This is a genomic window from Epilithonimonas lactis, assembly GCF_900110605.1.
GTDB classification, from domain to species: Bacteria; Bacteroidota; Bacteroidia; order Flavobacteriales; family Weeksellaceae; genus Epilithonimonas; species Epilithonimonas lactis.
In genome coordinates this window covers 1-57,671 of sequence record NZ_FOFI01000006.1, presented here as the reverse complement: position 1 = coordinate 57,671, position 57,671 = coordinate 1, and the positions used below count along the sequence as shown (strand labels likewise).

The following is a 57,671-nucleotide window of genomic DNA, read 5'->3' as shown; positions in this document are numbered from 1 at the left end:
AGGATCGTAACCTGTATAATTTGTAATGGTCCAAAGATTCTGAGCACTTACATAAAGATTGAGACTTTTCATCCATTTCAGTTGAGTGCTGTCGAATGTGTACCCAACTCTCAAATTATTCAGACGGAGGAAATCTGATTTCTCCAGATAAAGCGAAGACAACTGTGGCTGGTTGGTAGGACTTGCCCCTGACTCATAGAAATTTGTGAGAAGGTTTCTGTCTGATGCCAAATTGTTGATATTGAGGTTCAAAGCCGTATTGTTCACAAGGTAACCACCTGTTTGTCCGATGAAAGAAAATCCAAAATCGATTTTCTTGTAGCGCATGTAAGAATTAAGTCCGAATGTGAGATTTGGAATGGCGCCTTCAAAGATCTTTCTGTCTTTTGGTCCAATCGTTCCGTCGCCGTCCACATCTTCATAAATGTACTTTCCGTCAGCATCGATTCCAAGGTAATTTAGCATAATAAATGAACCAGCTTCGTAGCCATTTTTATAAATATTGGCCGTCACACCCGACATTCCAGGACCAGAAACTTCGCCGGAATAGATCTCGGAAACAGGTAGATTTCTCACTACATTGTTCACGGTTGCACCATTGACATCCACTGTCCATGTAAAATTATCCTTGCGGATGATATCCGAACCTAAAGTCACCTCAAAACCTTTGTTCACGATTTCTCCATCTACATTGGTGTAGACCGTGGTTGTTGGGCTCAATACTTTTGAAGGAATATTTAGGATCGGGTCTTTGGTAATTTTGTTGTAATATTCTACCGATCCGTAAAGTTTGTTTTGCCACAAACTGAAATCCGCTCCAATGTTGGTTTGCTCTACAACTTCCCATCTCAGGTCAGGATTCGCAGTTCTGTTTACGGTGAAACCATTGAGGAGATTCAAATTATCATATAAATAATAACCGGCACCTTGCGAAAGTGAATAACTAGCCTGTGTCAATTTGTTCGGAACTTCTTGGTTACCAGTTTGTCCCCAACTTCCTCTTAATTTTAATTCATTAACGATTTGAGAATCCTGAAGGAAATTCTCATTAGACATCGTCCAACCTACCGCAACCGATGGAAAATAACCATATTTGTTGTTTTCCCCGAAACGTGTGGAGCCGTCAGCTCTGATGGAAGCCGTCAAAAGGTATTTTTTATCAAAATTATAATTCACCCTTCCGAAATAGGACTGCAACTCATTCTCCTGCGCGTAACCCGGAGACGGAATGAAAACATCGCCCGAATATCCCGGATTCAGCTCTGGAGAGATGCCGGCATTTTGATCAGCGATATTTCTGACACCGTAATACGTTCCTGAAAACTTGAATTTCTGATAAGAAAAACCACCTAGAATATTGAAATTATGTCTATTCAGATTGAGATCATAGGTCAGATAATGTTCCAACAAAACATTGTAAGAATCCAGATTGGCCTGTACATACATTCCTTTCGGCGTTCTGTCGGTAATGTTTGGGTACATTGTGGTGTTTCTTTCGGACATTGTTCTGTCAATCCCTAGATTTAATTTATAATTAAGTCCAGGCAATAGTCTCAATGTTGCTTCTGTGTTTCCTAAGACGCGGAAAGTATTGGTCTTATCAGTATAAACACTGAGCAAATACAACGGATTGTAATGTGCGTTCATGTTGAAATTGGTGTAGTTTCCGTTTTCATCATACAAAGAACGCGTCGGATTGGCCATCAAAGCATGGATGATCACTTGACCGTCCGATCCTGCGTTTGCACCATTTGGAATTCCGTTTTCTTTGATGTCACTCGCTGTCAAGTTTAATTTAACTTTCAAACGTTTGTTGTCAAAGAATGATTCTTCTGCATTGATACGCGCCGTCGTTCTTTTGAAATCGCTATTTTTAACGATCCCATCCTGATCCATATGCGACAATGAAGCAAAGTAACTTCCTGTGTCTGTAGACTTTGAAAAGGAAACCGAATGATTTTGAGAAGCGGCAGTACGGTAGATCTCATCTTGCCAATCTGTGCTTCCACCGTGGTCATATGACTTATCGACAATGGCAGCTCTATACTGGTCTGCCGACATCAGATCTAATTTTTTGATGACAGAAGAAAAACCTAAATAAGTATCGTAAGTAAAAATAGGTTCACCTTTTTTACCTCTTTTCGTGGTCACCAAAACCACACCGTTGGAACCTCTTGCACCATAGATCGCGGCTGCAGAAGCATCCTTTAAAACCGTGATGGATTCGATGTCTGAGGTGTTCAAAAAGTTAAGTGGGTTTTTGGCCTGTGTGTTTCCAAGACCAACGTTGGGACTGGAAGCACTTACGGCATCGTTACTCAAAGGAACGCCATCTACCACGAAAAGTGGTGTACTTCCGCTTCTGATAGATCCAATGCCTCGGATAGAAACATTCACGCCGGCACCAGGCTCGCCGCTTGATTGTACAACGCGGACACCAGCGATCTTCCCTTGCATCAGATTGTCAACCGAGATGTTCATCCCTTCTTTGAACTGTTCTGCCTTCAATTGGCTCACAGCGCCCGTCATATCCGACTTTTTTTGAGAACCGTAACCTACTAGCATCACCTCGGCAATCGTGGTGTCTTTGGATTGTAACGTCACGGAAACAGAAGTGCTTGCAATCTTGATGAGTTGCTCATTCCCGTCATAAGAAATGGACAAGGTCTGTCCGATATTGGCGGAAATAGTAAAATTTCCAGATGCATCGGTTGTGGTCGTAGCGCCAGTTTCTACGATGGTTACGGTCGCTCCTTCTGCTGCGGAACCGTCTTGTTTCACCACTTTTCCAGTGATCGTCTCATTGACCTGCGAAAAAACAGGATACTTTGCATTCAGCCCTTCTGCACTTGCCTGGTTTGCCACCAAAAAAAGTATTGCTACAGGAATTAGCTTTTTAAATTTAAATAAATTAATTTTGTGGTACATGTCATTAAGTAAAGTAATTGTTAGAGATTACATTGCTTGATAAATAGCCGCTGTTGTTCCCGCAACAGTGGTTTTTTATTTTTAAAGCAAACGTTTGATTTTTATTTTCGGGATACAAAGTAAATTGCTTTGTTCGGAATTTAGTTTAACAGAATATTATGTTAAAATAAATAATTAATAACAGAATAAAATGCTCGAAAGATGAATAATAATCCCATTTTATAATTTATATACGCGCGTTTTTCGTCATTCACATAATCTTAAAAAACACTTAACACAATCGATAAACTTCAGGAAATAGAGAGTTCCTAATTTCGCCTTCATAAAATTTGATAAGAATGAAAAAGGCAGTTTTCTTTGCGCTATATTTATCTTCCACGCATCTTTTCTGGTCACAATCTCAAAACCTCGACAATCTAAAAATCAATGAGATCCAGGTGATCGGTTCGCACAATTCTTACAAGAAAGCGATTCTTCCGGAAGTGTACAGTTATTTCTCCAAAAAAGATACATTGAACTTCTTACCAAGGATCCAATACGAGCATATTCCCATTCCGGAACAACTGGATCTGGGACTTCGAAATCTGGAGATCGATGTCTATGCCGACAGTAAAGGTGGAAAGTACGCGCATCCGAAAATCCTGGACCTTGTGAAAACCACGCAAGTTTTTGACCCGGAAGGCAAGATGAAAAAACCTGGCTACAAGATGATCCATATCACCGATATCGATTATCAGACCTGGTATTACACATTGGAAGATTGTCTGAAAGATCTGAGAAAATGGTCTGAATCACATCCTGACCACGACCCGGTTTTCATCACGTTGGAACCGAAGGACGGCAAGGCCAACCAATTTGGAACCGAGCCTGAACATTACACTTCTAAGCTTTTCGATGACCTGGATAACGAATTGAAAAACTATTTAGGAAAAGATAAGATTATCACGGCAGATGACATCAGAGGAACTTACAAAACGCTGAATGAAGCTGTATTAAACAAAAATTGGCCAAAAGTAAAAAATGCCAAAGGAAAATTCGTTTTCGTTCTGGACAACAATAGTGAGAACCGAGATCTCTACACAAAGGATCATCCATCACTCAAAGGTAGAATGATTTTTACCAATGCTGCTCCTGGCACACCAGAATCTGCGATATTGTTTATGAACGAACCTCAAAAAGACAGTTCAAAGATCCAAGATCTCGTGAAACAAGGTTACATCATCCGGACCAGAGCTGATGCCGACACGATGGAAGCGAGAAGCGAGGATTACTCAAGATTCGAAAAGGCGAAGGAAAGTGGTGCGCAGATCATCACCACCGATTATTATTTGCCGAGCAAACTTTTCAAATCCAATTACAAGATCAGTTTTGATGACCAGACTTATGAACGAAAAAATCCTGTCACTGGGAAATAAGAATTTCAATTAGATTTATTAAAGGAAAGGACTGTCAGCAATGATGGTCTTTTCTGATTTAATTTAATCTTCAATTCTATTCAAAGTTTGTTTTTGTAGGTCGATTTCGAAGTGGTCAGACGGATCACTATTTGATAAAAGCGATAGTATTTGGAAGACCGATTTCAACTGAATGATGAAAGGATCTTGAGACTGATTGGACTCAAAAAGTTTTTCTAAGGTCTTATATTGCTGCAATCTCGATTTCGGAATATCCATTTTTGCCAACTCGTCCGCCGACTGGAATTTGTACAGATCCAAAAGAAGGTCTTCAAACGTCCAATTTCGGAATGACTTGGAGTTGATCTCTCTTTGTTTTAGATATTTCTTTGCTTCGATTTCATTTAAATTTAAAGATAAAAACAATAGGTCTTCACCACTGATTTTTTCTGTTTTTTCAATAAGGTCTTTTGGCCAATCATTCGGGATCATTCGCAGTCGAACGAGTTCTTTCAGATGGAAAATCATAAAGTCGTGGTAGGATCTTGTCTTCAGAATATCCTTGTTCCAAAAGGTTTTGTTAGCATTTTTCTTTAAAGCTTCGTATTCTTTTTTATATAATGGGAAAAGGTCATCAAAATGTGGAACGTCATTCAAAACAACGGTTTGAACTTGAAACTTTTCGGCCGAATTGATCGTCAAGATTTTATAAGCTGGAAGATAGGCTGCCAACGAAGGCACTTGAACATTCACCAACATTTTGTCGCCAAACTTCCTGATTCCCGTATCATTGATATGCATATGTCCCGCAAAATGGATCTGCAAACCTGCATCAGCAAAGACTTTCGCAACTGTTTCTTCCGGAACACGTTCCAATTGCCATTTTTTATCGCCCAATAGATCTTTGATCTCATCTGTTGCGTCATCATTGAAGTCAATCATCGGGTAATGCGTAAATGCAATCAGGATTTTGTGGTTTTTCTTAGCTTCCTCAGCGATTTTCTTCACCCAATCTATCAAGTGTTTTTTGTTGGTCAAAACGTTGTTGTAGCCAATGCTTGCGCCTTTGTAATTTGAAGCGTCATAGGGATTTGCATTGATGTTTTTTGGGATGTAAGTGTTTCCGTCAATCGCGATCATCCAGACATCTTTCACAGGTTCCACAACATAACTCAAGTCTGGAACAGAAAATCCATTTGAAACTTCGTACATTCTCTTTTGATACTCAGCAAAATTCAAAGCCTTTTCGAAAGAATAATCCTGAACCGAAGCCTCATGAAACGGTGTACTCCAAAAAAGATCTTCTTTTTTAGGATAAAAACCAAAGTCTTTCAACTCATCCAAGATCTCCAAATATCCGGATTCTGCAATGTCTTTTGTAATGATTTGATTAGAAATTTTTCCAATGTTCTCTTTACTATAGATTCCAAGTGGATTTCCATCATTTCCCAGGAAATCATCTTTTCCTGCATCTTTGCGGAATGGCCCGACGGGATCATGATTTCCTGTGGTGAGGTAAAAATTGATTCCAAATTTCTGATGATAATCTTCTAAAATCCGGTGCAATCCTCGAAGATTATACGCTTGTCCATCATCCGAAAAATCGCCTGGCATCGCAACAATCTTGATTCCTCTTGCAGCAATATCATCCAAGGCTTTTATAAAAGCAAAGTAGTTTTCGTTGAAGATCCTTGTGGAATGCAACTGAGAATCCATCGTTCTCAAGATGGTCGGTTTGCCAGTTTTTGGATTGATGATGCCTTTAAAATCATGATCAGAGAATTGACCGTAGAGATCCTGAAAATGAACATCCGAAAGAAATGCGATCTGTACAGGTTGTTGCGCAGATAAAAATGTAATTATAAAAAGTAAAAATGACAATAGAGATTTTTTCATCTTAAATTGTCTAAAATAGCGGTTTCCTGGTTCAACAGGTTTACGCCAGTTTTAAATAATTGTGAAAGAAAATTATTCTTCTATTTGTAATTGATCTTCTATCTAGCAAATATTATTGCGGAAGTGTAGGAGGTGTTAACCTAACGGTACGAGACCTTAAAGTTCCCAGGAAAGCTTCTAGTTGTTGAATCTCCTTTTCCGTCAAATTGAGTTTTTTGAGCATTGGAGATTTTTGGGAATTCAAAGTTATTCCATTGTAAATTGTGGAGAGTCTTTTTTGAGCCTCTGGATTTCCGGCATTGTAGAAACGAATGACATCGGTTAAAGAAGTGAAGACGCCGTGGTGCATCCAAGGTCCAGTTCTGGAAATCTCTCTCAACGTTGGAATTCTGAACTTTCCAACATCCTCCAATTTTTTAGTGATCAGATAGCGGCCAAGATCCTGTTTTTTTGCGCCTAATATTGCCGTGCCATCATTCTCGAATTCATTGTTGGAAAAGTAGCCAGAGTTGTGGCAGTTGATACATTGTGCTTTGGTTCGGAAAAGATGAAGGCCTATCACTTCATCATCCGTGAAAGCTTCGCTCTTTCCATCTATGAATCTGTCAAATTTTGTAGACCCACTTTTAACGGTTCTTTCAAATGTGGCAATGGCTTTATTGATCCTTTCGGTCGTCACGTTTTTGTCACCAAATGCTTTTTCAAATAAGATCTCATAACCTTTTATCTTTGAGATTTTCCCAGTAGCAAGGTCGATGTGTTCATTCATTTCCCTTTGGTCGATGATCGGCATAGACGATTGCTCTTCTAATGACTTGGCTCTGCCATCCCAAAAAAGCGATGTCGCGTGTGCGATATTCAGGATTGTCATTGCATTTCTGGAGCCCAGCTGTCTATCATGTCCAAAGGATAAGGTTTTATTGTCTGTCCACGCCAACTCAGGGTCATGGCAAGACGCGCAGGCAATTTGATTGGAACCAGACAATCTTGGGTCATAAAATAAGGTCTTACCAAGAAGGACTTTTTCCTGGGAATGCGGATTGTCTTCTGGAAATTTAATCTCGGACAAATGTCCGATATCTTTAAAATTCTTTTTGACACTGGCGTCCAACTCTGCAGCTGGCCATTTTGAAACATCTCCGGAGGAATATAGTTTTCTTAATTTGTTGACTAGAGATTGGCCATCGGTTACGGATTTTTTTACAGCGCTGTTGAGGCAATTATTCAATAAGATACTACCTAAAAATAACAGGATCAATCCGCTAATGACATTCCTCATTTAATCAAAATTTTTACAAAAATAGAGCTTTCAATGGCCTTTGCAACTGACCAACAAATGATATTACTCACCTTTGCTAAAATACGATTTTATTTTGCTTCATATTGAATCAATAATAGTTAATTTTGTTTCATTCTAAATAACAATTTAAATTTATAAAATGAAAAGAAAATTTATTCTTTTATCACTTCTTGGCTCTCTATCCACTTACGCACAGCAAGATAGTTTCGAATACAATGGTGCACTTTCTTCCAATGGATGGTCCAGCCACGGCGGAACATTGGCGCAACTTGTGACTTTGACCAGCGCATCTGATGCAGGCAATAGTTTGTACTATCCGGGAATGGTGCCATCAAAAGGGAATAGAGCTTTGATCACATCGGCACAATCGGAGGATGTCAACTTAGCTTTTACTGAGGATGTGACGACAACTGCATTTGCATCATTCCTAATGAAAGTGGTAGATAATTCTACAATGTCTGCTAATACATTGAACACGGCGCCAGGATATTTCCTGCATTTTTCTCCATTTTCTGGTGAAGATATCGGCTCGACAGGCATTGTTTCCAGATTATCAGTTAGAAAGGGAAGTTCAGCTTCGACCTTCAATCTGGGAATTCTGAACACGACTGGCGGAAGCGCAAGTTTGACAGACATCTATGGCTCTACTACACCTGTGGAATATCAAGTTGGCACCACATATCTGGTAGTTTTGAAGTACGATATAACCGGGACCACGGGACAGACAACTATCTGGATAAACCCAACTGCTGCATCAGAAGCTACGCCTACCCATAGCAGTGCTTTCGGAAATTCTAACAAATTGACCCAGGTTGGAAGTCTAGCTTTCAGACAAGCTGCAACTAGTGGGAGCATAGAAATAGATGAGGTGAGACTTGGCAAAACTTGGAGTGAGGTCGTTGGCTCTGCATTGCTTGCCACTGATGATGTTAAAATAAATAGAACACCTTTGATCTCCAATACTTTGGTAAAAGATGGTTTCACAGTATTGACCAAAAAACAAGCTCGAATCCAAATCTACACTGTTTCAGGGAATTTAGTTAATGATGAAGTGTTTGCGCCAAATTCAAAAGTCAATGTTTCCAATTTGAACGCTGGCCAATATATTCTCAGAATTGCAGAAGGCGACAATGTTTCTACAGTTAAGATCATCAAGCAATAGATATTGATACTTTAAAGACAAAAAAAACTCTTAGGATCTCTAAGAGTTTTTTATTTTTAATAGCCTGGATTCTGTTGCATATTGGCATTAACATTAATGGTTTCTTGGGGAATTGGGAGCACGAATTTGTCATTCGGATAAGTAGGACTACAATTTGTAGAAATGCATCCCGCGCTTCGAACGATATTTTTATGATTTCTCATAAGGTCAAAAAAGCTCTTGTTTTCAAAAGCAAATTCCCTTCTTTTTTCTTCTAAGATGAGATCGATAGTGATGCTCGACAATTCTGGTATTCCCGCTCGTGTTCTGATCTTATTGATGTCGTTCAAAGCTTGCTGCGTATTACCCAAATGCAAAGCAGCCTCAGCGCGGATAAAATAAAATTCACTCAAACGATAAACAGCATTACTTACATTATTCTTAAACTTGGTCGTGAAAAAGTAGGGAACTGTGGTATTGCTGCCATTGACAGATGTTCTCAGAGGTCTGCTCTCATAGAGTTCTCTTCTTTTATCGTTCGCAGGATATGAGTTCATAAGGTCGTCGGAGGCAACATACTTTGACCTGTTGGAGGCGCTCGTATAATTATAGATGGATCCTACGTTTGAAACGTTGTTATTAGTATTCGCAAGTTCCAGGATCAATTCAGATATTGCCCAATCATTTTCTGACGTTGCATGGTCATAAAGGTTGAGCCCAGAATTTGCAATCAGATCGGTGCTGTAGTCATAGGCTTTTTGCCAGTCATTTTTCCAAAGTGCGATGTCGGCTGCAATTGCTTTTGTGGCATTTATCGATAGGAAATTTCTCGTAAGTCCCGCTGGGATCGCTTTTTCATTTTGAAACAAAGAAATGGATCTTGTGATATCACTTTCCAATAGCGCGAAAGTCTCTACCACCGTTTTCCTTACTGGATAGTCGATTCCCACTTTGAGAGGTGCCGTGTTGTAAGCGATTCCCAAGTGTGATGCATCGGCTGTGTAAGTGTAGTTTTGTCCGTAAACTTTGCACAACTGAAAATGCATCAGCGCCCTCATCGCCAATGATTCTGCCTTGATCTCATTTTTTTCGGACTCGGTAGCATCATTCAGATCATCTACATATTGAAGGATCAGATTGAGATTATTGATCAACTGATAAGCATTGGTGTAGAAAGAAACTGCATTGCTTTCCATTTTGGAATCATCAAAATTATAGATTCTTTCGGTCAGGCTTGATGGGCTTATCAGAGATGTGTTGGAGCTGGGAGAAAACCCGAGATTGCCTGTCAGTAGGTCACCATAAGTATAGCTCGCTTCTGCGTGTAGTGTGGATCTCAGTTGATAATATGCACCATTGAGTGCCACCAAAACGCCATCTTTGGTAGAAAGCTGATCATTGATAGAAACTTGTTCCACAGGCTCTCTGGTAAGAAAATCGCTGCAAGAAATAATGCTGCTGCAAATTGCTATTGTAATTATAAATCTTTTCATAAAATAAATGTTTAGAAATTAGCTCTGAAGCCAAAGCTGAATGTTCTCATCTCAGGATACAGGAATCTGAATTCCCGCACGCCATTCTTATCTGCAGGCGATTTTTCTTTGTACCAGTACAGCACGTTGGTGCAGTCCATGAAAATTGTAGCATTTTTGATCAAACTGTTTCCATTCTTTTCCAAAGGAATTCTATAACTAAGATTGACATTTTGAAGTTTGACAAAGGTGTTGTCATATAGAAATTTCGTACTGTTCGGGATGATCTGATTATTGTTCTTCGGAATGTGATTGGATGCGGTAGTGTTTTGAGGTGTCCAATAATCTAAAGCATTCACGCTCATGTTTCTGTTGCCTATGATCCTGTGCTGATCTATGATCTCATCTTCTATCAGAATATCACCTCCGATTTCAAAATTGATCAGGAAAGAAAGGCTGAAGTTTTTGAACAAAAATGTATTATTCATTCCACCAACAACATCAGGCTGAGAATCTCCGATAATACTGTAGGTGTCCTCATTGGCAGAGAATTGGTTGGTATCTTTGATCTCTCCATTTACGAAATATCTATCCTGACCATTTTGCGCATTGACGCCCATCCATTGGTAACCCCAGATGGCGGAGGTAGGAACACCAATTTTCTGTGCCCGCGCATAGCTGGCTATAGAAAATCGCTCACCAAAACCGCTGAGGTCTGTCACTTTGTTTTTAACGGTACTGATATTGAAAGTCGTTGTCCACCTGTAATCCTTTTTTGTAAACCAATATGCTCTCAATGATAGTTCCATACCTTTGTTGTACATCGCCTGACCATTGATCTCTGCGGAGGAATATCCAGTTTCCAACGGCGTTTGTCTGCTCACGATCATATCAGAAATATTATTCCTGTAGAATTCCAATGTAAGGTCGACTCTTTGTTTGAAATTAAAATCAATACCTAGATTGAGTTTTTCGTTTTTTTCCCAGCCCAATTGTGCCACTTGCGGTGCAGAGCTATTGGGTGTTGCGTAATCGTAATCATACACGAAACCATTATAAGAGACATTGTAAAGTCCGGAGGAGCGGTAGGAACCAATTCTGGAGTTCCCTGTCATTCCCCAGGATCCACGTAGTTTGATGAGATTCAGAAATGGATTTCCCTTTAGAAAGTTTTCTTTGGTGATGATCCAGGAAGCGCCTACCGCACCATTGTAGGCTGCATTTTTATCTGGACCAAATGCTGAGCTTTCATCTCTCCTGAGTGTGGCTGTGAAGAAATATTTTTTTCCAAAGTCATAGTTGATCTGTGAGAAAAGACTTCTTCCGTTATTTTCATTAGTAAGATTTCTCAGCGTGTAGCCATAGGTGAGTACATTAGAAGAAAGATACATCGCGGCTTCCCACGGATATTGGTATGTATTGGGATCTGTAAAATTACTACCGGAATGGTTTGTTTTAAAGTCTTTGTTGGATCTGATCTCTCCACCTAGCAGAAAATCGATGTGATGTCTCTCTGCGAAGTTTTTGTCGTAGTAGAGTTGTGTACTCCAGTTCCAGGTTGTAGCATCGGAATAGCTGATCCTGCTTCGTCCATATTTTTTATATTCTACACCATCTATGACGAAAGCGCCTGATGATCTTCCACTTTCATTAAGGCCGGATCTCCATAAGATATCTTTTTTATCAGAAAGGTCCACGCCGAAAACAGAGCTTATCTTCAAAGCTTTATTAAATTGATAACTTATATTTAAACTAGAAAGCAAGGATTTGTTCCTAAGTTTTGCAATGTTCTGATTGGAGGCCGCCAATGGATTGGGAATGCCTTCTGTTCCTGTTTCCTGATAGTTCCCATCCTTATCATAAATGCCGATGGTTGGTGCCAGAATAAAATTAAAATACGTGTTTGGTTGTTCCTTCGTCAGTTCATTGTAAGCGGCGTAAAGATTGATCTGTAATTTGTTAAAATTAAAACCAAGTGTAGCATCGATACCTTTTTTTTCCAGAGCGTTCATCACTTTGGCTTCGTCGTTCTTGGAATAATCAAGCCCGAAACGATACGTTAGAAACTTGCTGCCACCGCTGGCTGTAAAATTGGTTTTGAAGAATTCCCCATTTTTGTTCATGACTTCGAACCAATCGACGTCTGTGCCATTCCAGGTGTATCCAGCATTGGCATTGTTGGGAGCATTGTTTTTTCTGTAGGTATCCAGAAGTTGGGCGTATTGTTGCCCATTCATGTATTTGATCTTGTTGATGCTTTGCGAAACGCCGTATTGTGATGTGAAAGAGTAGGCCGGTTTTCCCTTTCTACCTTTCTTTGTGGTGATCAGGATGACACCATTTGCAGCATCAGCACCATAAAGTGCGACGGCAGCAGCGTCCTTCAATATATTGATGGTTTCAACATTGTCGGTATTAAGTCTTGCCAAAGGATTGATGTTGATCTCTGACGTAGAGCTTCCGTCGAAACCAAGTGCATCAAAAGCCTGATCTTCTCTCATGATAATCCCATCGATAATGATCAATGGTTGGGTAGAAGTGCCTTGCAATCCGTACAAGCTCACGGCCGATCCTAGGCCACGGACGTTGATGTTGACTGGTTTTGCAAGCTCCGAATTGCTCACAACCTGCACGCCGGCAGCTAGACCAGAAATCATCTTGTCCAAACTTTCAAATGGTTGCGAGGTGTTGATATCTTTCGCTGTGATGGTTGAGATGGAACCTACAATTTCTTCCTTCAGTTTCTTGGTGCCGTAGGAAGAGGTGATCACGACTTCTTCTATTCGTTTTTCATCCGCTATCGTGTCTGAAATATTCTTTTTGGTTGCGCTTTGTGCGTTTGCAGAGATAACTCCGCTGATAACAAGAATACTTACAACAGTTTTTTTCATTGATTATGTTCTGAAGATGATGTTCGTCCTTTCTACTTTCTAGAATATTAAAAATCTAGAATGGGCAAAAAGTATATTTTATCAATTTAGATTTAATTAGAATTAATAAAAATAAATTTTATCTTATAAAAAAACCACCTTTATCATAAAGATGGATCCTGTAATGATTTTGCAAAAATATTATAAAAAAATTTCAATGCTTCATTTTAAAGCACTATTTAATTATGACATTTGTTAGGTGTTTTGGGCGACACAAATTCTATCTTATTCTGATTCAGAAGTTTCGAAATTTTATTTTGAAAATCTACTTTTTTTATTAAAATCATCGTAAGTCATTCTCATTATCTTAAATCATACCTAAATTATAGAGATTAATGCCTTTTTTGAAGAGGCTAACAGTGATTCGCTGTGAATTTCCATTTAGTTAAATTTTTTATAAAGTTCTTAATGAAAAATTAAATATAAGTTATTGTAAATGTAACAGTAATGATGTCAGATGGTTGTGTCTGTGAATGGATTGTTAAACATTCTTGTCATCTATTATTAATAACACATTCGATGCTTATTGGCAAAATTTTTGCTTTTAGATTTTCTGTAAGAATTTCAGGTATTGGTTGATGAAACCAAAACTATTATTTAACATCTTTAAAACTTATTCAATGATTGTAACCATTTGCTTAGTTTTTTATTTCTCTTACTTCATCGATGTCATCTTGAAACGTGAGTACCTCAGTTTCGACATCCACTTCCCCCAGAATTATTTTTCAGGAAAATTCGACCTCCGCTTTGTGGAAATTCTTACCGTTTCCCGTAAAGTCGAGATAGAGAGATATCATTAACGCTGCTAAGCCATTTGAACATTTAGTATTTTATATAAAATTAATAACATTGATAAGTTTCCATTATGTATAACAGCACTACTAAAGCAACAAGATTCTCCATCGCCGAAAATGATTTCTACTTCAAGCAATTTCTTGTAAAGATGCTGCTGGAAAATCCGCTCTTCTCGATAGTCAATGATTGTAACAACGGAAACGAATTGATCAACCGACTTTACAGAAAGCAGGAAGATGTGTTCATCATCAATCTTTTCATGCCGATCCTGAGTGGGATAGAAGCAATCAAATACATCCGCCAGACAAACAAGGAAATTCCAATTCTTACCTATTCTGCTACTTATCAGGATGATATTGCCGCTACAATTAGTGAAATTCCCAATACTTACTACTGCCAGAAGAACAGCATCGTGATCAAGGATATTCTCCGGAACTGCATTTTAAGCCGTAATTCCAATTATGAGGATTACAAAAGAGAATGGGCCATGCAGGAAGAAGTGGTGAAAAATTACATGGACCGCCAGAAGAAGGAGCAGGAAGAACTGAATGTGACAGAGATCCATATCATCAAACTGTGCTATGAAGGATTCAGTAACAAAGAAATCGGAGACAGGATCAATCTCAGTACGAGAACGATCGACACGTACATCACAAGACTTACCGATAAGCTAGGCTTGAAAAGCAAATTGGATCTTGCTAGATTTTGTGTGGAAAATGGATATTATAACTCAAGTATTTGATCAAGATGGCTTCACACGGACAAAAAAAACTCAACAAGGATGATGTAAGAAACGGAATACTTCGCTTCGTACTGTCATTTGTGGTTTTGCTGACAGTAAGTTTTTTGACTGTATTTCTATTTTTCAGAAGTTCAGAAGTTCAAAAACGGCAGATCCAAAACGAACTGAACGATTACAAAAGTGTTCTGAGCAGAAATGAACTTTTGAAGATAAAGATGGATACCATTTATTACAAAATGGCTTTGCTTAATTCCAACAAAGTGGAGAATGATATTTTCCTTCGAAATTCAATCCTGGAAGATCTTCGGGACAACCGGAATATCATGGGAAGCGATACTGCAAAGGCATTCAAACAATATGCAACGCTCACGAAAAATATTGGTAAGATGACGGTCTTCAAAAATGAGCTGATCAACATTACTGCAAAAGAGCAGAATGCACTCAGAAGTTTGAATGAATGCATGGGAAAAGTCGGGAAGATGAATTCTCAGCTGAAAAGCAAGGAACCTGGTGGTAAAATAGCGAAACGATTAAAATAAACTAGAGTATGCAAGTTAACATTACCCTTTCTAATAAAGAGAAAAGATATTACTTCCTGTACCTGCTGGGACTGCTTTTCTTTGCGGTCATACTTTTGTCTGTGGTTATTTTGTATCGTGCAGAATCTCCGTTCAGCAATTCAGATATTTTGGCGATCCAGACCTTGGAGGAAAAGGCAAAATTCGATGAGCGGCAAAAAGTGGCGCAACCTGTGCTAGATAGCACCTTCGTCAAAATCGAAAAGTTTTCTGTAGATAATCCCGATCCATTGCAAGAAAATGAGATCCAGGCTTACATTAATGACATTGCGAACATCTTCGAGACCGTCAATATCACCGATCCTAGAAAGCAATCCTACACCCAGATCGCTTACTTCTACAAGATGTATTTGGAAGACAAAGACGTTGCAAGCAAGAAAAACGAAAATGTCAAAATATTCACCAAACAGTTTGAAGATTGCTCCATCGGTTTTAAGGAGCGGAAAAATCAAAAATTGCAAAGAGATAACGCATTACTTATGAAAAATAACTAACAACTAATTAATTATGAACTACATCCAAAAAAACAAGAAGAATATTATTATTGCAGTAATAAGTCTTTTGCTTTTAGCAGCAATCATTATTTTGTGGCTGCAGCGGAAAGTCATCCATAGTTCCGATGATATTGTGGCGGCCGTGTATCCTACCTCTCTCAACGTAGGCGATACGCTCACTTTTGAAGACAAAACGACCTTCGGAAAAACAAGGAAATGGGATTTTGGAGACGGTTTCAATTCAGAGAAGAACAAAGGGGTTCACTTCTTCAAAAAACCAGGCTACTATCAGGTTTCGGTGATCATCGATAATAAATATACCAAGTCTTTCCCGGTTTTGGTTTCCTCAGGCGTTTCCAAAATGGCTTCTACAGAGGTCATCGCAAGCACAATCGACGCACCGAGTCAGGCAATGCAATTGGAAAATGTTTTCTTCCGGGCAAACTCGCCAGATGCAAAGAATTTCACTTGGAAATTTGGAGAAACAGGAAATATCGATGCTAAAGAAAAGATGGCAACCTATGCGTTCAAAAATCCAGGAAACTACATCGTCACTTTATACACAGATATTGATCAGGAGCCTATCCAACATATGATCAAGATTCTACCAGCGTATGAAGAATTGGACGATGAGGTGATTGCGGAACCAACGGTAACAGACATTTATAGCAAGATCAATGATGATTTCAAATATCATCTTCAGCAGATTGCAGATGGCAATAGTTTCAATACGCATTACAACTATCTTCTAAATACCTATCTGTGCAGCAAGGACAATATTTCTGTCAATGTGAATGACAAGAACAATTCTTTCTATTATTACTGTACAGGTTTGCAGTTTGATAAGAAGAACAGTATCCAGGAAGTGAAGACAACTTTGGACACCAATCAAAACTGTGTGATCAAAGTCGAGGTAAAACAAAGCAAGCAATAAAAACTAAAAAAATAAATTATGAAAAACAACTTTGCTAATGCTATCTATGTCTTAGGAGCTGTCTATATATTGTCCGCATGTCAAGTTAGGATTCCATCAGAAGAAACACCAAAATCAGACTTTTATGGTTATGTGGATCAGGTGAAAGTGAGTGATGGTTATCCTAGGAAATCGGAACCTTGGGTCGTGATCTCCGACCGCGCCAATAATTCGGTTTTTATGGATAAAGGCGATGAGAAATCTCCGAAAGAGATCAAATTCCTGGAACCACTTTTGGTTGTTAAGGAAAATCGTTCAAAAAATCTGATCAAAGTGGCTCAATATGAGCCTGACGCTTTGATGAAAAAAATACCATCCAAATCCGTGAAAACTTACGGCTGGATCCCCAAAGACCAATTGTTGCTCTGGACCAACTCATTGAAGAGAAGTGATAATGGTTTTAATGTAAAAGCGGTATTGTCGCCCAATAATTCCGATGTTTTGAAGGATGGCGCAAGATATCTGAAAAATGATTCTGTTCTGATCTTTGCATCGCCAGATCTTACGAAACCTACGAACAAGAAATTGCCAGTTGGCCAAATGGTTTACATCTACAAACAATCAGAATCCAACAATCGATTCCTGATCGGGAAATCGCCATCTTTGAAATTGGACAGTATCTCAAAAGATATCTACGGCTGGGTGAGCTCCAATATGATCGCAAATTGGGGTGAGAGAAGCGCTTTGAAGATCGCCTCAGATTTTAATTATACCACAGAAAATAGTTCGGCGATATCGAAACAATCACCTGACGGAAGTGTTACCGAAACCAAATTTACACTTTCCGACGCGGCAAACAGGACCGCGGTAGAAAACCTTGTATCCATCACGCCGGGAGCACTGGACCAATCTCATAAAGCGAAATTCTTCACCAATGCTTTGGATTACAGCAAGAATTTTGTCTATAATGTTTTGGGTCAGCCTATCTACTACGATAGATTTAAGGAAATCACCAATAGAAGTAAAAATCTGAATATCGTTTTCACGGTGGATATTAGCAGGGACAACATGCAAAACTCAGCACTTGCCAAATCTGTTTTTCAGGATATCCAGCTGAAATTGGACCAGTTGAAATATTTTAGAAATATAAAATATGGTGTCGTCCTTTACAAAAACAATACTTGCGGAGAAGACGTTCTACCATCATCATTAAGTAATAATTTTGATGAGATCAACGCCTTCATCGACCTTCAAACTTCCAATCAGAACTGTAGCGGTTCTGGAGCACAACCGTTGCTGGATGCATTGGAAGCGAGTGGTGAAATGATAAGCAAAGTCCCAGATGAGACCAATATTGTGGTCGTTGTCGGTTCTACTGCTACAAGTTATGGCGGTCTGAGTGCTGCGATGCGAAACCTGACACTTGGGAAAGCGAGAATGCTATTTTTCCAGTCTGCATCGGGCTCATCTGATTATTATAACAACTTTGTACTTTATTCAGAAAATGTGCTGACAAGCACAGCAAGGAATATTGCGGAATTGGATAAAGAAAAGATTGTCGACCAAAAGATGATCATGGACAAGAATAATTATAACTTGGTAATGGGAGAGGAAGGAATGTATTCTTTAGACTATCCAAAAGCAAGTATGTCGCAGGGTTTTGTGGTCTATCCTAAAAAAGGCGAAGTCAATTCCAGTAATTTGCTTGTGAAATCGCTGGATAGTTTATTGGTCCAGGTCATGGATTATAATAAGAATGTCAATACCTCTTTAACCAATTATTTCAAATCCGCAGTTGGAAGTTCAAAGACAACCTTGAGACCAGATTTCCGCAATCAATTTGCAGATGCACCGACGATCATTCCGAAAGAATCTGCGTCGCAATTGTTGACGTACAACAATCCTTTCCTTACCAAAGGTGTTTATACGGATGACATCAAAGAGAATTATCCTGCAGTTGAAAAGGGAATTCTCCTCTCGGAAACCGAATATGATAAGCTGAGAGCATTCTATCAGGAAGTTTATAAAGAGACACAGAGTTTCAGTCCAACTTTCAGCCAGAGCTCGGCGGTCAACAATTATTTGTCTGTGTTAAAAAAACATTATTCAGGCGACGGGAAATTTGAGAAATCTAAGCTGAGAAGCCAATCTATGGCGTATTCGGTAGCTATAAGTACAGGATTTGACAACTCGTCCGAGGAGACGCTTTCCAAATTCAAATTAAGTGGATGGAAACAGCCAAAGGTCATATCAAACGAAATGGTAAAAAATTATTTCAAACAATATAAAACATTGGCAGACAGATTGCTGGATAACAAAAGTAATCCCAAGATCATCATCGATCAGAATGGCGAAAAACTTTATTGGCTTAATAGATACTTTATGCCGACCACACAACCAGTAGAATCTCTGTAATGTTTTCTTTTAATAAGATCCTAAAATATTTTAGTAACAAATCAAGTAATCAATCACAAAAAATAGATAATATGGCAATGTTTAATTATGGTGTTGGGGGAAACGAAGTAAAAGTTGACGCCAACGAAGCGATCCAAGAAATCCAAGAGAACAGATCTCTAATTGTAGGTCAACTGACGGCGGATGAGCCTTTCATCCCAGAAATTATAAAAGGTTTGAAATCCGTAGATGATGTGTTCAAACACTTTCAACCTTCGATCTCCATGCAACACGAGACCGAAGATGGAACTTATGTGGATGAAGAATTCAGATTCCAGCAACTGGGAGATTTCACACCGAAAAATCTAACGCAAAACTCAGAATATCTGAAAACCCTGAGCATAGAGCAGGAGCAGTACAACAAGATATTGCGACAGTTGAAGAATAATAAGATCCTTAAAAATATTCTCGAAAATCCGCAGACCAAAGATGCCTTGATAGAAGTGTTGAAAGAAGTTGCAGGAGAATTAGAAAAATAAAAAACATAAACTATGGATAATAAACCACAAGCACAGCAAAACCAGCAAGCTCGACAACAACAGCAAGACCACCGACAAGGCTCAGGCTCAGCAATTAATGACCTGAACAAAGTTGGCGGCTTCAATTTCATCGAAACTGTTGTAGATGGCATTGCCAATATGAATCCTACACGAAAGGCCCGTAAAGAGATCTTCCTGAACGATTCCAACAAGCAGACCGAAAGAAAAGATCTTGCCCAAAAGCTGAATCTCTGGATCTCATTATTGGAAAATAATGCAACAGCAGAAGAAATGGCGGAAACGTGCAAGAACAAAGCAATCTCGGCTGAGAAAAACCTTAAAACAAATCTTAAGAATAGTCTTTCGGAAATTCGTCAGCTGGAAACGGCCTATCGTACGATGGCGCAGTTCTTCAAAAATACAGAACTCGACAAAGTGGATAATGTGAGTATCGTGAATGCTTCCTTGGAACAAATGAAAGACCTGGACAATCCACTTTTCATCGATGCTATCGCAGATGAATTCAAACAAAATTATGATAGACTGGATCTGAGAGACAATTATTCTATCCTTGCGATTCCAGGTTATTTGGGATCCAACAAAGTGGTAGAAAAATGGGCGAAGATCTGTAACGAGAACAAAGTAATGCTCGTGACGGATTTTGCAAACCTCGATAAGCCTGATGATGTCGTAGATCTTTTCCACTCTGCAAATCTGACTGGTGGCGAGCTTCACAGAAGTAATGTGATCATGACCACCAACTGGCTGGTAGGACGTGGGCGAGCCGAAGAAGTAGGTGAGGAGGAAAATGTGGATCTTCCGCCATCTACATCCATGGCTGGGAAAATCTACAAAACATTGATGTCGCAGGTGGCTGCAGGTAAGAAACACGGAAATATCAACGAAGTGGATGCCGTGAAATTCGACCTTAAGAAAAGTGAAATCTCACAGCTCGAAAAAATGGGATTGGTGCCGATGGTCAATGAGTATGGAAAGATCATGGCATTCTCTGCCAAGACGCTGTTCACGGGAGATAATATTGGATTGCAAACTTATTCTGTGGTTCGAGTTTTCGACTATGTGACGAAAGTTTTGCTTGATTTCCTTAATAGAAGAGCATTTGAGAACTGGAATCCAAGAAATGAAGATGATCTAAGAAGACAGATCGTTACCTTCCTTGATGGCATCAAAGGTCCAGATAAACTAATCGAGAAATTCAAAATCGTTAGGTTTGAGCAGGACAAAGTGAACAAGGACCGCGTTTGGCTGGATATCAGAATGACACCATATTTCCCTACCAAAAGTTTTGTAATCAAACTGGATGGACACAAAGGAGACGATGGAAACGAATGGGACGCTGAGTACCAACAAGAATAATTTTATTATTAAATATGACAGAGGGAATTTGCAACGTGATTTGCGGATTCCCTTTTTTATTAAAACAGTCCAGATGAGAATATTTAGCTTTTACATCTTAATGATCATCCTTTCCTTGCCGCTTTCCTGCAAGAAGGATTATGAGCGTCCGGATCATTATTCTTTGGATCTATTCAGAAACGAAAGAAACGAGCAGCAGAAAAGAATCTTGACCGCCGAAGAAGCGAATGAAAAGAGTTTGCTCGTCATCAAAAGTGATAAGACCGAGTTGGTCAGCACTCCGAAGATCAACAATAAACTGGTGTACATCTACAAAATTAAAGATGGAAAGATCACCAAAAAGACGAGCGATAGTCTTAGTTTTCCTATTAGAATAATTTCTGACTATGATCTGAAGATCAGTAAAGGAAAGACTGATTCTACGACCATTTATCTGATGGCTCCAAGGTCATACAAGCTTTTGATCACAGAATTTGATGTGTCATTTCAAGCCTTGCCTGCCGCACCGACATTATAATTATTTGAATTTGAATAAATTGTATTTCTGATATTTGGGAAAGTGTAGTAATTCTACTATAGAGATTCCAAGTTGGTGGTTCTATCTTTGGTATATTAAAAACAAGAAAACAAATCACTTAATATTAATATTTTAAATTTAGAAATCATGGCAAACAATTCAAGAGCTGTTTTAAAATTCAACGGCGGAACAGAACAAAAGATCCTAAAACTTAATTATGGTGTATCTAGAAACACCGACGTATCAGGTAGAGTAGCATCAGACCCTTCTAATGCGCTAATCAAGATCACCGTGGAGGCAACTGAAGATTCCGGGATCTTGGAAAGCTTACTGAACGGAAAATACAAACCGACAAATGGTGAAGTGACCTTCAACAAATCTCACGAAGAAGGAACATTGACCACGTTGAAATGGGACAATGGCTACGTGATCCAGCATGAAGTAGATTATGACGCTTTGAACGAGGACAATATGTTCGTAAGCTTTGTGATCAGCGCAGAGAAGATTGAATATGGTAATTCGGCATATGACGGAATCTGGCCAGGTGCAAAATAATTTACAATTATCCTACACCAAATTTTATAAAAGATCCTGATGAATTTATTTTCATCAGGATCTTTTTTAATAGTTTTCATTATCAATATTTCCATCTTCACAAAAAGTATTCGTATCACTGCAATCTACATATTTGGTTTGACCAATTACTCTTTGATCCTTATCATATTCTTTCCAAATTCCACAAGGACATTCAGCACTTCCTTCGTAGCTTTCATGGGTGTTGCTCAAAGATCTAACTTTTTTTGTGCCTGGAAAATATTCTTTGATCTCTTGCAGTAAAATTTTCTCACTACATCTGTTTCCTATACTTTTATGAATGATCTCTTTGGTGATATTTTCTTTTCCATCCCAAAAGATCTCTCTATCAATTATCGCAATACAGCCGCCAATATTGCCTTGTCTCCATTGATGGATGAGTTTTCCGTTTTGATTGTACTCATAATGATCTTCAGGGTAACTATTGAAATTTAAGACTTTCTTCTCTATTTTTCCATTTTCAGAAAAGAATAATCTTACATTTTTCTCATTTTCATATTGCGAGAGAAACAGTTCTTTGATTTTCTTATTATGATGATATATGACTTCCAAAGTATCTGCTCTTTTGTCTTCCTTTGAGAAATAAGACGACTTATCATCTGTGCTTTTTTTACAGGAAAGCAGCATGAAAAAACATAAACTAATATAGCAAATCACTCTATTTGTCATAATTAATATTTTTAGTGATCCAATAAGTGACCATCCTTATAACCATCTCAATAGGTAATTCTACTTTGTTTTCTTAAGTTCCAGCCATAAATCAAAAGTACCTTCACCGCCTAAACCTTGAATATAAAATTTATCTCCTTCATTTTTGATGTTAAAATTGGAAACCTCATTTCCACAATTGTCTTCAGTTCCGATGTAAAATAATTCAAGGATATTGTTGTTCATTTTTCCTTGATATTTCCCATTACATCTGATCGCCTCATGATATGTGTTGGTTTCCAAATTCGCTCCCTTTTCGTTGATCGTAAAATAGTAAGATATGGAAGCCATTCCAGTTGTTGTTGCTTCAGTTTCAACGCTGGCGCTGAAAGTTCCAAAATATTTTGATGGGATCTCAGATGACTTTTCAATCTTGTTTTCGATTGTACCTGCTTCTTTCTTTGATGTATTTTTGCATGATAAACATGTAAATACAATAAAGAAAATGGTGATGATTAAATTCGTTTTTTTCATATTAGTTTAAATTATATTCTTGTGTATTTTTAATCTTGATGATCTTTTGTTGTTTCAGTGGGATCACGCGCCAACTATTTTATTTTCTTTAGAGGCATTTCGTTATTTCCTGGATTGATAAAGTATATTGGATTTCCAGAAATGTAAAACCTATCATCAGATTTTTCAATGTAGATTGTTCCCATGCCATCAGAAGAAGGATCATAATCTATTCTAATTTTTTCATTGTCAATTTTTGCTGCTTTTAGACTAGAGTAATTATTCTTCATCCCTTCCTCAGTCACAGCTAACGAAATGTTTTCTAATGAAAAAATAGTAATATCAAAAATTGTTTTTACATTATCTCTGTTTGATGCTTCGAAATAATAAATCCCGTTCCAAGAATCATTTTTGATTTTAGATATGTCATTCTTCGCATTCTTTGGAGCAATTGTTTTTTGATCATTAAAAATAGTTTTTGCGGAATTATTTTTTTTGCAACCAGAAAAAAAGAAAATTATAGGGATGTAGATAAGGATTTTTTTCATGGTATTTTTAATTTGAAGTTTTACTTTGTCGGTTTATCATCTTGTCCTTTGCACGTGATAAATAATTTTATCAATCTTGAATAACTTCCCTTTTTATTTTTACTTTAACTTGCTATATTTCTCCAAAAAAGATTTGCACTTTTTCCATGAAACTAAAGAGGTGTATAATGCCATATGATAAAAAGGAATACTATTACAACATCATCTCAATCGGAGTTGATCAATTTATTTTCAAGATTTTTGATATTAATTGATTTTAGATGAATGTTGCCCAGTTCTTTTTTCGTAAAACGATTTTTTATTGGCTGATTTGAAGAATCTTCAATATCAATATTGACCAGATAAAAGTTTAAACTATTATCAAATATATATTCTATGGTTTTTACAGTTGATGAAATTAATGAGATGTCAGAATATTTTAAAAATCCATCTTTTTGATTAATTTCAAATGTGGGATCGGCGTTTCCAGAGCAATTTCTACAAGGTATTGCTTCATCATTTCTGAACCAAAATTGATATTGATTGTTCCCAACACCCTTTAAAGCTAATAAAGGTCTTTTTCCCATACCTTCCCATTTTCCAGCAGGGATAGAATCATAAACAATTACGATATCTTTAATTTTATCGCCATTCCAATCATGCTCTGCTTTGGCTAAAATTTCATAATTTTTTGGAGTAAAGCTAGTAATTGAGGAAGAATTTTGAGGATGGGAATTTAAGCCTTTACTATCTATTTTGTAATATTTAGTGGATCCATCGCTTAGGTTTCTCAACTTAATAACTGCATTATTTTCATGATCCCAGACCGCACTATCTATAATGTTTTCATCCGATGATAAAGACAAATACTTATTTAAAGAGCCATCTTCTATTTTATAAAAAGCTAAATATGAAGATAATCCGTCCTGATCTTTATAAACTAATGCGTCTTCTGCATTATTTGAGAACAAGGGAATGCCATCCAAGATAGTGTATTTATAGCTTTTATCATTCATAAGTAAAGCTCTTTCCCCTTCATAGAGTCTGATATTGATGACATGGAAATTATTTTTTTGATTGAAACCAAGATAAGAATAATCAACATAAGAATCTGAACTCGTGTTCTTATCAGCTGCGAATTTTACTTTACCAAAAGAAGTGTTTAGAGTGGGATACTCAAAGGCAGATTTATTATTCGAGACATCGTTCTTATACAAAAGAGAATCCTTGACAAAATCGCTTTTAGAGATTGGGATGATGTAATCTTCAAGTTGATAAGAAGTGCTATTTTCCATAGCTTTATCATCTGTATCCAAACGATCTTTGTGATAATCGAATAGATATTCATTACTAGAATTTTGATTACTCGCACTATTCTCCAATGAAGATGTTTTTTTACAACTGAAAATAATGAACAGCGATAAAAGGAAAAATAACTTTTTCATGATTATATTTTCAAATTAAATGTAATGCACACAGTCTTTTTATTACTGAAGGTTTAACCCAATTTGGATCACTTGTAGAACCTTAATTGTTTTTTCAAAGCATCTATTTCTTTGTAAACTTTTTCTCTCTCTTTCCATGGCAAAAAGTACATGTACAAAGCCATTTGCTGGGGAAGAGTTCTGCCTTCAAAAGAGTCTCCATAGCTAGAATCAGTATAAAGGTTATAAATTATGCTTAAAGATTTTATTTGACTATAAGGATATCTCCAATCAGATTCCAAATCATTTTCTGAAGCATCGTTTGAAAAATCAAGTTTACTATTACAGAGATTCCATATCTTCATACTTTCTGCTGAAATTGTATTGTCGATTATTTTTGATTCTCTTTTAGAAAATGAATCTCGATAGAAATCTTCTTTGTGCATGTAATTACTAATATGACTTTCAATAAAAGCTTTAGAATCATTAGAAACGATATTTTCTGCAGTTATCCCATCTTTCTTATAGGAGTATAATAGAATTGAAAGAAAATTTTCATACGGATTTTCTACATTATTTAACTTAAAAAATGAAGGAAACTCATCTTCAAAAAAATTATTTTCTCTGTATGGTGGAAGGATATTAGATTTTACATCTTTTAAAAATATCCAGCTTTTTGATTCTTTATCATAATTAAAAATTTTCGCAACTGCATCTTTGTCGATAACAATGCTTTCTTTTGTACAATTATTTTTTCGGCTAATGTACTTTGAAGGAATCCAATATGCAAAAAACTCATAACCATAGGGGTCTTCTGACATTGTATTTTTTACATATTCTTTTTCTGCTTCAAATTCTTTCAAGTTTTTGGGATAAGATTCTTCCCAATAATATTTCGTGTGATCTTCTGTTGGAACTGCATGTACAGTAAAATATCCTTCTTTTTTACAATCTAAAAAAGAGAAAAGAGGATGATCAGAAAGATTAGACTCATCAATCGTTATATGATAATCATCTAAATATTTTTTATTAAAGAAATTGTAACTCGTAACTTCTGCTTGTTCTTTTTTTGGTTGACTTTTACTTTTGTCTTGCGCATCGCCATGACAACTTATAATTAAAAATAACAAGAGGAAGAATATTTTATTTAATGGTATTTCCATTTTTATCAAATTTTTCTGTCATTAAGTTTTCTGCGTCAATTCTCGAATTTTAAATGTTATATTTAATGGAAATATTAATTTTATCAATCCTGAATAACTTCACTTTTTATTTTTATTTTGACTTGCTCTATTTCTTCAAAAAAAGATTTTCGCTTTTTCCATGAAACTAAAGAGGTATATAATGCCATATGATAAAAAGGAATACTATAAGTTTTGTCAGTATCTGCTAAATCAGTGTAAAATAAAAGGACGGGTTTAAAGGAATTAATTTCGTCATATGGATACCTCCAATTTGGAACATCATCATGAGGAATTACATCGTCCAAATCTAAAGTTTGAATCGAATTTAACCATATGGGTAATAATTCAACATATTTTTTATTGGTTGTAGCTCCATTTAAAATTCTTTGATGAAATTCCGTTGTATTGAAATCTTTAGCATTGTAATAATTGTGAACTACTTTTTCAATTTTACTTCTAGCATTGACCGATAAAATATTCTTTTCGTTGATATCGTTAAGTATGAATTGATAGAGTAGTTCTTTTTGGAATAATAAGTAATCATTTGCTTCGATTTTGGCATCTTGTTTTTTTGACTCCTTGGCAATACCAAATTTATAATTTGAATCATCATCACTTATGTAGTCATTCGGAATCGGACAAAAAGTATCAATACTCAAGTTGTATTTTTCTATTTTGATATTTTGACTAATTTTATAAACTTGTAACACTTGAAAATATTCAGTTTGTGAGCTATATTTTCCTACATATATCCTGTCTTTATCATTTTTGTTGTCATGGTATATTGAATAATCAAAGCCTTCGTCTATTTTGAGAGTATCTTTTAGTATGTTTCTATTAAATAATAGAAGGTATCTTCTCATATTTTTCGATAAAATAGATTTGTTTTTTTTATCATTAACAATACCTATTTCCAGTAATGAATATTTTTCATAATTAGTACCTCCGATGTCTTTATAGGTACCATTTTTAATTTCGAATAATCCATCTAATACTTTGGATGTATACAAACTATTATTTTGACTTTTATCAATTATAGTCTCAGAATCGATATATTTTTTATCTTGAGAACTACAACTTATAAAAGTTATTAAAAATAGTAGTAATACAATATTTTTTAGAATTGTAAACATGTTTTTTTTTGATTCTTCATCTTTATTCTGCAGTTGGAGAAAATATTTACTTTGTTTTTTATTAGCATCTTAAAAAAAAAACAATAGTTGAAGGATGTAATTTTTTATAAGATTTATTAATTCAGATTCTATTTGCATCAATCAGGAGCACCCACAGAGTCAAATTGGTTTGCATAATCTAATGACATTTTAAGATTAGGAAGGTTATAATAATTATTTTTAACAATTATAGAAGTGACTTCGTTCCATTCTGCATCATAATAATCTTTAGCATCTGCTAAGATTGTAAGAGTTCCCCAATCTGTGTTATCATTATGATAGGTCTTAAAAAGAGGATCAAAAACGTTTGCTAAGTAGCTAACTAACATTACCTTATCTTCTTTCGAAAATTTTTCATATTCAGGACTACTCATTACGCGCGAAGCAATGTTTTTCAATATTATAGCATCGCTGGATTTTTTGGAAATCTGGAGTGTATTGTTGAATGAATTAATAAAATTCTCATGAATAACAAGCTTTTCATCACAACTCTCGTTGAAAAAGAAATTGATATTTCGATCAATACTGTTATTTACTATATTTTTTTTTATGAAATGTTGGTTTATTTTATCATTATAATCATAACCATAGATTTTACAAAGCATCTCTAGGAAACTTTCATCATTAGATAAAAGCCAGGTTAATTGCTCATTTTTATTATTAAATAAAAACAAATTTCGATTAACAAGTTTCTCTATATTATTATTCCTGATTTGTGCAAGATTGTTATCTTCACTCCATTTTGTGATTTTCACATCACCTTGATTTTTATTGACCTGCTCTTCTTCATACTTTAGAGATTCTGGAAATTCTTTTTGATAATCAATAATTTCAGGGATAGACAATAATTCGGTAATAAAACTTTTGTTTTTTACTAAATAATAGGATTGAGGAACCATTTCATCATCAGAATTTTTATTATAGATAATTTCTTTATTACATGCGTTATTACCATCAACATAGAGGTATTTTGTAGTCTTACCATAATCTATTTTCCTGTGGAAAATTTCATAAACCTTAGTCGAAAAATCTTCTGGGGACAAAAATTTAAACGATTTTTTTTGTAATTCCCTTTCTAATAGAGGAATTGAACAGTCTAAATCCGATATTTTATATTCATAATTAGGATAATCTGTTTCACTTTTTTCAGCAGAGTAACCTGCTTTAAGTTGGGGATATAAACATTTAGGTACTTCCATAGTTATATTATTAGATGCAATGTTTGCTGATTTTTTGTCATCTTTTTGACAAGAAAATAATTGAAATACTATCAATGATATTATTAGTGCATTTTTCATAATATTTAACTTCTAGTTGTTGAAGAGGAGTCTACATCTTCTAAAGTGTCAGTTCTTGTAATGATAATATCCTTTCAAATTATATTATTTTTAATTTGATTTTATACGGCTTTTATGTAAATATCCTTCCTTTCCTTCTTTTGTTTTCACAAGGAACCAATCTCCAGAATTATCTAAAACATCCACACTCTCACCAGATTTTATTTTTTGTACAATTTCTGAAGTGGCGGTTTTTTCCTTTCGTAAATTTGAAAATCCATCGTTGTCGTAAATTTTGAAACTCATAACTTTATTAACGATTTCAGCTGAGGGTTGGTGAATTGTTTCAGCATAGTCTCTCAATCTTTCAAACCCATAAAAATTATTCTTTTGTAAATTTTTTTTATAAATACTATTTTTATTTAAGGTTTCTTCAATACTCCCAGTGATACCAATTCTCAATTGTTTATCATATAGATAGGCGATTGTTTCTTCTGGTTGAAAGTATTGCATTTTATTTTCGGATATTTTATCAATGATGTTACTTACTCTATTGTAACCAATACCATCCTTTGCATAAGAGAGATCCTCAGTTTCACCTCCAAAAATTATGTTTTCGATATCATCAAAAATCTCTTTTCTGATGTAAAATTTTTTATCAGCAGTGTTGTACGAAAAAATTAGGTCATGAAAAGAGATCTCATTATTAAAATCGAATCCGTCAAACGCAAATTTCACTAATTCTTTATCCTTATTGTAACCGAATAATCGCACCAGGTCTTTTAATAATATGGATTGGTTTAGTTTTAAATAGTTGTATGCAATTCTATCATTATTGAAAAGATAATTGTTATAATAAAATAGGAGATCTGTGTTGATTTTCTCTTTGCTGTCGAAGTCCGGATCTTCTATGAGTATAAAGTTTTTTTCTTTTATGGCAATGTTCGGAAACATTGAAGGATTCAGCACAACAATTTTATTTTTATATTGAGTAATGTCAAACTCAAATATGTCTTTGATCTTAGTTTCGAAGGTTTTATCTGTAGGGAATTTGTATGACCTATTTATTAAACTTTTGTTTGCTAGGGCAATATATTCCGCAGAGAGCGTGTCATAATTAAACGTTATTCCATCTCCTTCTTTTGATATGCTGTAGGGTGCATTTTTTAAAGAATCCTTTACATTTGAATTTATTTTTTTATCATCCTGTCCGTTACAAGATGTAATAGATAAAGTTGTCGCAAGGCTAAATGTAAATAAATATTTCATTTTAATAGATGCAGGTAAATTTTCTACTGCTATTCTTGTTAAAAAGTTCTCCTTTCTCTTATTGAATCCTGTCATAAACTCTCTTAGGAATTTTTGATGAATCTTTGTTTTGGCTTTTCATTAAAGATATGTATTTCTTATATGCCTCTTTAGCCTGTAGTTTATCATTCATTCCCCATAAAGAATCACCATAATTGATCCAGGAAACTACGCGAGTGGGATATTTTCCTAGAATATTTTTAAGCAAGAAAACTGATTCCCGATACTGTTTATTTTGTTCCAGATAATATGCAAGATTATTGTAACTATTAACAGAATTATTGTCCAAAACACTTTTTTCTATAAGAAAATCTAATTCTTTCGTGCTTAGCGGTGACGTACAATTATATTTTTGATTTGTTTTCGTTGTAATTTCAATTGCTTCTTTGAGGTTGATATCTCTCACCAATTCATGTAAAAATTGCGTGTTAAAAAAATCTACTTGGGAAAGGTAGATTTTGTCTTTAGGAAAATAAGTGTAGTTTAATTTGCATAGATCAACGTTTTCAACAGACGTTTCTTTTTTAAATTCCACTTTCTCCAGAATTACAGAATTGTTCAATTCATTAAGATAGTATTTATAATTAATAAGATCGTGAGGATTATTGTCCTCAAACTCTTTCTGAATAATTAGAGATTTTTTATCAAAAAAAATTTCTCTCTCCGAATTTTTATTTCCCTTTATAGTTCCATCATTAAAATTAATTACAAAGTTCTCCTTATGTCCATCTGAGTCTAAGTCTAAAGAGATACTTTGAGTTGTTATTTTACTGTGTTCATTAAGAGTTTGTTTTTTTAGTTCATTTTTTTTCGATATAGTTTTTTCTTCACTGGAAGAGATATCATATTTTTTTTCAAACAAAAATTTATTTCCTAGGTAAATTTTACATTTTAAACTACCATCATTTTTTGTTATTTCTGCCTTCGGAAATTTAAAACCTTTAGTTTCGGCATCATCTTGCTCATAAGTTATGGTATCATCAATTTCAACGATTTTGTTGGTGTTTTTTTCAATATAATAGATTCCTAAATTACTACCATAGTAATCTCGTCCTTCAATCAGAACAATTATATTATCAAGATTGGACTTATAAAGATGGAAAACAATCTCAGGAGTTTCATAAAAAAAATTTAAAATTTTTGTTGTTTCAAATCCTCCTTTGTCAAAAACGAGGGCTTGACCAGAAGAATTTGAGTTTATTGCAAGAGAATAGCCATTGTACAAAGTTTTATACTGTGGTTCGGTAGGTTTATTACTTGGTTTTAAATAATGAAAAATCTCTGTAGTTTTACTCTCTTTTGATGTGTTCGGTGAATTTTTTTCTTTTGAATTGGTGTTGTGACAATTTAATAGTAATCCAAAAAAAACTAATATAATAGCTAAATTAATATTTCTCATTGTTTCCAGAATTTAGGAGTTGTTCTTGCTTCTTCTTGTTGTGCAATATCTGTAGCAGTTAAATCATCTTCATCTTTATAAGTTAGATACACACCAGGATTACATTTATTATTTAGTCCTGCTTGTCTCTCTACGTTCATTATCTCAAAATGTAAATGTGGGTTTTTTGTTGAAAATGGAACGCCCCTGTTTCCAGATGTTCCAGTCAATCCAATAACTTTGCCAGCATCTACAATATCATCTATTGCTACTCTTCTTTCTTTTAAGTGAGCGTAAACAAGATAAAATGTTCCATCATGATCAAAATTCTGTGATTCTATTTCTGACTTATGAGCATACTTTAGTGTGAAAGGATTCTTTCTTCTCGCTTTTATAGTTTTGTCATCTATGACTTTTATAACAATCATTTCTCCAAACATTGAAGTATTAATTTCACTTCTTACTACTTGACCTTTTACACAGGCATACACATTAGTCCCTGGTTTTGCAAATAAATCCATGCCTGTATGTACACTTACGCCATCTCTAATAGTAGGTCCAAATGAACCGTGCCATGGCTTTTTTGAGCCTCCACCTTGAGAGTATAAACATAACTGAGGATTATCAACAGGATCATGCCATTTACCAGACGGCGTTTTGTAATTTGTTTTCAAAGGGCAATCTTTTGCCTTTTCACTTAACATAGAATGAGCAGATCTTACATAATCATACCTCATATCTTTTTTTACCTGTTTTTCTCCAGAATTAATCTTATCGCTTATTTTTTGTACAGTCTCTTTAGAAACTCCAGCATCGGCAATGTCGTTCAGTCCATTTTTAATCCAAAAATAAATTGCAGACAAAACAATATATTGAGGTTCAAAAACTAAATCAGGATTAGAAATAAAATCTACATCTGGTAATTTAAGCTTTGTTCTATTATCATTAAACCAAGATTGAAAATTAGTGTAATTATTTCTTCCTGTTAATTGAATTAGTCCTCTTCCTCTATACTTATAACCATCTTGTTCCGGATTTGTCAAATCATTCTCTGGACAAATTTTATTTCCTAAATCTACAGCTTTGCTTCCCCTAGAGTAAGCCCAATTTGCTATTTTAATTTCTCTTTCTTTTGTGACTTCTGATTTATTTTTTAGATAGCCCCATGAATCAGCATGTCTCCCTCCTTGTTCCGTTTTAAAACTACTAAACTTACTTTTAAGCACACTCGAATTATAAACGAAATCTTCCTTGTAACTCCAAAATTTAGTCTCTTTCGCCACCTGTCCCAAAAAATTTGCTCTTCGATAACAATTTTTATTTATCTCGAATTCTATCATATACTGATTAAGATATGATATATATGCTGGAATTCTGGTGTTAAAGGGTGCTGTATTTAAAATTGAACCATGCGGAGTTGCCTTCATGAATTTATCTAAATCTTGAACAGTTAATCCTATTTGGCAAGGAATACAATTTCCTTTATTATCTCTCTGCTCTAATTCAGTTTTATTCACACTCGCCAATGTCTTTGCTTTTTCCGAAAAATAATCCGAAATATTTCCCAAACCTTCTGCTATAATCTCGGCACTTTTTCGAACCAAAGATGTCACTGTACCCTCTGAAGGTTTGCTCGTTTGTTGGGATGGGCTTTTTTCGTTGCTTACTTCTACAGCACCTCTATTTGTAACTTCCTTCATGCCGTATATTGCGGTTACAAAGAATTTTTTTGTAGATTTTGAAGAAGAGAAAAAATCAATTATCGTTGGTTGCGTAGCATAATCCATCAAACTGAACTGCACTTTTGCTATTCCATTTTTGTCAACTCGTGCCGTTTTTGGTTTCTTATATTTTTCAGATTCTGAAGCTCCTTCTTCCCAAAGGTAGAATGTTATTTCTTTTCCAAACAAATTGGATGTCCTTGCTTCAGCACTCAAGCTTTCATTGAATTTTGCTTTATTGATATTGGCGTTTCCACGATTCAACAATATGACCCTGCCAATTACTGGTTCTTTAAAACTTTTAGGAGTTACTATTAAATCTGCAATTAACTTTTTTTCAGTCACATTCAGTAAGTTTTTCCCTTCCTTGTGCACCTCGATTTTATATGGGATTCCTACCACTTTTTCGCCAAAAGTATAAGGTACTTTTTCACCATATTTTATATTATTTGAAACTTGTTTCCAGCCAAGTGTTTTATCCTTTTTAAATAATGTCCAGATATATTTTTCTACCGGCTGTTTTACAAATGGAGAAGTTCCAAATTCAAACATTGAACTAATTTCATAGAAATTTTTTTCTTCTGCCTTTGGGCTTGGATTTCCTTTTATGATATTCATAATTTGTCTTTTTTCTATTCTACCTCAAAACTATCCGGATTCATTTCCTCCTGAAACTCCTCAAAATCCACAATAGGATTATAAGCCTGCTGTTCCTGGGAATTTGCATTATTTACATTACTTTTTCCAGCTTCGCTTTGCTGGCCATGTTTCATGACTGTGATTTTTCCGCCTGTGGCACACATCAGTTCTGAGATTTCTGTCACGGCACTTTTGCCCATTACTTTTACTTTCTCATAGGTCTTTGTCCATTTTCCGGCGGGAGCATAGGCGCAGGGATTTCCATTTTTTACACTGCAGGTTCCGAATGGCATTGCAGCAGGATTGAAAGTGAGGTCATCTTCCGTAACAGCCAAATAATCAGCTTCACCTTTCTCGTCATTCCAATAATGTTTTTGATGGCTTGTCACTTTGAAGTTTGGAAACTTTGCGCCTTTGTCACAGCAAACCATTCCTTTTTGAACGACGAAGTATTTACCATCATGTTCGCTGCCGCTGCTTTCACTTTGCTTATCTTCCTCTGTTTTACTTTCGTTTTCGTCAGTTGATTCTTCACTTCCCTCTGGCTGTGAAGTCTCTTCTTCCATCGTGTCCTGTCCTTCGTCTATCGATACATCTTCGAAGTCATTGTTATATGAAGATTCTTCATCATTTTCTAAGGTTTCAAAATCAGGTTCGGTCAATTCTTCGTTTTCATCAGAGAAATTATTTTTGTTGATATTTTTATTCATCTTGTGTCAGTTTTAGTGTTTGTTTTCGGTAAAGCTCATCATCATTCCTAAAGGTTACAGAAGCTGCGGCCTCAATCATTTTCTTACTCTTTTTGTCTGTAATGTAACGGAGTTCGATCTCGCCATCTGCCAATTCCTCGGGCTCTTCATCAAATGATATTCCGCGTAGAATTTCCTGAAGACTGAAAGTTTCTTGAAGCGTCCCATTTAGCAAAGTCTCTACAACTTGGTCACCTTCGTGGTTGTACTGCGCGCGCATTGAGCATTTTAATAAAAACGAATTTTGTAAGAAATAGAATCCCTCCGTCCAAATATCGAGTTTATGAAACCATTCCATTTTGGGGAAAATGATCTGATAGAGTAGAGACGAGGATAATTGCCGTAAAATATGATCTTGATTTCCCAAACTTTCATGAAACTTATCCAGATAAGATCGGTAAACTTCTCCAACTAAAAAATCTTCCAGATCTGGCCTTTTTGCTTCAAAGGTTTTCTGTAATTTTTCAAACTCATAGATTCCAGAGATCTTACCTTGAAAAGGAATGATGAACGAAATAGGGTAGATGCTTTCCATGCTAGCGATAGAAATGGTGCTCATCTTATCATCTGGTCTGATGCCGTTTTTCTTGAAGTCATGACAACGCACATCCACGATCTCATCTGGACTGGTAATCTCTTTTTTCGATTTAAAATGAATATCAACTTTATAATCCAATTCCAGATCATCTCCCGAAAAATTGGAAAAAATTTCTTTCACAGAATAGGATTTTGCGTAAAAATCTCTTGTAACACTGGACGGCGGAAGTTCTTTTTCTCTCTCTTCTCTCAGCGCCTCGGGACTTTTGTACTCTTTTGGAACGATGATCTGTTTTACGCCCACCAGATTATTGAACCAAAGCTTTTCCATCCTTTCGCAATGGCTATTATGGAAATCCATGAGCTGCTCGCCGGTCATGCCGATTTTATCTCCAATTTTTTCAAGAGTATCTCCGGATTTTACATCATAGGTCAGAATGTTTTCGTCCATAATTTTGAAGATTTGAGAGAAGGGTATTTTTTACATATTATAAATTTAATAAAGAAATCCCAATGAAATTCTTGGTGAATGCACTTATTTGAAAAGTGTAGTAATTCTACGATTATATTATCATTCCGATAAAAAAAGCCCGAAGACTTTATCTTTGGGCTCTATGTTTGTGTTACTTATTTGCGTTATTTTATTTTGATGTTAATCGATCACGCTCCATCCTTTCTTAGGGTCATTATTGGAAATGATCTCTTGCTCATTCACAATGATGTTTTCTTTTCTTTGTCCGATGTAATCCAATTCGCTTAGCTTTCCAAAGATCAATTCCAGACTCTTCAACATTTGATTGATATTGAAAAAATATTCGCCTGTATTGTGATGGTCGTAATTGATCTCTGCTGTATTGGTCAGCTGATTCAGTAGTGAGTGTGGTGTGATCTCGCTCCATTCCAAACTGTAGTTCAGCATCTCTTCCAACTCGGACTGGATCATCATTTGCGTATCGTTATAAAGTTGAAGCGCGAGTTTGGAGAAAATGTTGATCAAAAAGATGGGCGGTTGCTCCGTCACCACATTTTTGAATTGGAAATAGTTCTCGCCAATATGTTTGATGATGGTCTTACAAAGCGTTTTCACATTGTCAGCCAGCGAAATATTCTGATTTTTGTGTGCTGTTTTCTGAATGATCTTGAAGGCATATTGTCGAAGATTGCCCAGAGAATTGGAGTAGTTGTTGTAATACTCTACCAATTTCGGATGACTTTCTATCGAGCTGCAAGGTGGGATAAAATTAGCATCGATCTGTGCCATCCCAGACTTCATCGCTACTTTGCCGAGAACCAAATAATTTCCTCCAGAGTAACTGCTGTTTAAGATGGAAACATCTACCAATTCAATCCTGTAATTGGGCTTTGTGAATGGATGTCTTGGCGGGATCTCATCTGCATCTATGTCTCCAAAAGAAACGTGGTCAAATGGATTGACAGAAGCCAAAATGTAAAATTCCCCATCCACTTCTTCCTTGTCCTGCGACATGTTTTTCGCTAGATTTCGGATATTCACTTTGTGGTCGAACAACTCGATGCGGTAACCTGCCAAAGTGACGGCTGTACATTTTTTGATGGTCAGCTGTGCATCATTGGTTGCGGTACTTTGAAGTTCATAGATGGTCTTGTCCCCAAATTTCTCTGTGATAGGAAGCAAACCAAAATTAAAAGAATTGATCTGAATGGAATTGGAATCCCGGATAGAATCTATCATAAAGTCTTCCTGCTGCACAAGATGATCCTTGGAGATCTTCATCCCATCTACCCAGTTTACGGCAAAATGTTTTATTGGCTGTATCATAATGTTGTACTTATTTGGTTTGCGATATTACCTTCTTCCTGATGTCTGATCACGCGTTTGCAGATGACGGTTTGGTTTTCGGTAATATTGTTGGTTATAATGTCCTGTTCGAAATCGATATATTTTCTGATGCTAAAAAATGAACGCTTGATGTAGAAGATCCAATAGTAAGGCTCGTCCCCAGAATCCATTAATTTGATGGTCGCATTGGGGTTTTTGTGGTTGTAATCGTCCACAACTCTGTGAAACCAATCTCCAAAAGTAATGCCTGTAGCAAGCGTTTTGGCCTTCACGATGAATCTTTGCTGGTCCTCTGAGTTTTTGCTGAGTTCAACATTCAGGACCATCAATTTATCAAAATCGACGCCTTGGAAATTGTGCGGTTTCTTATCTGGGTCGAAACGCCAAGTTTTATAGATATCAAATGGAATGCTGATGAATTGAACATAACAATAGTAGAAGATCAGCGGAACAATGAAGATGACCAGACTTGTTGCTGCCATATATTCGTTCCCGAGATCCTTACTCATCCAATTGAATATTAGAGTAAAAAGAAATCCGCCAAAAAGAATACAAGTGATACTCAGGATAGCTTCGAAGAGAATGCTCATCCAAAGTTTGTCAATATGTTTTCTGAAATAATAATGCAAAAGATTAACATGAATGATACCAAGACCAAGATAGATCAACTGCGAAAATAAGTACCAGTAAGGATTGAACAGATTGCCGGAAAATCCTAAAAATCCTGGCAGAGAGAGACAAAGGCCTGATAATAGAACATAAAAAATAATATGTTTTATTTTGATTGCAGGCTTGCTTCTGCGAATCATGGCCAAGATGAATACCAAAATTCCCGCAATGAGCGGCATCAAAAGATACCTCAAGAAAATTCCTTTGACAGAACCTATTTCCATATTCAGTTTTTAGTTTTTGTTTGTTAAATATATTAAATATAAGTGGAATATCCCAAGCGATTGGTGTTTTCTGTTGTATTAATGACAAAAGAATTCTCTTTTTTTTCTGTAATGAATTTTTCTTCTATTTTCACTGTGATTGGCATCAGGTAATCATAAATGTTTTGAAGTAGTTCGCGGAAAGGAGTTCCAGCAACATATTTGTGAATTTGGTCGTATGGAATCGGACCAATGGTAACTTGCCAGTTTCTTTCGCCATCCATGTGTTTTCCGTTTGGAATGAAAGTGATTCCCAGTTTGGAATTTCCCAAAGATGTGATTCCCGATTCGTCATCGTGCTTGTCTATGGTATTTGGAACAAAATCGATTTCTACTTTTACATTCAAAAACGCGGTCATGAATCTTTCTATCCAACGTTTGTTACCCCGCACTTCGTGCAAGAACGGAAGGATGTGAAAAAAAACCTTTGCTGTTTCCAGATCCACTTTTTCCAGCAGAGGCCACAACTCTTTGAAAATTTTTATCAGAGTATCAGATTGGTCTGCAATATCGAACTCTGTTTCCTTAAGTAAAGCAGATACTTCGGTGTGAAAAAATTCCTGCTCAAAGGGCTGGAAAAAGTTCCTTGCATTTTCCTCTACTTCCTTTTGTTTGCGGATCTCCTTCACCACACTTTCCACGCCGCGTTTGGAAGCGGTTCCTAAAGATGGCGGATGAAAAAGTCCTTCTGGCAAATAGTCGTAGATACTCTCGCGGTAGGTTTCCATGATGATGGTCTCATTGTCCAAACCATAATAAGTGGAGTAGATGTTCTTGATATCTTTCAGATAAGGCCGGTCATTGATCCCGATCCTTCTGATAAATATGCTGGAACTGCTGTTGTAATATTTCAGTAGATTGGCTGCCACAGATTCAATTTTGAAATCGGTGCCCAACTTATTATATTTCAATTCGGAGATGTGGTGGGTTTCGTTCGCCATGCTTTCAATTTTACTTATAGTTCCAGGTGCATCGCATCCTCAATGATCATCACACGGTACTCCACACCATCTATTGCTTTTGCTTTGATGTTGTTGCGCAGGATATCTGCCAGATTGTCCCAATATTTTCGGCCATAGAAAGTATAATTGTGCGGTGTGATCTCCACATCCACAGTGCGGATAAAACCTTCACGTGGCTTGTCGCTGATCATGGTTCCTCGTCTTACAGAAACATTTTTCAGTTCGCTATTCAGCATCATTTTACAATAATTTTTCACATCTTCTGCAGAGATGATCTTGTCTCGGCTGGTCAGTGCGTATTTGTAGGCCAGGATCGTGTCTGATTGTTTTTTTTCCTCAGCGCCGCCAGTGGTTTCTGTAATCAGGGTAATAACTTGAAATTTCTTCTGAGAATTAAGGTCCGTACACGGTCGTAAGCTGTTTGCCAATGAAGCATGACAAACCCAAAACGATGCATAGGTGTGGACAGAATTTTCTAAAGGTTCTATGATGACGTAATTCACATCTTCCTTCAACTCTCGGTTTGCTTGGTCCACTTTTTTCATCAGACCTTTCATTTTATCAGAGATCTCACCAAGCACATCTTTAACTTTGTCTCTATTGATGATGGCAAAAGCAGCGACTTCATCTCTCAACAATTCCATGACGTGGGACATCAGGTCGGTTGCATTTCGCTGAGTGAAACGTTCCATGCCGCCTTTTCGGACGGTGAAAAGGCCTTTCTCTATCTCATCATTTGGCGTAAAGGGAATTTCAGAATATCGCTTACCCAATCCATCCACAACTTCTTCCACGTAAAGGAAAAATTCTTCTTCACTGGTTTCCATCGGGATATTGTTTCCCATGATGTCCAGATTGTATTCTGTCTTTTTCCAACCTCTGTTATAGACTGGAAAAGCATTTAAAATAAAAGAAAAATTCTCCAGGATCTCCGAGGTGAATTGTGGCGGAAATTCCAGCTTCAGCCAAAGTATCTTTTTGTTTCTGAATGGATCAAAGGCCGAGCTTCCATCATCAATGTTTTCTGGCAGACCAGATTCTATTTTTTTGAATAGGGAAGGGTAGACGCCAGTGATCTCAATGAACTTGTGCTGATAGAGATTTTTGACATCTTCTTTTATTTTTTGTCTGATGGATTGCTCCTCGAAAATCCCTTCATAGCCTTCCTGCTCCTGCATTTTGTTATAACTAATGCCAGAAGAGACTTGTAAAGGAAGATTATTATGAAAGACCTTGATGTGCGGTAGAAGTCTGTAAACGAAATCTATCTTTTCATAAGTAGGATTCGAACAGTAAAGACTGAACTTTTCTGGAAAGTTCTCCGAGTTGTAGCCACTAACGTCGATTCCAATATTGATATTTCGGTAATCTGCAACATTTGGTGAGATTCTTTGAATCGGTATTTTATTTAATTGTTCATCGATGTGATAGACGGTGTTTCCAGCAACCATCAAAACAGTTTGCGCTTTTATTAGATTAATGTTATCGACAGGCGTGAAAGGAATTTCCACCTGCTTGTCAGATTGTGTCTTTCTAAATGAACTCAAATGTTTTTTGATGAAAAACTCAGAATGTTCCATCAAGATCTCCGTATCTTCCTCTGGCATGCAAAATGCGATAGCGTGCGACGGCGTTGGGTGCGTGTAGTTTGTTGGCGTAAGTAATTTTGCCAATCGCTCCAAGATTCTACCGTTGATGGTCTGGATCTCATTATTGGCTTTGAAAACCTCTGTGCTGAAAGCATCTATAAGCAATTTCACAAATGGGTCCAAAGATTGGATGCTTTTCAATCCCCAAAGTTTGGTCGCGTTTTGAAGCATTCTTGCCTTGATGACTTCCTTGGAAAAGGTCTGTTGTTGATCAAAACTCATAGTTTGTTATTTTAATCGATTGACATTGGACTTAGAAATAATTCTGTGGAAAAACTGAAACGCTCGCCTGTAGCTTCTAACTTTGCATTGATCCCGACTTTCACTTTTTTCTTCACTTCACTGAAACCTCTCGTCTCATAGCTGTGTTCCACGTAATTGATGTGGGCTTCTACCGTCGCATTCACCAGTCTTGGCTCGTAGTCTGCTATTTGTCTTCGCAAACTGGTCACAAACAGGTTTTCCCATTTTGCAGGGGTCACACCATTGTCAAATTCTACGCTCCACACGTCGTTGCCGTATTCCTCGTCGTATCTGTTTTCCCCTTTTTTGGTGATGATGAGCAACATGATATTCTGCGCAATGCTTTCCGCAATATCACAGGTTTCTATCTGTCCATTGCTGGTCATCATATTCAAAGGATTGAAGGGGATCTTGTAGTTTTGATTTTCCATAATTCCGGCGTATTAGTTTTTCAAAGAATTGGTCAGGATCTTATTTTTATTCATCAGAAAATTCACCATCAGATCTTTGGGCAGATAAAAATCACTTTCTCCTTTCTCATTCAGTTTTTCCTGCAATTTTGGATTCCAGGCCAAGATCTGTTCATTCGAAACGTCCAACCATTCAGCAATTGCATCGATGCTGAAAGCACCATTAAGTTTCGTTTCTGCCAGATTTTCCTGCGAAGTGGAAAAGTCCGATTTGAAGGGAACAAAAGCTTTTTTGTTGGCCGCAAAAGTCCTGTAATCATTCAATACTTGGTTCAATTCTCCGGTGGCGTAGCTAGCGTTCAGATATTTTTTGACATGATTTTGAGTTTCTGAAGGCAAATAAGCTGCGAAATCTGTATAAGCCCTGGAGTTTGCTTTGTTCATCGCCTTTTGGATGTTGCCTTCGCCACAGTTATAAGCTGCTACAACTGTCACCCAATTTCCATATTTTTTATATAGGTTTTTCAGAGAAATAGCTGCCGTTTTCGTGCTTTTGTACATGTCGCTTCGGTTCTCATCCGTCAAGCCGTAATCGTTTGCGTGCCCACTCATAAATTGCCATAGGCCTTTTGCTCCTGCATGGGAAGTTTGCGTGTGGTCAAGTCCTGATTCTATGACCGCCAGATTTTTCAAATGTCTAGGAATGCCCTTTTTGACAAACGTATATTCGATGAAATCTACCAGTTGCTTATTGCTTTTGATGATGTTCTGATACCGCCGAACACTTTGTTCGGACGTGTCAGAGGCATTCAGACCTTGGGCATATAGAGCAGAATAGGAAATGAAACAAAATATGAGGACAAGTGTTTTCATTTTTTGTTTATTAAGCTATTTCCCATATTAGATCTTCGTTCTCAGTATTCCAACTGACGTTGATGGTCTGTCCAGCTTTCACTTCTTCACGAACGATTTTTTTCGAGATTGGTCTTGCCAACTGAGCGCGGATAACACCAGAGATCTGGCGCGCGCCATATTTGCTGCTGAATCCATTCAAAGCCAGGTTTTTTATTGCTTCGTCGCTGATATTGAAATCTATGCCAAGTCTTGTCAATGCTTTTCTTAATGACTTCAATTGAATACTAAAGATTTTCTCGGCCATATTCTCATTGATCGGTGCAAACGGAATGATCTCTGTAATCCTAGCCAAAAATTCCGGTCGGAATCTTCCAGAATCTGTCATGATTTTCATTAAGTTCTTCGAGGTCGGAATCTCATTCTTCTCAAAATGTTTTACAATCTCTTCACTTCCGATATTGGAAGTAAATAAGATCAATGAGTTGCTGAAGTCGCCTTCTTTTCCCAATTTATCATGAACCTTTCCTTCATCCATAATTTGTAGGAAAACGTCAAATACTGATGTATGCGCTTTCTCGATCTCATCAAAAAGAACCACAGAATAGGGTTGTTGTCTGATTTTGTTGACCAGCATTCCACCTTCCTCGTAACCCACATATCCTGGTGGCGCACCATAAAGCAAGGCCGCGGAATGTTCTTCCTTGAACTCGGACATGTCAAAACGGATCATCGCAGATTCATCATTGAAAAGTAATTCTGCGACAGATTTTGCCAATTCGGTCTTTCCTGTTCCTGTTGGTCCAAGTAAGAAAAACGAGCCAATCGGTTGTCCAGGCTTATTAAGACCACTTCGGTTTTCTACGATGGCGTCGGATAATGTCTTCAAAGCGTGGTCTTGACCTACAACTCTTTTGATAAGCATTTCCTCCATATTGAGGAGTTTTTCTTTTTCTTTGGCCTGAATTCTTCCAATGGGAATTCCGGTTTTTGCAGCCATCACAGCTGCCAATTCCAGTTTTCCAACCTTTTCACGTTTCACAGCTGCCAACTGAATTAATTCTTCGAAAGTAGAATCGATGATATTTTTAATTTGACCAATGTCCATCGATGTTTCCAAAGTATGTTGCTCGGAAAGCGAACCCCAGAGGATTGGACTTAGCTTATTCTGAAGAAGATTGAAATTCCAGATCAGTTCATCTACCAAAAGCGGGTCTTTCTCATCACTTTCTTCGATGATCTTATCATAATTTTCTTTCCAGGCTTTCAGTTCCGTTTCGGACAGTTCATCCAGCATTTTGATGGAAGCCATCGTTCTGTCCAGCAGGTCAATTGCAGAATCCGGAAGTTTTTTTCCCTTGGAATAGCGTTTTGCAAGAGTCACGCAATCTGCCAACGCACTTCTGTCAACTTCAACTTTGTGATGATTTTTATAGCCATCCAAAAGAACGTCAATCATTTTTACGCAAGTAATTTCATTTGGTTCTTCCACATTTAAAACTTCAAATCGTCTGTCGAAGGCTCTTTCCGGTTCTATGATCTTGCGGTATTCTTCTTGTGTGGTTGCGCCAATGACGGTGATCTCGCCTCTTGCCAATTCTGGTTTCAAAAGGTTGGCGACGTTTCCCGCGCTTCCTTTGCTGTCCAATAATGAATGAATCTCATCAATGAAAAGCACGGCTTTGTTTATGTTTTTACATTCGTTGATGACCTTTTTTAATCGGTCTTCAATCTCACCTTTGTACGATGTGCCTGCCAAAAGCGCGCCTGTGTCGAGTTCTAATAAAGTGGCTTCCTTAAGCATTTCTGGAACATTTCCTTTGTTGATCTCAATCGCAAAACCTTCTAGTAGTGCAGTTTTACCAACGCCTGGTTCACCTACGATAATCACATTGGGTTTTGTACGGCGACAAAGGATCTCAATCAGCATTCTAAGCTCTTTGTCTCGTCCGACAATATTATCCAGCTTTCCATTTCTGGCTTGTTCGGTTTTATCAACACAATAGCTGTTGATGGCTGGAAATGAGTTTTTATTTGGCGTAGAATTTCCCGTAAGATGATTTTCCTGAAGGTTGACCTTCTTTTCCTCTCCTCGGAAAACATTTAATATTTCATGTTCGCGAAGTGGGAAAGATTTCAATTCTTGAACGGAATAGGCGACATTAGGTTTTGCGATGGCAGCCAGCAAACAAAGCGGTGAGACTTCGTCCAATCCCAATTTTAATCTGATGTCATCTGCTTCTTCCAAAATGAGATTGACCTTTTCGTCTTTCGAGATGTCGTCGGGAAGGTGTGTGGTTTTGGGATATTCCTCTATTCTTACTTCTGCCCATTCGTAGATGTAGCCAGGATCTTTTTCAATGTTGGTAAGGAAATCCTTTAGACCAAAATTATTATGCAAAAGGGCTTGTAAAAGATGGGAAGCTCCATATTGAGCATTGTAATTTTCTCTTGCAACAGACTGTGCAATATGGAAAACTTCTTTTATGGTCTCGCTAGTAATTAATACACTCATATATAGGATTTATTTGTATTTAATTATAATTCAAGGCTTTGTAAAAATAAAGTTAGTGATTTCTAAAATAAAAATTGGGTTCCTATTTTCAAAATCACTTCTCACAACTAAAACACGACTAAAAATAGTGCCATTTTATCAATATTGATGCTGATTTGTGTAATTTATATCAAAATAAAAATTATTGGTGATGTTATATTAAAAATAATCAATGATTTAACTTTTATAGTGTTAATTTAAATTAATATTAATTTTTAAAGAGTTTTTGGTTCGAGGTTTGGACTCAGCTTAATTTTTAGTTCTTAAGTGAATCTTCAATATTCGGTTGGACGAAATTTCGGATACAAAAAAGTGAAATCGTAGAATTACTACAATTTTTAAAATAATGGGTTCGAAAATTCAACTGATTTGTTTTGTTGCCTATATTTATTAATCAATAATTATTTATTATTAAATGATTTCAAAGGACAATTTCATCAAGATAAATGTAGACGGATTGCTGGATCTGGAAGTGTTATCACAAGAATATCATATTCCAAAGAACGAACTGATTCAATTTCATAACAGTAATTGTGAGATCAGTGAGCTATTGCCGCTGCATATGCCGAAATATGTGCCTTTCATCTATATCCCGAAAATTAATTTTGAATCAAAAACGTCCCGCTCGTTACCAAACAGTACACTAAAATATCCACTTGGCAGAAGTGAGAAAAAGTATGGTGTCGTTATAAAATATCTTCACAGTGACATACAAATTCACTTTGAAGTTGAGGTTAAGAGGGAAGGAGCATTTGTGGAGATTAATAAGAAAAAGAATTTTGTAAATAATCAGGAAATCGGAAATATCATCGAGAAAATATTTGAGGCTGCTGAGAAAACCCTCTATCCTTTAAAGGTCTCTTTGAACGCCAACGGTACACTGTCCAAGATTGAAAATGAAAAATCGATCAACGAAAGGTGGCAAAGTGAGGTGCTTCCTAAACTGAAAGAATATTATGTGGGAGAAACTTCAGAAGAGATCCTTTCACGGCTGGATCTTGTTTTCAAAAACTTGAATGCAAAAAAAGATCTTTTCCTGCAAAGCGTTTTTTACAAATTGTTCTTTTTTCCAATCTATCAAACTTATTCTGGCTACACCAAAGATGGACAGGCAGATTTTTATTTTGCAAATATCCGGGAGAACATCTCTTATGAAGTTCAATATGAATTGAAAAAGGAATTTACGAGAGGAAACAAAATCGCATTGCAAGTCTCGGGGAAAGAGCAGACGAATCCGTTTGAGAGGAAAAATGAATTGGGAAATATTGATATGTTATACAAATTGGATAAGGATTCACACGAGATATTTTCTGTAACTGGTTTTGCCAGCACATTTGTGAAGGAAAAAGAATTGAAGATTGAATTTCAACTGTTTGACATCGGTGATTTGAATTAACTATTAGAAAAAACGATATTATGAGTGAGAAACATCTCGTTTGCCAAGGCGCTCTTTGTCGGTGCAATTTTGGGACGACACCCGATAAGCTGAAAGTGTTGACCCAAACCCAACGTTACATCAATGATAATAAAGGAAGTGAGAAACTAATGGCAACCAACAAAGACATTGGCAAAACCTTCGAAAAGAATATGTTTGGAAACTGTTCTAAACTCAACAATAATCCGTGCCAAGTAACCGTCACCGAATGGAAAGGCTTCTACAAAAAGATCACACTGGAGGAAAACAAAGGCAATGCATTGCTGGAAGATAGTAAGGCGACCTGTCCGATAGGTGCGCCAGATTGTATTAGTATCATCAATCATGGTCAGACTGCGGAAGTGTCTCAGCAGAATGTGAAGAATGCGGATGAAGAGGTTTTGGCGGAATTGTTTCCATTCACAACTGTCGGTCAGTATATAAGAAAAACAGATATGCTAGAATCATAAAAAAGTAAACATGGGAAATAAGACATTAACTGCAATTGTCCTGAGACCTGCGAATGCTGATTTTAATGAGCAATATCGTGCATTGACCATCAAAGAGGGAGAAGGCTTCACAATTGGCATCAGAGAATACATTGATGAAAAAAAAGTCATTCAGGATAAAATAGATGCAATAAAGGCAGAAAAAACAGAAATTGAAACCAATCTGGCGGTAGAGCAAAACAGACTTTTCCAACAGGCGACAGATAGATATAACCAGGGCGGTGAGTGGATCAAAATGGAAACTCACAACGGCAAAGAAGTGACACATGCACAAGTGAGTTATGATGAAAATTATAAGATTGCTACAAAACGTGCAGAGGATCTAAAAAAAGCAAAAGATAATCTACTGAAAAGTTTACAGGAAGAGATAGATGCTGTTGAGGAAGCGTATAGTTCTGTGGTGTGGGCATGGAACCTTGCATTTCAGAGAAGCAGCACTACAAGTGGTAAGAATGAAGCCATTGCAAGGGGAACAAAAGAGTTGCCTTTGACTATTAGGCAGCATTTACACGGTGGCGGTTTCGCTTGGGTGGAACCCTTTTATGAAACTGAAAATCCAACCGGAAGTATCAAAAATGGATTATATGTCCATACAACTAGTGATAATCCACAGATTGTAACTGCAGAATGGTACGGCTATGACAAAGATAAGAATCCAATAAAACTCGATAGTCCAGTTGCGCCTGGCTCCAAAGTCCAACTGCATATCTACACGAAAAGCATGTATGGCCATAATATCAGGGTTGAACTGAAAGCCAGTGGTAAAACTTTGAAAGCAAATACCTACGCTCATACAGTGATGGTGTATAAGAACAGAAAAGCTGATCAACCAGATTCGGTTTATGAAGTGGCAGAGTCAAAGGATCTGTTTTTAACAGAGGTAGAGATTCATGATTATTCTGATCCAAAAAGTGTACAACCACCTAATGGTGCTATTACAGGACATTTAATAAAAGCCGAAGACGACTATTCTGATGGAAGTATCACAGGTGTGCCAAATGTTCAAAAGGCCGTTCTCGATCTGTACGTAGATCCCGCATGGTGTGCAGGCGAAGTTACGATCATCATTAAACCAACGATTCTTTTCAGTAATAAAAAACAAGATCTCGATGTCGGTTTAACGGTCAATTGTCGCGAGAATCCTAATGTTCAAATTCCTGAGACAGGTAATATGCCTGTCTTCGTAGATAAGGTCGAGACCAATATTCAATCATTTCATCCCTGTGGTTACAGTAAGTTTGAGATCAATGATGGCACGCGAACTGTAGATTTACTGGAAGACAAGTCTGTTCCACCGCTCAATCTCTTCGAAGTGGTAGCAGGTCCTATCAATAATGCTCAAGATATCACAATCGATCTGGACACAAATACCACAGAATGCTCTTTTGATGGTTCAGAAAACGACCACGAAAAACATGCACTTGGCCTAATCGATTATCCTGAAAAAAAGATTGAGGAAAACGCAAAAGAAGAAGAGGAAAGCAGTACTTCGTTTGATAGCAAAGTGAAGGTTCAAATTGGAGGAGATAGCGCCAATATGAGTCACGAACAAGTGGTGGCCTTCAATGGTAAATTGGAAAAGTACACAGCAGATGGTGATGACAAGCAATTGAAATTCAAAGCGAGATACATTTATAATTATAATCCAATCAGCTTAGCAGGAATCCAGGTACATCCAATATTCAGATATTTTTGGTTGGGAAATGGTGTTCCTACCAATACCTATACTGTAAAAACCAATACTTGCCGATATCAACAAAATGTCGCAATTAAGACTTATCCAGACGTTGCCTGGAGCCTCAAGCTTTCCTACACAAACACTGAAGTTGAAAAAGAACTCATGGGAAATCAGCGGTATGCGGATACCAACAAAGCAAAATTCAAAAGAGAGCCGCAAAAGTGGATCAAAAGTGGTGATAAAAGTATCGGGATATCTTTGGGAGCAAAGTGGGATAAGGATAATGAATATGATGCCACTGCGGACATTACCAAACAAGTGAGGTCATTATTGGATAGTTTGGGAGCAATCGGAAGATTTGTAAATTCAGTTTTTCTAGGTGATGAGAATAAAAAGGATGCCAAGCACAACGAACCCGATGCCGAGCATAGAGCGGCACTAGAAAGTGTTACAAATAAAAATGAGCAACAACAAAGAAAAGATCTAGAACAAACGAGAACTCACCTCAATAATGCGCGAAGACGTTTAGCCGAGGCGGCCACAGAAAAGGATAAGGAAAGAGCCAGAAAAGATATTAATAATCTACAAAGAAGAATGGACAGTCAATCTCAAAAGCATGAGTTAGATTTGACAAGGTCCATCGGTACAATAAGCATTCAATGGCCACAAGTGGAGGCACAATTTGAATGGAGCTTGGAAAATATTCAGCAACGCGGTCCGTTCTATAATCAGACAGGTGTTATACTGCAAGGTGTGTTGGAACTGACACCACTCATTGGAATTACCGCAACACTTGATTTTCTAGCATTGGCACAGCGGGCGCATCCAGTCGCATTGGCCGTAATTGCTGCTGCAGATATCACAATGGCAATTATAGGTGATGGCAGTCAAATCACTTGTGAATTAAGCGCAGCAGGAACATTTGGTGGTAAACTTCAAGGTTTTCTAAACACAAAGACCGGTGAAAATAGCTTCAATAAAGATGATAGGAATGCCAATGACAAACAGATCGCAGAACTTTCATGTGACCTGGAATTCAAACTGAAGATCGCTATCGAACTTAATATAGAAAAGAAGACGTTCTTTGTCAAAGTCATCGTAACTGGAAAACTTGGTGCGGAGGCCACAGCAAAATGGACCGCGAAAGCACCTATAGATACAGACGATTATGGCTGGTATCTGGCACCGGAGATGACATTTGAAGGTTTAGAGATCAAAGGCGAAGCAAGTCTTTCTGGTCAAGCTACCAGCAGAGATGGCGAGTCAAAATATGGTTCTGTGGAAAGTACAAACGAATTCAGTTGGCAAGCGATCGATGCATGGAAGGAACCGAAAAAATGGGGAAAATTTTATTTCCCATCCAAAAAAGAATAAAATCATAAACTATGTACAAATACTTCATTTTAATAATCAGTTTAATTAGCCTGCAAAGTTGTGGACAAAACAAAGAAACTATGGATGCAAAATCAACAGAAATATTAGGAAATTTATATAAGGATGTGAAACATATCGATCAGCGAATTAATTATCAGGCCATGATTTTCATTGGAGGATGTAATTACGAAGTGTTGATCAATGATTATCCAGTTGACAGATATTTTGGTCCTGGTAATGGTTCTGCGAGCGGAAGTACACCTATAAATATTGCCATTCTAAAACCAGGCGTTCAAAATTGGAAAATCAGGATCTATCCTGTGAGAGACAGAAAAGAAGTTGATGGTAAGGTTACCCTAGTTCCTCAATCCGAAATCCAGCCAGGTGCCCGGGTCGAGCTGGATATAGAAGGTGTGAGATTCGGTGATAATGGCGGTATTGAAAAGCGATTTGGCAAAGTTGTAGAGTTCCGTGCGCCGACTAAAAAAGATGAAAAAAATGGACAAAATATTTTAAACGATGCTGGTAAACCATACATAGAGTACAGTGGAACTTTTGAAGCAGATGTACCCTACACATTGGCTGGTTGGCAAAACAGTACCGACTTGAACGGCGTAGATGCCAATACTTTAAAGCAACAGCTTTTAAAACAATATGAAAATTTTCATAAACTGCTTCAAGATGGAAATCTGAATCAAATAGCTAATCAGAAATTGAATGCAGAGAAGGAGATTGCCCAAGCTTACTTTTACGATAAAAAGACCAATGATAAGTTCCTGTCCACCTTTATAGAAAGATGGGGACAAAAAGGGCTCAAAATGAAACCAATTGAAAATTATAAAGTTGCGCTTTACGGCGATGGGAAGATTGCGACTTTGATCGATGTGATCGATGGTGGCTCACCACTCTGGGGAAACTACGAGGTTGCAGATGGAAAGTTTAAAAATAATACCTACCTTTTATACTTTCATATACCAAAGGGAAAGAAGGAGTTGGAAGTCATCAGGTAAATAAAACTTGACAATAATGAAGTACTTAATTTAAGATGTTACCTAATGATCATTAGGATATTTGCGGTCGCTTTAATTTTAATTGGTGGATTTTTGGCCTATGGTATTATTGGGTCCCTTTCCCGAATTTTTCAGGGAGAAAAAACGGTGGCATTAGTTGTTGGACTTGACAGAATTGAAAATAAATATAAAAAATTTGACAAACCCAGTTATACAACTTATCCAATTTTACGATTTAATTATAAAAATAGAACAGTACAATTAACGGATAAAAATAATAGCGGCACAGAAAAAGAAATTAATAATAAGATCAATATTTATTACAGTGAAAAATATGGCATCAGTAGAGGTTTCACAGCCTTTCAACTGGTTTTATCCATAATCAGTTTGACATTTTTATTTTTTGGGATTGTGATTTTATTGAAGCAAAAATAAATGTTAAAATAGCAACCAAATTCAACAAATACTTAGGTTTTAGTAAAATAAAAACGTCACGGTTGATACAAAGTGCCACTTTAAAAAGCTTCCAGATCAGAAAATTTTAAATCCGTAATTTTGGGAAGAGGTTTGATGATCTTTTTAGTATTTCTTTTATTTAAAATTTCATCCGAGCCTAGTTCTTGATCAAATTCTATTTTGGTTCCTTTCAAGAGATCGATCTCGGTTTCTGAAGTTGTATTTTTTCCATCCCAAATGACCCGTGAGATTTTGATCAATTCAAAACTGTCATTCTTGAATCGAAAAGTATAGCGACTTTTGAAACCACGGATATCCGTTAGCATTTGTAGATTCCCATCCTCAATGAAAAAGTCCGGAATCGTTCCCTCACTATGCTCGCCGTTCTTTTCGGTGGGATATTGGCTTTCTATTATTTGAGTAGATGAGACCGCTAGCTGAAGTTCTTTTTTATTGGGTTGTGAAAGGAAAACCCGCAATCTGAGAGGTCTTGTGTCACTTACCACATCCATTTCTACAATCACCTTATCATTTTTTTTGTCATTATTCAGGTCGCCTTCTTCCTCTTTTACGATGACATCAAACTTATTTTTAGCAACAGTTTTCTGCGCTTGAAGATTTGAAGAAAGTAAAATTAAGATGAGGTACAGAAAAAGATTTCTCACAGTATGTTGATGTGTTATTGGGTGATCAGTTTAATGAATTAAAACTACTTTTAATAGTGACTTATATGATACATTGATATCAATAATTTGCAAGGTCAGCAGATGTGAGATCCTGAATTTTCGGCAAAGGTTTGGGCTTGGATTTATCTCTAACTTTATATTTTTTGTTTGGACCAGAGTCCTGATCAAAAACCACCTTGCTACCCTTCAGGAGGTCAATTTCGGTTTCGGTGGTCGTTTCTTTTCCATCCCAGAGAATTCGAGAAATATTAGTTAGTTCAAAGTTACCATCTTTGAATCTGAAAACATAGCGGCTTTTCAACTCATTGATAGTGGTAAGGATGGTCAGTTTTCCATTTTCAATAACAACATCCGGGATCCGGAAATTTTTTTTCATTTTATATTTTTCAGCGTCGTATTGCTGCTCCAGAAGTTTGGTGGTAGAAACTACAAGTTTTAATTTTTTACTATTGGGTTGTGACATCCATATTTCCAATTTAAACGGCCGTACGTCATTGGTATTAATGGAAGAAACAATTATTTTGTCTGTCACCTTATCCTGGTTGAGGTCGCCTTCTTCCTCACCCACGATTTCGGTGAAAGCATTTTTATTGATATTTTGTGAGAATGAACTTGTAGAGACACAGAGCAAAATCAGCAAGATGTAGACAGATAATTTATTCATGGTTTCTAATGATACTTTATTGAAATTAATGATTGAAAGATTGAATTTGATAGGTGGTTCAAGACTACTCTTTAAAAGGATTTTCCAGCAAAGAACTTGAAATCAAATATAATGAGAAAAACAAACTGACCACATACATCAAACCAAGAAAAACAACCACTCTGACCAAATATAAGATCCACTTGGTCTCAATTTTTTCCATTAAACTATCAACCAAAACAAATAGGACAGAAGCAGGAATGCTGATGACCAACGCAAATTGCGTAATGATTTTAAAAATTGATCTCAGCGTCACAGCTTCAAAAGAAGGAGCGAAAAAAAATAAAAAGTAAAACGTTACAAATAAAACTGATAGTGCAAAAACTATCAGTAATTTACTTAAGAATTTTGATGTGTTCTTCATAGGTTATGTTGGTTTGTAACGTGCGCTTTTTGGTGAACTGAAAGCTTCTTTCAACCCTTTTTCCACGTCTGTCCACAATTGCGTATGACTCAGGCTGTGAGCTGTCTTGGCTAGATAGACGATGGAACCTGGCTTTTTGTCCAACTCCACGATGGCTTTATCTTTTTCTGCGACCAGATCGGCGTTGTATTTCGTCACGTATTCAGAATATATTTTTAGATTTTTTCTCAAAGTGGTCACCTCCGTATCCAACTTACCGAAGACAAATGGTTCTATGCCCCAATCAATGACCTTCGTGAGAAACGAAAAATCTTCAGGATTAATAAACTGGCTGAACAATCTCATGAGCAGATCTTCCAGATTATTACTTTGCACAGCACTTTGTGTACCTTTCAGGAAATCACCGAACTTACTTCTTTTGTTTCTGGAATGATACGGATCTTTATCAAATATAGGAACATCTAATATCGATAGCGCCTTAGTTTGTCTCTTGGGATTCCAGCCGGTTTGGTCGATGCTATCTGTAATTCCGCGGCTTTCCGCAAAGACATTGGCCAACAAACTGAGAAGGTAACTATCTTTGGGACCGCTGGTAATCGCAAAGAGAATGTTGACCACCCGTAGACCTTGCGTCAAATTCAGATTTGAAACGAATATTGACTTATCAGATTTCTTCGGGAACGTGGCGTAGTTTTTATACACATCAAAAGTCCATTGCTGGAATTGCTTCAACAGATTGACAAAGGAGGTCTTCTCATTCTGCAAACTGGAATTTTTTATTTTGATAGAGTTGATGTAATTGATCAACTCTTGCGTTATCAGATTCATTCCCAATGCCGCATTTGCCATTTCCTTCCACGCTTTTTTTGCTTTGTTCTCAATGTCCTGCCAAATCCAGCTTTTCATGTAGGTCATGATGGCGTCCTTGTTGACATTTTTGAGGGTTTTGATTCCCAACTCAAATTTGTCTTTGGAAAAGGATTGAAGTAATCCTTCCAGATTTAGAAGACTGAAGTTTGCAATGAGCTGCTGCGTAAGGTCATATTCATTATGAACATTGATGATTTTGCAGTTTTGGTGAAGTTTGCCATGGTTCAACTGGTGTTTTTTCTGAAAGAATGGCGTAGACAAATACGTGATGCTTTTTATCTTCCAATGTTCTGGGAATTTGGTGACCTTGCGGGATTTCAGAAATTCTGATTTTGCGATCATCTCTTTGTTGGTGATGAGCTCGGTAAACTGATTGATGACATTTCCACCATGCGAATGTCCGATGAGATGCAGACTGACTTCCTGATTATCTTTAAATCTGTAAACACGTGACAGGAGTTCCATCAAGCGTTCTGCGGCGTGATTTCTTTCCTTTGTATCATTGTCACCAGACCAACTGAAAAATTGGCCTTCGATGTATAAGTTCTGAAACTGTGGTCCCAATTCCTTCAACTTAGCCCAAAAATTTGCAGGGTTTTCTTTATTCTGCCAATAAGTTGTATTGGCCTCATGCTTTAGTCCTGCGATATTTGTTGGATCCGTGGTTCCTGCGACGAACATGACGACATCGTATATCTTATTGCTTGTTTTCGGCGGTGATTTCGGCGAACCAAGGAACAAACCGTTTTCCGTCCCGTCCTCTGTGACCACATTGCTGGCACTTGTCACGATATTCTCATTAGAATACATGCTATGCCCTTTTTCCGACACTTTTGTATACGTTCCTTTTACGATTCTGGTTCTGCTCATATCTAATTTGCTTTTTGCTTAAAATAAATTAAGAAAATTCTGGCCTTAATGGTTTTTAGTTTATTTAATGACTTTTCCAGTATTACCATCAATTTCCTGATAAAAAGAAGATGATAATGCTTGTCCATTGGGACTGTTTTTAGAAATAACATGAGTACCTGTTAAGGATCTTACCGTCCATACTTTTGTTCTCTCATCAAAATTAATTTCGAAAACCAGACGATTATCTTTAAACCAGCCTTTGTTATTTTGCAAGTCTAGATTGTTCTTTTCACTTATTAGATCTAGTATTTCACGATAAGTAATTTTACCAAACTTTTTGTCTTCATCAATTTCCTTAATAATGTTTCCTCTTTCATCAAATTCTTTAGATTTTCCAATAGCGACGTTGGATAGTAACTGTGTCGACGATTTTAGATGACCTTTTTCATCATATATATTCTGAAAACTATAAAAATAAGGTGCTGGATAGATGATTTCTTCTATAAATTCTTCGTCACTTCCTGCCATCTGCTCAATGTTTTTCCCGTCAGAAGAGAATTGATAAATTCCTCTCTTATCCTTATTTGCATTAAATTTTTCGATATCAAAGTTCTTCATAGCAGAAACTGGTTTGTTTTGAGTCTTTTTCTTTTCCTGCCCATCACAAGAAATAAATGTCAGCAAGAAAAATAAAAATAAATTCTTCATATTTATTTTAATTTATTATTTGGATTTACAAGATGCCACTGCCAAAAAAATAATGTTTTCCCTTCCACGGGTTTTCTTGGATTACCGTTGAGATCTGTCGACCAATGGCAATAATCCATAATATTATCGGTCTGCTGTGCCTTATAAGTGAATTTTGCGTCGGCCTCAATTCCGTCAAAAGTGTGCGGTAATTTCATAGCGTGCAATGTCTCGTGTGAAATGGTAGAACGATCATGTCCATTGAAAAAAACGCCATGCATTGTGTCGAGAAGAGAAAATCCCTGCGTGATCAAACCGGGATCTACTGGGTGGGGATAAGATTCATTAATTATATATAATTTGTAAAAGTTAGTATATCTTCTTGGATATTTTCTTTCTAATGCAGTATCCAGATATTCTAATAATGCACGTCCACTTCTAATGACAGATAGGTCATCCAGATCTATAACTCCAGATTTTGAAAACCTGGTTTTAAAGGTACTATTTGTCATATCCAAAGGGTTGATCAGATATCTTACACTCGGGATTATGAGAGCTTGTTTTAGATTTTGTTTGAAGTAAGATTCACCATCGCCAACCATTCTCCCTGTATTTATTCTGGCTCCAAGTTTGGTCTTTACTGGCACTATGATGACATTGATATTCTTGATATGTTTACTGTCATTGGCCAAAATTTTGAGTTGTCCACAGATTTCTCCATCAGCTAAAACATCCACCAATATATTTTCTTTAAGAGGTTTTGATGCTTTAATCGTCAGAAAGTTATATAGATTATATTTGCCTTTTTTTACTGGGATATCAACTTTATTGATGATCAGACCTGTATTATCTTTCCTAGGTTTGATTTCTAATTTTTCAGGTTCCTCTTGAATGTCAATCTTCAAACTTAGTTTAGCTGTGTTGTCGTTTGTAAGCAATGAAACAATTGGTACTGGATAATAATAAGGATTCCCGCTCGTAGATTTCCATTTGATCTGTAATGTATCAAAGGATTTCAAAAGGTTCGTGTACATTCCAGAATCTCTCTTGAAGTAGTTTGTCCAGCTATTTGTGTCAGTAGTTACGACATTATATCTTGCATCCGTATAATGCTTTCCTAATATTCTTTTTATCCAAGTTTTATCACCTTCCAAACCACTGTCACCAGCTCTTATCCAATCAAATCCAAATTCACCTTTCCAATTTCCATGGGGACGAAACTCTACCAAACATTTAGCTTTGATCTGTGTCGAAGGTGGATTATTGGGGTCTCCAAAGAAAATGCCTTCCGTGAGACCATCTTCGGTGATCTCGCCTGTAGCATTGCTAATGATGTTCTCATTCGAGTACATGCTGTGTCCTTTTGCAGAGATTTTGGTGTACATTCCTCTTACGATTCTAGTTCTGCTCATGGTTGATATACTTTTGGATTGAAAATCTTATTAAAACAATCTGACGATCAAGGACTCTAATTCTATTTGCAGATGATTCATTTACACAATTGGTTTAAGAAAAATCTTACTTCGAAGTTGTTTAATATACTCTTACTTCAGTAAGAAATAAGGCCGTGCAATCTGTAATAGTTCCTTTTTTACAATTCTCTTGCAGCAAATTTCTAATTCGCTTTAGATTTCTCTCCACTGTTATTTTGTACTTCTTTTTGTGCATGCTTGTGGATGGATTCGTTGGATTGGATGTTCATGCTTTTCTCACTCACTTCGGTTCTCTCCATCTTTGTTTCACTATGCACATCGCCATCGATCATCTCGGTCAATTTTCCGGTGATGAATACACTGGCGTCACCTATGACGGAGGTCATCTTCATGGCGCCAACCGTTTGTGTGGAATTCATTCCGATGCTTTGACTGCTGTTCATTCCGATCGTTTCAGAAGCATTCATTCCCACGGATGTGGTCATGCTTTCCGTGACATTGATGTTCATATTTTTACAATTCAAGGTCATCGTTTCGGGTGCGGTGATGTTGATATTGCTTCCCGTGGTATCCAGATGGATCTCGTTTCCGCTTTTATCCGTGATGATGATGCTTTCATCCTCCGTGAAGACCACTTTATGCCCACTTCTTGTCATGATCGATTTGACGCGATTGTCCATTCCTCCGCCAAGTCCAATTCCACCATGGAACATCCCACCCATGACAAAAGGTCTGTCCGGATGGTTGTGAACGAAACCTACCATCACCTGATCGCCAACTTCCGGTATCGCAACATAACCACGATTTTGGGTAATTTGATCCGTTCCTCCGGCATCAGGGCTCATCATCCTGATGAAATTGGTGGTGTCGTGCAATTGCCAATCGAACTTTACAGTTACCCGACCTTGGCCTTGTGGGTCCGTATTGCTGATGACCGTAGCGATCTGTGGCTGCGCTGCAGGAATGTCAAATTGTGGTCTTGGCAGAAATCCTGTATCACTTGCGATCGCCTTGAAGGTCCCTTTGTAATGTCCCAAGGTATCCACGTCGTGCGTGGTCTCCGTCACCATGATCCTTGTGAAATAACTCGTTTGATTGCTGTCTGGTTTTCGCATTTCCAGGTCGGCAACGCA

At 36.9% G+C, this 57,671-nt stretch carries 48 protein-coding genes (1 of these 48 running past the window's edge); 18 read left to right on the top strand and 30 right to left on the bottom strand.

Translation table 11 applies throughout. The features are described 5' to 3' along the window. On the bottom strand, positions 1-2,928 hold the 5' portion of the coding sequence (locus BMW39_RS17515; RefSeq protein ID WP_034978890.1) for a SusC/RagA family TonB-linked outer membrane protein. Its footprint begins 108 nt before the window's first position; the window shows 2,928 of its 3,036 coding nt (coding positions 1-2,928); its start codon is at positions 2,926-2,928; the stop codon falls past the left edge of the window. A 338-nt stretch (positions 2,929-3,266) separates the two neighbouring features. Between BMW39_RS17515 and BMW39_RS17510 the strand changes: the two genes are divergently transcribed. Next, entirely contained in the window at positions 3,267-4,343 is a 1,077-nt protein-coding gene (locus BMW39_RS17510; RefSeq protein WP_034978892.1) for a phosphatidylinositol-specific phospholipase C1-like protein, read from the top strand. A 63-nt stretch (positions 4,344-4,406) separates the two neighbouring features. Here the strand turns inward: BMW39_RS17510 and BMW39_RS17505 are convergent, their stop codons facing one another. Then, on the bottom strand, positions 4,407-6,218 hold the full coding sequence (locus BMW39_RS17505; protein WP_034978893.1) for a metallophosphoesterase family protein: 1,812 nt from the start codon (positions 6,216-6,218) through the stop codon (positions 4,407-4,409). A gap of 112 nt (positions 6,219-6,330) precedes the next feature. After that, positions 6,331-7,497: a cytochrome-c peroxidase gene (locus tag BMW39_RS17500; RefSeq protein WP_034978896.1), complete on the bottom strand. Its 1,167-nt coding sequence runs from the start codon at positions 7,495-7,497 to the stop codon at positions 6,331-6,333. A 160-nt stretch (positions 7,498-7,657) separates the two neighbouring features. On the opposite strand from BMW39_RS17500, the gene BMW39_RS17495 reads away from it, so the two are divergent. Next, positions 7,658-8,680, top strand: a complete 1,023-nt coding sequence (locus BMW39_RS17495) for a T9SS type A sorting domain-containing protein (protein ID WP_034978898.1) — start codon at positions 7,658-7,660, stop codon at positions 8,678-8,680. Between the two features lie 56 nt (positions 8,681-8,736). Here BMW39_RS17495 and BMW39_RS17490 read toward each other — a convergent pair whose 3' ends face one another. Continuing rightward, positions 8,737-10,152 carry a RagB/SusD family nutrient uptake outer membrane protein gene (locus BMW39_RS17490; RefSeq protein ID WP_034978899.1) on the bottom strand — a complete coding sequence of 472 codons (1,416 nt, stop codon included), beginning with the start codon at positions 10,150-10,152 and terminating at the stop codon, positions 8,737-8,739. Between the two features lie 11 nt (positions 10,153-10,163). Then, a complete protein-coding gene (locus BMW39_RS17485; protein ID WP_051880069.1) occupies positions 10,164-13,022 on the bottom strand; it encodes a SusC/RagA family TonB-linked outer membrane protein in 2,859 nt (952 codons plus the stop codon). A gap of 659 nt (positions 13,023-13,681) precedes the next feature. Between BMW39_RS17485 and BMW39_RS19210 the strand changes: the two genes are divergently transcribed. The 10 genes from BMW39_RS19210 (at position 13,682) to tssD (ending at position 21,965) form a co-directional block, all read left to right on the top strand. Continuing rightward, on the top strand, positions 13,682-13,861 hold the full coding sequence (locus BMW39_RS19210) for a hypothetical protein (protein ID WP_131474367.1): 180 nt from the start codon (positions 13,682-13,684) through the stop codon (positions 13,859-13,861). 65 nt (positions 13,862-13,926) lie between these two features. Next, the gene (locus BMW39_RS17480) at positions 13,927-14,598 is read left to right on the top strand and encodes a response regulator transcription factor (protein ID WP_034978901.1); all 672 of its coding nucleotides are present in this window, start codon (positions 13,927-13,929) and stop codon (positions 14,596-14,598) included. A 5-nt stretch (positions 14,599-14,603) separates the two neighbouring features. After that, positions 14,604-15,137 carry a type VI secretion system TssO gene (gene tssO / locus BMW39_RS17475; protein WP_034979001.1) on the top strand — a complete coding sequence of 178 codons (534 nt, stop codon included), beginning with the start codon at positions 14,604-14,606 and terminating at the stop codon, positions 15,135-15,137. Positions 15,138-15,145: 8 nt separating this feature from the next. Next, positions 15,146-15,670: a type VI secretion system TssO gene (gene tssO / locus BMW39_RS17470; RefSeq protein ID WP_034978902.1), complete on the top strand. Its 525-nt coding sequence runs from the start codon at positions 15,146-15,148 to the stop codon at positions 15,668-15,670. Positions 15,671-15,683: 13 nt separating this feature from the next. Further along, positions 15,684-16,604, top strand: a complete 921-nt coding sequence (locus BMW39_RS17465) for a PKD domain-containing protein (protein WP_034978904.1) — start codon at positions 15,684-15,686, stop codon at positions 16,602-16,604. Positions 16,605-16,622: 18 nt separating this feature from the next. Next, entirely contained in the window at positions 16,623-18,998 is a 2,376-nt protein-coding gene (gene tssR / locus BMW39_RS17460; RefSeq protein WP_034978906.1) for a type VI secretion system protein TssR domain-containing protein, read from the top strand. A 71-nt stretch (positions 18,999-19,069) separates the two neighbouring features. Then, a complete protein-coding gene (locus tag BMW39_RS17455; protein ID WP_034979003.1) occupies positions 19,070-19,516 on the top strand; it encodes a type VI secretion system contractile sheath small subunit in 447 nt (148 codons plus the stop codon). 12 nt (positions 19,517-19,528) lie between these two features. Next, entirely contained in the window at positions 19,529-20,893 is a 1,365-nt protein-coding gene (locus tag BMW39_RS17450) for a DUF5458 family protein (RefSeq protein WP_034978908.1), read from the top strand. Positions 20,894-20,966: 73 nt separating this feature from the next. Beyond that, positions 20,967-21,410, top strand: a complete 444-nt coding sequence (locus tag BMW39_RS17445) for a hypothetical protein (RefSeq protein WP_074719380.1) — start codon at positions 20,967-20,969, stop codon at positions 21,408-21,410. 147 nt (positions 21,411-21,557) lie between these two features. Further along, the gene (gene tssD, locus BMW39_RS17440; protein WP_034978912.1) at positions 21,558-21,965 is read left to right on the top strand and encodes a type VI secretion system tube protein TssD; all 408 of its coding nucleotides are present in this window, start codon (positions 21,558-21,560) and stop codon (positions 21,963-21,965) included. Between the two features lie 66 nt (positions 21,966-22,031). Here tssD and BMW39_RS17435 read toward each other — a convergent pair whose 3' ends face one another. The 19 genes from BMW39_RS17435 to BMW39_RS17345 all read right to left on the bottom strand — a co-directional run bounded on the left by BMW39_RS17435 (position 22,032) and on the right by BMW39_RS17345 (position 44,463). Continuing rightward, positions 22,032-22,673, bottom strand: a complete 642-nt coding sequence (locus BMW39_RS17435; RefSeq protein ID WP_131474368.1) for a hypothetical protein — start codon at positions 22,671-22,673, stop codon at positions 22,032-22,034. 60 nt (positions 22,674-22,733) lie between these two features. Then, a complete protein-coding gene (locus BMW39_RS17430; RefSeq protein WP_034978917.1) occupies positions 22,734-23,186 on the bottom strand; it encodes a hypothetical protein in 453 nt (150 codons plus the stop codon). A 74-nt stretch (positions 23,187-23,260) separates the two neighbouring features. Then, a complete protein-coding gene (locus BMW39_RS17425; protein ID WP_034978919.1) occupies positions 23,261-23,713 on the bottom strand; it encodes a putative periplasmic lipoprotein in 453 nt (150 codons plus the stop codon). Positions 23,714-23,919: 206 nt separating this feature from the next. Further along, entirely contained in the window at positions 23,920-25,137 is a 1,218-nt protein-coding gene (locus tag BMW39_RS17420) for a hypothetical protein (RefSeq protein ID WP_034978922.1), read from the bottom strand. A 68-nt stretch (positions 25,138-25,205) separates the two neighbouring features. Then, entirely contained in the window at positions 25,206-26,279 is a 1,074-nt protein-coding gene (locus BMW39_RS17415; protein WP_034978924.1) for a hypothetical protein, read from the bottom strand. Between the two features lie 83 nt (positions 26,280-26,362). Then, the gene (locus BMW39_RS17410; RefSeq protein WP_034978926.1) at positions 26,363-27,433 is read right to left on the bottom strand and encodes a hypothetical protein; all 1,071 of its coding nucleotides are present in this window, start codon (positions 27,431-27,433) and stop codon (positions 26,363-26,365) included. Between the two features lie 137 nt (positions 27,434-27,570). After that, the gene (locus BMW39_RS17405) at positions 27,571-28,770 is read right to left on the bottom strand and encodes a hypothetical protein (protein WP_034978929.1); all 1,200 of its coding nucleotides are present in this window, start codon (positions 28,768-28,770) and stop codon (positions 27,571-27,573) included. 90 nt (positions 28,771-28,860) lie between these two features. After that, positions 28,861-30,093, bottom strand: a complete 1,233-nt coding sequence (locus BMW39_RS17400) for an SH3 domain-containing protein (protein WP_034978931.1) — start codon at positions 30,091-30,093, stop codon at positions 28,861-28,863. Beyond that, a complete protein-coding gene (locus BMW39_RS17395) occupies positions 30,077-31,456 on the bottom strand; it encodes a tetratricopeptide repeat protein (protein WP_034978932.1) in 1,380 nt (459 codons plus the stop codon). Before BMW39_RS17395 ends, BMW39_RS17400 begins: the two co-directional genes overlap by 17 nt. Beyond that, entirely contained in the window at positions 31,453-33,774 is a 2,322-nt protein-coding gene (locus tag BMW39_RS17390) for a peptidoglycan DD-metalloendopeptidase family protein (RefSeq protein WP_034978934.1), read from the bottom strand. Before BMW39_RS17390 ends, BMW39_RS17395 begins: the two co-directional genes overlap by 4 nt. Before the next feature lie 14 nt (positions 33,775-33,788). After that, positions 33,789-34,505: a DUF4280 domain-containing protein gene (locus BMW39_RS19110; protein ID WP_083391958.1), complete on the bottom strand. Its 717-nt coding sequence runs from the start codon at positions 34,503-34,505 to the stop codon at positions 33,789-33,791. Continuing rightward, complete coding sequence (locus tag BMW39_RS17380; protein ID WP_034978936.1) at positions 34,498-35,532, bottom strand: LysM peptidoglycan-binding domain-containing protein; 1,035 nt, start codon at positions 35,530-35,532, stop codon at positions 34,498-34,500. Before BMW39_RS17380 ends, BMW39_RS19110 begins: the two co-directional genes overlap by 8 nt. Positions 35,533-35,733: 201 nt before the next feature. Next, the gene (locus BMW39_RS17375; protein WP_034978938.1) at positions 35,734-36,879 is read right to left on the bottom strand and encodes a hypothetical protein; all 1,146 of its coding nucleotides are present in this window, start codon (positions 36,877-36,879) and stop codon (positions 35,734-35,736) included. After that, positions 36,876-37,793, bottom strand: coding sequence for a TssN family type VI secretion system protein (locus tag BMW39_RS17370; RefSeq protein ID WP_034978940.1), 918 nt, complete (start codon positions 37,791-37,793; stop codon positions 36,876-36,878). The genes BMW39_RS17375 and BMW39_RS17370 overlap by 4 nt, the downstream gene beginning before the upstream one ends. A gap of 32 nt (positions 37,794-37,825) precedes the next feature. After that, entirely contained in the window at positions 37,826-38,773 is a 948-nt protein-coding gene (locus tag BMW39_RS17365) for a hypothetical protein (RefSeq protein WP_034978941.1), read from the bottom strand. Positions 38,774-38,787: 14 nt separating this feature from the next. Further along, positions 38,788-40,665 (bottom strand): type VI secretion system baseplate subunit TssF, encoded by a 1,878-nt coding sequence (locus BMW39_RS17360; RefSeq protein ID WP_034978943.1) that lies wholly within the window; start codon positions 40,663-40,665, stop codon positions 38,788-38,790. Positions 40,666-40,676: 11 nt separating this feature from the next. Continuing rightward, complete coding sequence (locus tag BMW39_RS17355; RefSeq protein ID WP_034978945.1) at positions 40,677-41,117, bottom strand: GPW/gp25 family protein; 441 nt, start codon at positions 41,115-41,117, stop codon at positions 40,677-40,679. Positions 41,118-41,129: 12 nt separating this feature from the next. After that, on the bottom strand, positions 41,130-41,969 hold the full coding sequence (locus tag BMW39_RS17350) for a lytic transglycosylase domain-containing protein (RefSeq protein WP_051880071.1): 840 nt from the start codon (positions 41,967-41,969) through the stop codon (positions 41,130-41,132). Between the two features lie 10 nt (positions 41,970-41,979). Then, positions 41,980-44,463 (bottom strand): ATP-dependent Clp protease ATP-binding subunit, encoded by a 2,484-nt coding sequence (locus tag BMW39_RS17345; RefSeq protein WP_034978947.1) that lies wholly within the window; start codon positions 44,461-44,463, stop codon positions 41,980-41,982. 454 nt (positions 44,464-44,917) lie between these two features. On the opposite strand from BMW39_RS17345, the gene BMW39_RS17340 reads away from it, so the two are divergent. The 5 genes from BMW39_RS17340 to BMW39_RS17320 all read left to right on the top strand — a co-directional run bounded on the left by BMW39_RS17340 (position 44,918) and on the right by BMW39_RS17320 (position 50,922). Continuing rightward, positions 44,918-45,898 (top strand): hypothetical protein, encoded by a 981-nt coding sequence (locus BMW39_RS17340; protein WP_034978949.1) that lies wholly within the window; start codon positions 44,918-44,920, stop codon positions 45,896-45,898. A gap of 20 nt (positions 45,899-45,918) precedes the next feature. Then, positions 45,919-46,386 carry a DUF4280 domain-containing protein gene (locus BMW39_RS17335; RefSeq protein WP_034978951.1) on the top strand — a complete coding sequence of 156 codons (468 nt, stop codon included), beginning with the start codon at positions 45,919-45,921 and terminating at the stop codon, positions 46,384-46,386. A gap of 10 nt (positions 46,387-46,396) precedes the next feature. Continuing rightward, positions 46,397-49,477: a hypothetical protein gene (locus BMW39_RS17330; protein WP_034978954.1), complete on the top strand. Its 3,081-nt coding sequence runs from the start codon at positions 46,397-46,399 to the stop codon at positions 49,475-49,477. An 80-nt stretch (positions 49,478-49,557) separates the two neighbouring features. Next, positions 49,558-50,487, top strand: coding sequence for a hypothetical protein (locus tag BMW39_RS17325; protein WP_051880073.1), 930 nt, complete (start codon positions 49,558-49,560; stop codon positions 50,485-50,487). A gap of 45 nt (positions 50,488-50,532) precedes the next feature. Next, positions 50,533-50,922, top strand: a complete 390-nt coding sequence (locus BMW39_RS17320; protein ID WP_034978958.1) for a hypothetical protein — start codon at positions 50,533-50,535, stop codon at positions 50,920-50,922. An 80-nt stretch (positions 50,923-51,002) separates the two neighbouring features. Here the strand turns inward: BMW39_RS17320 and BMW39_RS17315 are convergent, their stop codons facing one another. Together BMW39_RS17315 and BMW39_RS17310 are read right to left on the bottom strand one after the other, a co-directional pair. Next, positions 51,003-51,608 carry a hypothetical protein gene (locus tag BMW39_RS17315; RefSeq protein WP_034978960.1) on the bottom strand — a complete coding sequence of 202 codons (606 nt, stop codon included), beginning with the start codon at positions 51,606-51,608 and terminating at the stop codon, positions 51,003-51,005. Positions 51,609-51,687: 79 nt separating this feature from the next. Next, positions 51,688-52,293 carry a hypothetical protein gene (locus tag BMW39_RS17310; RefSeq protein WP_034978962.1) on the bottom strand — a complete coding sequence of 202 codons (606 nt, stop codon included), beginning with the start codon at positions 52,291-52,293 and terminating at the stop codon, positions 51,688-51,690. A 53-nt stretch (positions 52,294-52,346) separates the two neighbouring features. Here BMW39_RS17310 and BMW39_RS17305 point away from each other — a divergent pair, with 53 nt between their 5' ends. Next, a complete protein-coding gene (locus BMW39_RS17305; protein WP_034978964.1) occupies positions 52,347-52,625 on the top strand; it encodes a hypothetical protein in 279 nt (92 codons plus the stop codon). Between the two features lie 74 nt (positions 52,626-52,699). On the opposite strand, the gene BMW39_RS17300 is transcribed toward BMW39_RS17305, so the two are convergent. The 4 genes from BMW39_RS17300 to BMW39_RS17285 form a co-directional block, all read right to left on the bottom strand. Next, complete coding sequence (locus tag BMW39_RS17300) at positions 52,700-54,436, bottom strand: hypothetical protein (RefSeq protein WP_034978966.1); 1,737 nt, start codon at positions 54,434-54,436, stop codon at positions 52,700-52,702. 60 nt (positions 54,437-54,496) lie between these two features. Continuing rightward, complete coding sequence (locus BMW39_RS17295; RefSeq protein WP_034978968.1) at positions 54,497-55,126, bottom strand: hypothetical protein; 630 nt, start codon at positions 55,124-55,126, stop codon at positions 54,497-54,499. Positions 55,127-55,128: 2 nt separating this feature from the next. After that, positions 55,129-56,517 carry a hypothetical protein gene (locus tag BMW39_RS17290; RefSeq protein ID WP_034978970.1) on the bottom strand — a complete coding sequence of 463 codons (1,389 nt, stop codon included), beginning with the start codon at positions 56,515-56,517 and terminating at the stop codon, positions 55,129-55,131. Positions 56,518-56,720: 203 nt separating this feature from the next. Continuing rightward, positions 56,721-57,671, bottom strand: a 951-nt coding sequence (locus tag BMW39_RS17285; protein WP_221406077.1) for a phage baseplate assembly protein V, incomplete at its 5' end; no start/stop codon positions are given.

Coding starts and splice junctions, on each gene's coding strand:
- BMW39_RS17510 (WP_034978892.1), top strand. CDS start 3,267: ATGAAAAAGGCAGTTTTCTTTGCGCTATATTTATCTTCCACGCATCTT.
- BMW39_RS17505 (WP_034978893.1), bottom strand. CDS start 6,218: ATGAAAAAATCTCTATTGTCATTTTTACTTTTTATAATTACATTTTTA.
- BMW39_RS17500 (WP_034978896.1), bottom strand. CDS start 7,497: ATGAGGAATGTCATTAGCGGATTGATCCTGTTATTTTTAGGTAGTATC.
- BMW39_RS17495 (WP_034978898.1), top strand. CDS start 7,658: ATGAAAAGAAAATTTATTCTTTTATCACTTCTTGGCTCTCTATCCACT.
- BMW39_RS17490 (WP_034978899.1), bottom strand. CDS start 10,152: ATGAAAAGATTTATAATTACAATAGCAATTTGCAGCAGCATTATTTCT.
- BMW39_RS17485 (WP_051880069.1), bottom strand. CDS start 13,022: ATGAAAAAAACTGTTGTAAGTATTCTTGTTATCAGCGGAGTTATCTCT.
- BMW39_RS19210 (WP_131474367.1), top strand. CDS start 13,682: ATGATTGTAACCATTTGCTTAGTTTTTTATTTCTCTTACTTCATCGAT.
- BMW39_RS17480 (WP_034978901.1), top strand. CDS start 13,927: ATGTATAACAGCACTACTAAAGCAACAAGATTCTCCATCGCCGAAAAT.
- tssO (WP_034979001.1), top strand. CDS start 14,604: ATGGCTTCACACGGACAAAAAAAACTCAACAAGGATGATGTAAGAAAC.
- tssO (WP_034978902.1), top strand. CDS start 15,146: ATGCAAGTTAACATTACCCTTTCTAATAAAGAGAAAAGATATTACTTC.
- BMW39_RS17465 (WP_034978904.1), top strand. CDS start 15,684: ATGAACTACATCCAAAAAAACAAGAAGAATATTATTATTGCAGTAATA.
- tssR (WP_034978906.1), top strand. CDS start 16,623: ATGAAAAACAACTTTGCTAATGCTATCTATGTCTTAGGAGCTGTCTAT.
- BMW39_RS17455 (WP_034979003.1), top strand. CDS start 19,070: ATGGCAATGTTTAATTATGGTGTTGGGGGAAACGAAGTAAAAGTTGAC.
- BMW39_RS17450 (WP_034978908.1), top strand. CDS start 19,529: ATGGATAATAAACCACAAGCACAGCAAAACCAGCAAGCTCGACAACAA.
- BMW39_RS17445 (WP_074719380.1), top strand. CDS start 20,967: ATGAGAATATTTAGCTTTTACATCTTAATGATCATCCTTTCCTTGCCG.
- tssD (WP_034978912.1), top strand. CDS start 21,558: ATGGCAAACAATTCAAGAGCTGTTTTAAAATTCAACGGCGGAACAGAA.
- BMW39_RS17435 (WP_131474368.1), bottom strand. CDS start 22,673: ATGACAAATAGAGTGATTTGCTATATTAGTTTATGTTTTTTCATGCTG.
- BMW39_RS17430 (WP_034978917.1), bottom strand. CDS start 23,186: ATGAAAAAAACGAATTTAATCATCACCATTTTCTTTATTGTATTTACA.
- BMW39_RS17425 (WP_034978919.1), bottom strand. CDS start 23,713: ATGAAAAAAATCCTTATCTACATCCCTATAATTTTCTTTTTTTCTGGT.
- BMW39_RS17420 (WP_034978922.1), bottom strand. CDS start 25,137: ATGAAAAAGTTATTTTTCCTTTTATCGCTGTTCATTATTTTCAGTTGT.
- BMW39_RS17415 (WP_034978924.1), bottom strand. CDS start 26,279: ATGGAAATACCATTAAATAAAATATTCTTCCTCTTGTTATTTTTAATT.
- BMW39_RS17410 (WP_034978926.1), bottom strand. CDS start 27,433: ATGTTTACAATTCTAAAAAATATTGTATTACTACTATTTTTAATAACT.
- BMW39_RS17405 (WP_034978929.1), bottom strand. CDS start 28,770: ATGAAAAATGCACTAATAATATCATTGATAGTATTTCAATTATTTTCT.
- BMW39_RS17400 (WP_034978931.1), bottom strand. CDS start 30,093: ATGACAGGATTCAATAAGAGAAAGGAGAACTTTTTAACAAGAATAGCA.
- BMW39_RS17395 (WP_034978932.1), bottom strand. CDS start 31,456: ATGAGAAATATTAATTTAGCTATTATATTAGTTTTTTTTGGATTACTA.
- BMW39_RS17390 (WP_034978934.1), bottom strand. CDS start 33,774: ATGAATATCATAAAAGGAAATCCAAGCCCAAAGGCAGAAGAAAAAAAT.
- BMW39_RS19110 (WP_083391958.1), bottom strand. CDS start 34,505: ATGAATAAAAATATCAACAAAAATAATTTCTCTGATGAAAACGAAGAA.
- BMW39_RS17380 (WP_034978936.1), bottom strand. CDS start 35,532: ATGGACGAAAACATTCTGACCTATGATGTAAAATCCGGAGATACTCTT.
- BMW39_RS17375 (WP_034978938.1), bottom strand. CDS start 36,879: ATGATACAGCCAATAAAACATTTTGCCGTAAACTGGGTAGATGGGATG.
- BMW39_RS17370 (WP_034978940.1), bottom strand. CDS start 37,793: ATGGAAATAGGTTCTGTCAAAGGAATTTTCTTGAGGTATCTTTTGATG.
- BMW39_RS17365 (WP_034978941.1), bottom strand. CDS start 38,773: ATGGCGAACGAAACCCACCACATCTCCGAATTGAAATATAATAAGTTG.
- BMW39_RS17360 (WP_034978943.1), bottom strand. CDS start 40,665: ATGAGTTTTGATCAACAACAGACCTTTTCCAAGGAAGTCATCAAGGCA.
- BMW39_RS17355 (WP_034978945.1), bottom strand. CDS start 41,117: ATGGAAAATCAAAACTACAAGATCCCCTTCAATCCTTTGAATATGATG.
- BMW39_RS17350 (WP_051880071.1), bottom strand. CDS start 41,969: ATGAAAACACTTGTCCTCATATTTTGTTTCATTTCCTATTCTGCTCTA.
- BMW39_RS17345 (WP_034978947.1), bottom strand. CDS start 44,463: ATGAGTGTATTAATTACTAGCGAGACCATAAAAGAAGTTTTCCATATT.
- BMW39_RS17340 (WP_034978949.1), top strand. CDS start 44,918: ATGATTTCAAAGGACAATTTCATCAAGATAAATGTAGACGGATTGCTG.
- BMW39_RS17335 (WP_034978951.1), top strand. CDS start 45,919: ATGAGTGAGAAACATCTCGTTTGCCAAGGCGCTCTTTGTCGGTGCAAT.
- BMW39_RS17330 (WP_034978954.1), top strand. CDS start 46,397: ATGGGAAATAAGACATTAACTGCAATTGTCCTGAGACCTGCGAATGCT.
- BMW39_RS17325 (WP_051880073.1), top strand. CDS start 49,558: ATGGATGCAAAATCAACAGAAATATTAGGAAATTTATATAAGGATGTG.
- BMW39_RS17320 (WP_034978958.1), top strand. CDS start 50,533: ATGATCATTAGGATATTTGCGGTCGCTTTAATTTTAATTGGTGGATTT.
- BMW39_RS17310 (WP_034978962.1), bottom strand. CDS start 52,293: ATGAATAAATTATCTGTCTACATCTTGCTGATTTTGCTCTGTGTCTCT.
- BMW39_RS17300 (WP_034978966.1), bottom strand. CDS start 54,436: ATGAGCAGAACCAGAATCGTAAAAGGAACGTATACAAAAGTGTCGGAA.
- BMW39_RS17295 (WP_034978968.1), bottom strand. CDS start 55,126: ATGAAGAATTTATTTTTATTTTTCTTGCTGACATTTATTTCTTGTGAT.
- BMW39_RS17290 (WP_034978970.1), bottom strand. CDS start 56,517: ATGAGCAGAACTAGAATCGTAAGAGGAATGTACACCAAAATCTCTGCA.